The 52,868-nt window shown below is 67.4% G+C and carries 43 protein-coding genes and 1 pseudogene; 27 read left to right on the top strand and 17 right to left on the bottom strand.

Annotated features, from left to right (window positions below; all coding sequences use genetic code 11):
* The 6 genes from AUL36_RS06270 to AUL36_RS06245 all read right to left on the bottom strand — a co-directional run.
* On the bottom strand, positions 1–272 hold a 272-nt coding region (locus tag AUL36_RS06270; protein WP_156418284.1), incomplete at its 3' end, for a hypothetical protein.
* 120 nt (positions 273–392) lie between these two features.
* Positions 393–1,055, bottom strand: a complete 663-nt coding sequence (locus AUL36_RS06265; RefSeq protein WP_062219023.1) for a hypothetical protein — start codon at positions 1,053–1,055, stop codon at positions 393–395.
* Entirely contained in the window at positions 1,045–1,470 is a 426-nt protein-coding gene (locus AUL36_RS06260) for a PulJ/GspJ family protein (RefSeq protein WP_062219021.1), read from the bottom strand. Before AUL36_RS06260 ends, AUL36_RS06265 begins: the two co-directional genes overlap by 11 nt.
* On the bottom strand, positions 1,467–1,919 hold the full coding sequence (locus tag AUL36_RS06255) for a GspH/FimT family pseudopilin (RefSeq protein ID WP_062219019.1): 453 nt from the start codon (positions 1,917–1,919) through the stop codon (positions 1,467–1,469). Before AUL36_RS06255 ends, AUL36_RS06260 begins: the two co-directional genes overlap by 4 nt.
* The gene (locus AUL36_RS06250) at positions 1,916–3,130 is read right to left on the bottom strand and encodes a type II secretion system F family protein (RefSeq protein WP_244497053.1); all 1,215 of its coding nucleotides are present in this window, start codon (positions 3,128–3,130) and stop codon (positions 1,916–1,918) included. Before AUL36_RS06250 ends, AUL36_RS06255 begins: the two co-directional genes overlap by 4 nt.
* Positions 3,127–4,881 carry a GspE/PulE family protein gene (locus tag AUL36_RS06245; RefSeq protein ID WP_062219017.1) on the bottom strand — a complete coding sequence of 585 codons (1,755 nt, stop codon included), beginning with the start codon at positions 4,879–4,881 and terminating at the stop codon, positions 3,127–3,129. The genes AUL36_RS06250 and AUL36_RS06245 overlap by 4 nt, the downstream gene beginning before the upstream one ends.
* Positions 4,882–5,057: 176 nt before the next feature.
* On the opposite strand from AUL36_RS06245, the gene AUL36_RS06240 reads away from it, so the two are divergent.
* From AUL36_RS06240 to AUL36_RS06220, 5 genes are all read left to right on the top strand, one after another.
* On the top strand, positions 5,058–6,146 hold the full coding sequence (locus AUL36_RS06240; protein WP_062219015.1) for a PilN domain-containing protein: 1,089 nt from the start codon (positions 5,058–5,060) through the stop codon (positions 6,144–6,146).
* A complete protein-coding gene (gspM, locus tag AUL36_RS06235) occupies positions 6,143–6,709 on the top strand; it encodes a type II secretion system protein GspM (RefSeq protein ID WP_062219013.1) in 567 nt (188 codons plus the stop codon). The genes AUL36_RS06240 and gspM overlap by 4 nt, the downstream gene beginning before the upstream one ends.
* Positions 6,706–7,230, top strand: coding sequence for a hypothetical protein (locus AUL36_RS06230; protein WP_062219010.1), 525 nt, complete (start codon positions 6,706–6,708; stop codon positions 7,228–7,230). Before gspM ends, AUL36_RS06230 begins: the two co-directional genes overlap by 4 nt.
* 190 nt (positions 7,231–7,420) lie before the next feature.
* Positions 7,421–8,542 carry an HlyD family secretion protein gene (locus AUL36_RS06225; RefSeq protein ID WP_062219008.1) on the top strand — a complete coding sequence of 374 codons (1,122 nt, stop codon included), beginning with the start codon at positions 7,421–7,423 and terminating at the stop codon, positions 8,540–8,542.
* A complete protein-coding gene (locus AUL36_RS06220) occupies positions 8,539–10,086 on the top strand; it encodes a DHA2 family efflux MFS transporter permease subunit (RefSeq protein WP_062219006.1) in 1,548 nt (515 codons plus the stop codon). The genes AUL36_RS06225 and AUL36_RS06220 overlap by 4 nt, the downstream gene beginning before the upstream one ends.
* A gap of 87 nt (positions 10,087–10,173) precedes the next feature.
* On the opposite strand, the gene AUL36_RS06215 is transcribed toward AUL36_RS06220, so the two are convergent.
* A complete protein-coding gene (locus tag AUL36_RS06215) occupies positions 10,174–11,625 on the bottom strand; it encodes an NCS1 family nucleobase:cation symporter-1 (RefSeq protein WP_156418283.1) in 1,452 nt (483 codons plus the stop codon).
* Positions 11,626–11,808: 183 nt separating this feature from the next.
* Positions 11,809–12,402, bottom strand: a complete 594-nt coding sequence (locus tag AUL36_RS06210) for a TetR/AcrR family transcriptional regulator (protein ID WP_244497052.1) — start codon at positions 12,400–12,402, stop codon at positions 11,809–11,811.
* A gap of 192 nt (positions 12,403–12,594) precedes the next feature.
* Here AUL36_RS06210 and AUL36_RS06205 point away from each other — a divergent pair, with 192 nt between their 5' ends.
* The 4 genes from AUL36_RS06205 to AUL36_RS06190 all read left to right on the top strand — a co-directional run bounded on the left by AUL36_RS06205 (position 12,595) and on the right by AUL36_RS06190 (position 17,842).
* Positions 12,595–13,092 (top strand): (2Fe-2S)-binding protein, encoded by a 498-nt coding sequence (locus AUL36_RS06205; protein ID WP_062219004.1) that lies wholly within the window; start codon positions 12,595–12,597, stop codon positions 13,090–13,092.
* Positions 13,089–14,147: an FAD binding domain-containing protein gene (locus AUL36_RS06200; RefSeq protein WP_062219002.1), complete on the top strand. Its 1,059-nt coding sequence runs from the start codon at positions 13,089–13,091 to the stop codon at positions 14,145–14,147. The genes AUL36_RS06205 and AUL36_RS06200 overlap by 4 nt, the downstream gene beginning before the upstream one ends.
* On the top strand, positions 14,140–16,395 hold the full coding sequence (locus AUL36_RS06195) for a xanthine dehydrogenase family protein molybdopterin-binding subunit (protein WP_062219000.1): 2,256 nt from the start codon (positions 14,140–14,142) through the stop codon (positions 16,393–16,395). Before AUL36_RS06200 ends, AUL36_RS06195 begins: the two co-directional genes overlap by 8 nt.
* A gap of 109 nt (positions 16,396–16,504) precedes the next feature.
* The gene (locus AUL36_RS06190) at positions 16,505–17,842 is read left to right on the top strand and encodes a hypothetical protein (RefSeq protein ID WP_062218998.1); all 1,338 of its coding nucleotides are present in this window, start codon (positions 16,505–16,507) and stop codon (positions 17,840–17,842) included.
* An 893-nt stretch (positions 17,843–18,735) separates the two neighbouring features.
* Here the strand turns inward: AUL36_RS06190 and pbpC are convergent.
* The 3 genes from pbpC to AUL36_RS06175 all read right to left on the bottom strand — a co-directional run bounded on the left by pbpC (position 18,736) and on the right by AUL36_RS06175 (position 27,789).
* The gene (pbpC, locus tag AUL36_RS06185; protein WP_244497051.1) at positions 18,736–20,985 is read right to left on the bottom strand and encodes a penicillin-binding protein 1C; all 2,250 of its coding nucleotides are present in this window, start codon (positions 20,983–20,985) and stop codon (positions 18,736–18,738) included.
* A 162-nt stretch (positions 20,986–21,147) separates the two neighbouring features.
* Positions 21,148–26,634 carry an alpha-2-macroglobulin family protein gene (locus AUL36_RS06180; RefSeq protein ID WP_062218996.1) on the bottom strand — a complete coding sequence of 1,829 codons (5,487 nt, stop codon included), beginning with the start codon at positions 26,632–26,634 and terminating at the stop codon, positions 21,148–21,150.
* Between the two features lie 63 nt (positions 26,635–26,697).
* Positions 26,698–27,789, bottom strand: a complete 1,092-nt coding sequence (locus AUL36_RS06175) for a GGDEF domain-containing protein (protein ID WP_210168845.1) — start codon at positions 27,787–27,789, stop codon at positions 26,698–26,700.
* Between the two features lie 398 nt (positions 27,790–28,187).
* On the opposite strand from AUL36_RS06175, the gene AUL36_RS06170 reads away from it, so the two are divergent.
* The 6 genes from AUL36_RS06170 (at position 28,188) to AUL36_RS06145 (ending at position 34,497) form a co-directional block, all read left to right on the top strand.
* Positions 28,188–28,670, top strand: a complete 483-nt coding sequence (locus tag AUL36_RS06170) for a GNAT family N-acetyltransferase (RefSeq protein ID WP_062218992.1) — start codon at positions 28,188–28,190, stop codon at positions 28,668–28,670.
* Between the two features lie 161 nt (positions 28,671–28,831).
* Complete coding sequence (locus AUL36_RS06165; protein ID WP_244497050.1) at positions 28,832–29,284, top strand: DUF2231 domain-containing protein; 453 nt, start codon at positions 28,832–28,834, stop codon at positions 29,282–29,284.
* Positions 29,281–30,618, top strand: coding sequence for a PQQ-dependent sugar dehydrogenase (locus AUL36_RS06160; RefSeq protein WP_192843795.1), 1,338 nt, complete (start codon positions 29,281–29,283; stop codon positions 30,616–30,618). The genes AUL36_RS06165 and AUL36_RS06160 overlap by 4 nt, the downstream gene beginning before the upstream one ends.
* A gap of 135 nt (positions 30,619–30,753) precedes the next feature.
* Positions 30,754–32,499: a ubiquinone-dependent pyruvate dehydrogenase gene (gene poxB / locus AUL36_RS06155; protein WP_062218990.1), complete on the top strand. Its 1,746-nt coding sequence runs from the start codon at positions 30,754–30,756 to the stop codon at positions 32,497–32,499.
* Between the two features lie 142 nt (positions 32,500–32,641).
* Complete coding sequence (locus tag AUL36_RS06150; RefSeq protein ID WP_082655647.1) at positions 32,642–33,598, top strand: DUF3829 domain-containing protein; 957 nt, start codon at positions 32,642–32,644, stop codon at positions 33,596–33,598.
* 86 nt (positions 33,599–33,684) lie between these two features.
* A complete protein-coding gene (locus tag AUL36_RS06145; RefSeq protein WP_156418282.1) occupies positions 33,685–34,497 on the top strand; it encodes a hypothetical protein in 813 nt (270 codons plus the stop codon).
* A gap of 143 nt (positions 34,498–34,640) precedes the next feature.
* On the opposite strand, the gene AUL36_RS06140 is transcribed toward AUL36_RS06145, so the two are convergent.
* The 5 genes from AUL36_RS06140 to AUL36_RS06120 form a co-directional block, all read right to left on the bottom strand.
* Positions 34,641–35,717, bottom strand: a complete 1,077-nt coding sequence (locus AUL36_RS06140; protein ID WP_062218986.1) for an ABC transporter ATP-binding protein — start codon at positions 35,715–35,717, stop codon at positions 34,641–34,643.
* A 17-nt stretch (positions 35,718–35,734) separates the two neighbouring features.
* Complete coding sequence (locus AUL36_RS06135; protein WP_082655645.1) at positions 35,735–36,847, bottom strand: Gfo/Idh/MocA family protein; 1,113 nt, start codon at positions 36,845–36,847, stop codon at positions 35,735–35,737.
* Between the two features lie 13 nt (positions 36,848–36,860).
* Positions 36,861–37,733 (bottom strand): carbohydrate ABC transporter permease, encoded by an 873-nt coding sequence (locus tag AUL36_RS06130; RefSeq protein ID WP_062218985.1) that lies wholly within the window; start codon positions 37,731–37,733, stop codon positions 36,861–36,863.
* Complete coding sequence (locus AUL36_RS06125; protein WP_156418286.1) at positions 37,723–38,610, bottom strand: carbohydrate ABC transporter permease; 888 nt, start codon at positions 38,608–38,610, stop codon at positions 37,723–37,725. The genes AUL36_RS06130 and AUL36_RS06125 overlap by 11 nt, the downstream gene beginning before the upstream one ends.
* Before the next feature lie 72 nt (positions 38,611–38,682).
* Positions 38,683–39,966, bottom strand: coding sequence for an ABC transporter substrate-binding protein (locus tag AUL36_RS06120; protein ID WP_062218983.1), 1,284 nt, complete (start codon positions 39,964–39,966; stop codon positions 38,683–38,685).
* A gap of 120 nt (positions 39,967–40,086) precedes the next feature.
* On the opposite strand from AUL36_RS06120, the gene AUL36_RS06115 reads away from it, so the two are divergent.
* The 5 genes from AUL36_RS06115 to AUL36_RS06095 all read left to right on the top strand — a co-directional run bounded on the left by AUL36_RS06115 (position 40,087) and on the right by AUL36_RS06095 (position 45,405).
* Positions 40,087–40,776 (top strand): TetR/AcrR family transcriptional regulator, encoded by a 690-nt coding sequence (locus AUL36_RS06115; protein WP_082655643.1) that lies wholly within the window; start codon positions 40,087–40,089, stop codon positions 40,774–40,776.
* Positions 40,777–40,928: 152 nt separating this feature from the next.
* Entirely contained in the window at positions 40,929–42,089 is a 1,161-nt protein-coding gene (locus tag AUL36_RS06110) for a Gfo/Idh/MocA family protein (RefSeq protein ID WP_062218982.1), read from the top strand.
* A 10-nt stretch (positions 42,090–42,099) separates the two neighbouring features.
* Positions 42,100–43,269, top strand: coding sequence for a dihydrodipicolinate synthase family protein (locus AUL36_RS06105; protein ID WP_062218981.1), 1,170 nt, complete (start codon positions 42,100–42,102; stop codon positions 43,267–43,269).
* Positions 43,266–44,087 (top strand): sugar phosphate isomerase/epimerase family protein, encoded by an 822-nt coding sequence (locus AUL36_RS06100; RefSeq protein WP_062218979.1) that lies wholly within the window; start codon positions 43,266–43,268, stop codon positions 44,085–44,087. Before AUL36_RS06105 ends, AUL36_RS06100 begins: the two co-directional genes overlap by 4 nt.
* Positions 44,088–44,154: 67 nt before the next feature.
* A complete protein-coding gene (locus AUL36_RS06095; RefSeq protein ID WP_374700741.1) occupies positions 44,155–45,405 on the top strand; it encodes a Gfo/Idh/MocA family protein in 1,251 nt (416 codons plus the stop codon).
* Between the two features lie 372 nt (positions 45,406–45,777).
* Here the strand turns inward: AUL36_RS06095 and AUL36_RS24830 are convergent.
* Positions 45,778–46,026, bottom strand: a pseudogene (locus AUL36_RS24830) (transposase); the annotation flags it as partial.
* A gap of 478 nt (positions 46,027–46,504) precedes the next feature.
* On the opposite strand from AUL36_RS24830, the gene AUL36_RS06085 reads away from it, so the two are divergent.
* The 7 genes from AUL36_RS06085 to AUL36_RS06055 all read left to right on the top strand — a co-directional run.
* Positions 46,505–47,665: a transporter substrate-binding domain-containing protein gene (locus tag AUL36_RS06085; RefSeq protein ID WP_062218975.1), complete on the top strand. Its 1,161-nt coding sequence runs from the start codon at positions 46,505–46,507 to the stop codon at positions 47,663–47,665.
* The gene (locus AUL36_RS06080; RefSeq protein WP_192843794.1) at positions 47,662–48,309 is read left to right on the top strand and encodes an ANTAR domain-containing response regulator; all 648 of its coding nucleotides are present in this window, start codon (positions 47,662–47,664) and stop codon (positions 48,307–48,309) included. The genes AUL36_RS06085 and AUL36_RS06080 overlap by 4 nt, the downstream gene beginning before the upstream one ends.
* 24 nt (positions 48,310–48,333) lie before the next feature.
* The gene (locus AUL36_RS06075; protein ID WP_058598786.1) at positions 48,334–49,569 is read left to right on the top strand and encodes an urea ABC transporter substrate-binding protein; all 1,236 of its coding nucleotides are present in this window, start codon (positions 48,334–48,336) and stop codon (positions 49,567–49,569) included.
* Positions 49,570–49,656: 87 nt separating this feature from the next.
* Complete coding sequence (locus tag AUL36_RS06070; RefSeq protein WP_062218973.1) at positions 49,657–50,529, top strand: ABC transporter permease subunit; 873 nt, start codon at positions 49,657–49,659, stop codon at positions 50,527–50,529.
* Positions 50,530–50,532: 3 nt separating this feature from the next.
* A complete protein-coding gene (locus AUL36_RS06065; protein ID WP_062218971.1) occupies positions 50,533–51,612 on the top strand; it encodes a branched-chain amino acid ABC transporter permease in 1,080 nt (359 codons plus the stop codon).
* Positions 51,612–52,331: an ABC transporter ATP-binding protein gene (locus AUL36_RS06060; RefSeq protein WP_062218969.1), complete on the top strand. Its 720-nt coding sequence runs from the start codon at positions 51,612–51,614 to the stop codon at positions 52,329–52,331. Before AUL36_RS06065 ends, AUL36_RS06060 begins: the two co-directional genes overlap by 1 nt.
* Positions 52,324–52,868: ABC transporter ATP-binding protein (locus AUL36_RS06055; RefSeq protein WP_062218967.1), on the top strand; the 545-nt coding region annotated here is incomplete at its 3' end. The genes AUL36_RS06060 and AUL36_RS06055, both read left to right, overlap by 8 nt.

Below are 52,868 nucleotides of genomic sequence, written 5' to 3'. Positions count from 1 at the left end.
GAGGCGGGGCCGCCCGCCGTGCCGCCCGAGAGAACCACCTCGGAGGGCGCGCGGCGGAAGGACGAGCCGAAAATGCCTTCGCGCCGGCTGGCGCGCGGTTTGCCGAGCGAACGCGTCGCCTCCAGCCCGCTGCGCACCTCGGTGGTGCGCGTGCCGGGCGCGGTGGCGGTGGTGCATGCGGAGAGGAGCTGCGTCAGGGCGAGAAGCGTCAGGCCGGAACGCCGCAGAGTGCTGCTCCGTCCCCCAGTTCCGATCCGCGCCCATAGTGCCATGTCGATCATTCCAGGAGCGCCGACCGGCCCTTGGAGAAGCCGGCGGACGCGCTAAGCGATAGGTTAGCCGACCATTAACCATTCAAAATGGATCGAACCTGTCGGGGTCCTGCCGCTGCGTCACGGGCGCGGCGCGGCGTCGAGCGGCTGACGATTGGCGCGCTTGTCCGGCGGCAGCGCCGTGGCCATCGGGTGAACGACGAGCGTCGGGACGCTGCGGCGATCGCCGGCCTTCAGCCCGATGTCGATGCGCACCAAAGCCGGCGGCGCGCCGTCCCGCTGCCACGCCGCGCGCCAGAGCGGGGTCCCATCCGGGCCCGGCTCGCCATAGGCGAAGCGGAGAGAGGCGACATCGGGGATCAGGACCGTGCGGCTGGCCGCGCGCGACAAGTCTCCCGAGGCGATGGCTCGGCGCTCCACGAGATCCAGCCCGCCCTGCGCGCCGGGCTCCAGCGCCAGCGTGATCTCGTTCAGCCCGCCCACTTCCAGAAGCGGATCGGCGGGCGCCAGAAAAGCCAGCGTCTCGGCTTGGCCGCGGAAGGGCGCGCCGCCGACGAGCCCGAGATCGGCCACCGTTTCGCTGAGTGTGCGCCGAAGATGCTCACGCACGGCCGTCAGTTCCGCGCTCCGGTCGATGCGCGTGGCGAGCGGGGCCATGCGCGTGATCGCGCCGACACCCTGTCCGATGAACAAGGCGATCAGCGACAGAAGCGCGAGCCCGACCAGAAGCTCGACTACGGTCGTGCCGGCGTCGCCGCGCTCCATGCCCTCGTCAGCGGCCATCGCCATCTCGCGCGAGGATCAGCGTCGATAGAAGCGGGGACGGAGCGTGACGCTCGCCCTTGGCTCCGACACCGACCGAGAAGCGGAAGAGCCGCGCCGCACCGGGCGGCGGGGGCAGGCCGGCGCTCTGGACGGGCGTAAGCTCCGTCCACCAGACCCAGCGTCCTTCCGTGCCCTCGCGTCGACCGGGCGTTGCGGGGGCGGCGGCACGGGCTTCCTCCATCAGCCGGGCGGCGATGTCGAGCCGCGCCTCGTGCGCCGCACTGGCGCCCCAGGCGAGGGTCGTGCCGGAAAAGGCGCGCATCATCGCAAGCGTGATCAGCGACAGGATCGCGAAGGCCACCAGCGCCTCCGCCAGCGCGAAGCCGGCGTTTCCGGCGGTTTCGTCCTTTGTCTGCGAAGGCGCGTCGCTCACCGCGCGGCCCTTTGCACGGCGCCCGTCAGCCAGTTCACCTCCACCATGCGCCGCAGGCCCGCCCCGGCGATCTCGACCTTGCCCCCCGTCGAGCGTCCGTCCGGCAGGAAGGCGATGGTCGCCTCGCTCGTGCCGGCGCGCCCCGCCTCGCGCGCGGTGGTGAGTTGCAGCGTGATCCCGTCCGGCAGCGGAAAAGGCTGAGCGCCTTCGCGCCGCCAGAGCCGCGCCGCGCCATCGAAGGCCAGGCTGCGCATTCGGCCCGAACGCATGGCGTCGAGCCGCGTGCGCTGGAGATCGGCCACCAGCCGATCCTCCGTCGCGGCCACCATGCGCGCCGGGCGGCTGCCGCCCAAAGCGTAGGACGAGCCGGCGGCGACGAGCGCCATGATGGCGAGCACCACCAGCATCTCGACCAGCGTGAAACCCGCTTCGCCGGGGCGGGTCTTCATCGGATCGCGAGATCGTTGACGGAAAAGATCGCGCTCATGATCGACAAGATCAGCCCGCCGACGAACAGGCCGAGACACCCGGTGATCACGGGCGTCATGACCGCGAAGAGGCGGCCGATGCGGGTTTCGACCGCCTCCTCGTGCAGTTCCGCCGCGCGGATCAGCATGTCGGACACGCGATTCACCTCTTCGCCCACCGCGATCATCTGGAGCATCAGAGGTGAGACGGGCTCGAGCTTCGACAGGGCGGCGGCGAGGCGTGCGCCCTCCGGGATGCGCCGTGCGGCGTCCTCCAGCGCGTGGCGGAAGACGAGCCGGCGCGCCACCGGGCGCGTTGCGGCAATCGCCGCCGGCAGGCCGACCTCCGCCCCCAGAAGCGTGCCGAGCGTGCGGCACAGACGCCCCGCCTCGATGCCGGTGAGCACGGGGCCGATCAGCGGCGCGCGCAGGAGCGCGCCCTCGCGCCAGTCCGCGAAGCCCGGCCGACGCCACAGCGCGACGAGGCCGGCCAGAGCCCCGCCGAGCCCCAGCGCCAGCGCCAGCCCATGGTCGGTCACCAGCGCTTCCAGATTGCGCGTCAGCGCGATAACGCCGGGCGTCTCGACGCCGGGCTGGTCGAACAACGGCTCCAGCGAGGGCACGAGCACGCCCACCACGAGGCCGACAATGCCGAGCGCCATCACGAAGAGCAGCGACGGATAGATCAGCGCCGAAACCACGGTCCGCCGGATATCCTCGGCGCGGGTCAGCGACACGGCGAGATCGCCGAGCACCTTGCCCAGCGTCCCGGTCAGTTCGCCCGCCGCCGTCACCTCCACGACCTCGCGCGGGAAGATCTTGGGATGACGCGCAAATGCGCGCGACAGCGAGATGCCGGACAGAACGTCGGCGAGCACCTTGTCCAGCGTCGGGCGCAGGGCTTTGGGCGATTGGCGGATGGCGAGGCGCAGCGCGCGGTCTACCGTCAGTTCCGCGCCGAGCAACGTCGCCAGATCCTTCACGAAGGCCAGAAGCTCGCCGCGCTTCACGCCGCCGGTGCCGAAGAGATCGCGCTGCCAGATGCTGTCCTTGTGGGCGACGGGCTCGACTTTGAGAACGCGTAGGCCGCCCGCACCGGCCAAGGCGGTGGCCCGCGCGCGGCTATCGGCCTCGACGCGCCCACTACGCTTCATCCCGCGCTCGTCCAGCGCCTCGAAGCGGAACCAGGTCACAGCGCGTCCCCGCCGCCCAGATGCCGCAGCACTTCTTCCAGGCTCGTTTCCAGCGCCAGCGCCTTGTCGATGCCATTGTCCAGAAGCGTCTGCATGCCGCGCTCGCAGGCCGCCGTCTCGATCTCGCGCTCTGGACGCTCGGCCGCGATCATGGCCGAGATGGCGCGATCGACCTCCAGCCCCTCGGTCACCACGGTTCGCCCGCGATAACCCGTGCCGTTGCAGGCGGGGCAGCCGACGGGATGGGCGAGCGCGATCGGGCCTGCGCCTTTCAAGGCCGGGCGCGCGCGCTCCAGAACGGCGCGCTCGGCGAGGCTTGCCGGGCCTATTTGGCGGCAATCCGTGCAGAGCAGCCGGAGCAATCGCTGGGCGACGACGCCGTTCAACACGGCGGCCAGAAGATAAGGCTCGACGCCCATGTCCACGAGGCGCGTGACGGCCGCGGCGGCGGAATTGGTGTGCAGCGTGGAGAGCACCAGATGCCCGGTCAGCGCGGCCTGCACGGCGATGCGCGCGGTTTCGCCGTCGCGGATTTCGCCGACCATGACGATATCGGGGTCCTGGCGCAGGATGGAGCGCAGCGCCGCGGCGAAGTCCAACCCGATCGCCGCATGAGTCTGAACCTGCGTGATCCCCGACATGCGATATTCCACGGGGTCTTCCACCGTCACGATCTTGGTCGCGGTCGTGTTGAGCCCCTGAAGCAGCGTGTAAAGTGTGGTGGTCTTGCCCGAGCCGGTCGGGCCGGTGATCAGGAAGATGCCGTTCGGCCGGTCGGCCATGGCGCGGATGCGCGCGCTCAAGGCCGGCGAGAAGCCGAGCGCGTCCGTGCCGCCCTCCTTGCGGGACTGGCCGAGAAGGCGCAGCACCAGTCCTTCGCCGTGCGCCGTGGGGAGAACCGAGACGCGAACGTCCACCTCGCGCCCGCGATCCACCACCTTCATGCGCCCGTCCTGCGGCAGGCGGCGCTCGGCGATGTTGAGTTCGGCGAGGATCTTGATGCGCGTCGAAAGCCCGGCATGAACGCTTTTCGGCAGGGTTTCGGGGCGCACCAGAACGCCGTCCACCCGAAAGCGCGCGATCAGATCGGTCTCGCCCGGCTCGATGTGAATGTCGGACGCGCCCAGCTCGAAGGCCGTGCGCAGGAGAGACTGCGCAAGGCGGATGATGGGCGCCTGGCGCGCGGCGTCCTCCAGGCGCTCCGTGTCGCTGCCGAGACCGCCTTCCGCGCCCTCGTCCAGCGCCTCAGCTTCGTCCTCGCCGAAGAGACGGCGCAACGCCGCTTCGAACTGGCTCGGGCCGATCAGCCGGAAATCCGCGCCGCCCAAGCCATAGGCGAGCGCGCCGGTGAGGTCGGCCTGAAACGGATCGACCAGCGCGAGGCAAACGGGCGGGCCGCCTTTCACGGCCAGAACCCGCGCGCGGCGGCAGTAGTCGCCCGGCAGCTGCTCGGGCAGAACGGGCTCGGCGGGCAGGTCGTCGGCGTCCACGGCGGCCAGGCCGGTATAGGCGGAGAGCGCCTCGATCAGATCGGCTTCGGATAGAAGGCCGAGTTCGGTGAGCACGATGGGGAGCGAGGTCTGCGTGGCGAGGGCGGCGCGCGCGCGGTCCGCGCTCACAGGCTCGAGCCGGCCCGTGCCCTGAAGGTGCTCCAGAAAGCCGAGCGCGCTCAAGGCATCGGCCGCGCGACCGGCCTTGCGCTTGTCGGGCGCGGGCGAGCCGGGCCTTTTCTTCGATCCCCAAACCAGCATGGCCGTTCCGTCCCGTGCCGCCGGCAAAGGCCGGCCCGCTCGACAAGGGAGCGGGGCGGGTCAAAGGCGCCGGCCTCTTCGACACAACAGGAGTTTGCTTAACAATCCGTAGACGGCTGCCGGATAGACTGCGGATCGAACCGAAGGGAAGCCAAGCAGGCGAAGGCGAAGCGCAAGTGGTCGCACAGGAGAGCAAGCACGAGGCGCTGGCCGGGACGTCGCTCGCGGAGCGCGCGCGCGAGGCGCTCGGCTGGTGGCGGGACGAGCTGGCCGCGATGGTGCCGAACGCCCTGCGGGCGCGCAAAGCCGGTCGGCGCGCGGCGATCGACTGCGTGCTCCTGCCCGATGGGCGCGCCGCCGTGGCGCTGGCCGAGCCGCGCAAAGGCGCGCTGCCCGATCCGGCCGAGGCGTTGGCGAGCGGCCCGGCGCTTGTCGCCCGGCTGCGCGCGCTGGCCGAACTCGCGCCCGAGCGCACGCTGCGCCTCTCGGTGCCGCGCGATCTCTGCTTCGTGCGCCGCACGCGCCTGCCGGCGCGCGCCCTCGGTCATGCCGGCGCGATCCTGCGCCACGAGGCGGAAGGGCTGATGCCCTTCGCCCCGGCCGAGATTCTTGGCGATTGGTATGTCGAGACCGAGGACACGGACGCGCGCGAACTCAACATCGTGCATGTCGTGCTGGCCCGCCCGCGCATCCGCGCGCTGGAGGAGGCCATTGCGGAAGCGGATTTGACGCTGGTGCGGATCGGCGTCGGACACGGGGAAGGCCGGCCGGTGCCGGTGGACCTTCTCTCCGTGGACGATCCGAGCCTGCTCGCCGGAGTGGCGGCGCTTTCGCCCTTCGCCAAGCTCGCGGGCGGCGCGGCGCTTCTGATCCTGATCGCCACGCCCTTTCTGGCGATCGGGCAACAGGAGGCCGAACTGGACGCGCTTCGCGCCGCCCGCGCCGCCTCGCCCAAGCCCGCCGCCGCCGCGCTGTCGGCCGGGGCCGTCGCGGATTTTCTGGATGCGCGCGCATCGCGTCCGCCGGTAGCCCAGATCCTCGACGATCTCGCCCGCACGCTGCCACGCGACGCCGTCCTAACCGATCTCAAGCTCGAAGGCGATCGGCTGACCATCGGCCTGCAAGGCGCGGGCGCGGAGAGGGCGCACGGCGCACTGCGTGACAGCGCGCTCTTGGCTCCCGCGCCGGGCGACGCCGCGCCGGGCCAACTCGCCTTCACGCTTCGCGCGCTGGACGCGTCCGGCGGTGAGGGCTCCCAGCCATGACCGCGCTTCGCCTTCCCGCATCGCCGCTGGCGCGGCGTGGCCTCGCGCTCCTGATCCTTCTGGTTCTCGTCTGGATCGTCGCGCCGATCTTTTCCGGCCCGCTCGACCGCTGGCGGGACAACCGCGCGGCGCTGGAAACCGAGCGGCTACTGACCGAACGCCTCCAGCGGCTCGAAGCGCGCCGTGCGGCGGTGAGCGCGCTCGCCGCGCGCCCCGACGCGCCGCTTCTCGTGGCGACGGACACGGCCTCGGCCGGCGGCCGCTTCAGCGGCCGGGTGTTCGAGGCGGTGCCGTCCGAGGCGATGCGGCTGGAGCGCATCGAGATGGACACGGTGGACGAGCGCCCCGGCGCGCCGATGCGCGCGCGCATTGCCTTCACGGCGACGCAAGGCGGGCTGCAAACCTTTCTCGCCGCGATCGAAACCCGCCCACCCGTCCTCAGGGTGGACGATCTGACGCTGGCCTCGCGGCGCGAAGCGGACGGGACGATCGTCCTGTCGGGCACGGCGAGCCTGTCCGGTGTCGCGCTGATCCGGCCCGTGCCGGCGGGGAAGCAGCCATGAGTTCGGTGGTGGACGAAACGGATGGCGCGGGCGCATTTGCCGACCCTGCGCCGAAGACGCCCGGCCGCTTCGCCGGCATGGGCGCGGCCGAGCGCAGCGCCGCGCTGGCGCTCTGCACCGCGCTCGCTCTAGCGACGCTCGCGCTGACCGAACCGGCTTCCAGCAGCGGTGAAGGCCAAGCGCCGGCGCTGCTCCGCCAGAGGCCGCCGCTCGTCGGCGGGCCGTTCATGGCCGCGCCTCCGTTCGACCCCGAGCGCCGCGCGCTCAACGGGCCGGGCCGCCTGCCGAGCGAAGCGCCGGTGCAAGCCGAAGCGCCACCCGCCGCCCCACCGCTGGTTCTGGCAGGCATTCTATCGAGCGGCGACACGCGCAAAGCGCTATTCGCCGGCATGGACACTTGGCTACCTGAGGGAGCGGACGCTTTCGGCTGGCATGTGGTCGACATCGAGCCGCGCCGTGTCACCGTCCGGCGCGGCGCGGAAGAGCGTATCCTCAATGCCAGCGACGCACTGCGGCCCTGACGCGGCCGGTTCGGCGATCTGCCGTGCATTGCCAAAGGGGCGCGTTTCTCCGCGTGATCGCGCGCCTCGTTTCGAGTCCGCTTTTGTTGCATCTCGAAGCGTTGACATTTTCGGCATCGGCGAAAAATAGGCGGCAAAATGTCACTCGTGCTTCCCCGCGAAGCGACGGGACGCAAGCCCAGAGACCGCCATGGATCAGATCAACCGGAGTGACAATTTGGCTTCGAGCGGAGGTGGGGCGTCCGATGCCGCGCCACGCCAGCGCTCAAATACGCTGCGCCGCGTTCTTCTTCTCGCTGGCCCGATCGTTCTGATCGCCGTCGCGCTTCTCCTCTACTTCCGGGGCGGCGGCACGGTGAGCGAGGCCGATTCCTATATCGGCGCGCCCAATGTCGCGATCACACCGCAGGTTGCGGGTCAGGTGGTCGAGGTCGACGTGTCGGAGAACCAGCGCGTGGCCGACGGGGCGGTCCTGTTCCGGCTCGACCCGGAGCCCTACCAGATCGCCGTGGATCAGGCCAAGGCGCAGCTGCAGCAGACGGAAGAGAAGCTGAAGGGGCTCGTGCTCACCTACAAACAGGCCGAGGCCGAGGTGCAGCAGACCCAGGCCGATGTCACCTACGCGCAGCAGCAGTTCGACCGGGCAACCAATCTCGCGCAAACGGGCGTTGGCACACGCCAGGAGGCCGATTCCGCGCGGCGCGATCTGCGCGTCGCCAAGGATCAGCTGGTGGCCGCGCAGGCCTCCGCCAGCTCGACGCTGGCGCAGCTCGGCGGCTCGGCCGATACGCCGCTCGAATCGCAGGCGACCTATCTGGAAGCCAAGGCGGCGCTCGAAAGCGCGGAACGCAACCTGCGTCTGGCCACCGTCACCGCGCCCTTCGCCGGGATCGCCACGCAGGTCGACAATATCGCCGTCGGCTCCTACCTCACCGGCGGCAAGCCCGCCTTCACGCTGGTCTCCACCGACGCCTGGGTGGACGCCAACCTGAAGGAGACCGACCTCGTTCACGTCAAGGTCGGAGACGCCGTGAATGTCGTGGTGGACAATTACCCCGACCTCGTTCTGAAGGGCCGTGTGCAGAGCATCGCACCCGCATCCGGCTCGGTCTTCTCGCTGCTCCCTGCGCAGAACGCGAGCGGCAACTGGGTCAAGGTCGTGCAGCGCATTCCCGTGCGCGTCGCGCTGGAGAACGTGCCGGACAATATCACGCTGCGCGTCGGCGCCAGCGCCACGGTCTCGATCCAGACCGGCTACCATCGCACGGCGGGAACCCTCTGGGAGGATATCAAGGGCGTGGTCGGCCTATGAGCGCGCCCGTCGCCCCGGCGCCGGAGGACATCACGCCGGGCGAGCGCGCGGCGATCACGGCCTGCGTCATGATCGCGACTTTGATGCAGGCGCTCGATTCCACCATCGCCAATGTCGCGCTGCCCTATATGCAGGGCTCGCTCTCGGCCACGAGCGACCAGATCAACTGGGTGCTGACCTCCTATATCGTGGCGGCCGCCATCATGACGCCGACCACGGGCTGGCTGGAGCGCCGCTTCGGTCGGCGTCGCGTCTTCATCATCTGCATCATCGGATTCGTCGCAGCGTCCATGCTCTGCGGCACGGCGACGAGCCTCACGGAAATGGTGCTGTTTCGCCTCGTGCAGGGCATTTTCGGCGCGCCGCTGGTACCGATCGCGCAATCCACCCTACTCGACACTTATCCTGTCTCGACGCGCGGACAGGCCATGGCCGTGTTCGGCCTCGGCGTCATGCTCGGGCCGATCATTGGCCCGACGTTGGGCGGCTGGCTGACCGAATATTACGACTGGCGCTGGGTCTTCTATGTCAACGTGCCGATCGGCGTGGCGGCGCTGGTGCTGGCGCTCGGCTTCCTGCCCAAGCGCGGCACAGATCCTTCGGCCCGCATCGATCTGTTCGGCTTTGCGACCTTGGGTCTTGCGATCGCCGCGCTTCAGCTCTTTCTCGATCGGGGCGAACAGCTCGACTGGTTCTCGTCGCTCGAAATCCAGGTCGAACTCGCGCTCTTCCTTCTGGGGCTCTATCTCTTCGTGGTGCATACGGTGACGTCGCGTCGCGCGACCTTCGTGGATCGCCGTCTTTTCGCCGACCGGACCTTCGTCGTCAGTCAGTTGCTCGTCTTCATCGTCGGCGCGGTGCTTCTGGCGACTCTGGCTCTGCTCAGCCCCTATCTGGAAAACCTTCTGGACTATCCCGTGCTCACCGCCGGGCTGGTTCTGGCGCCGCGCGGCATCGGCACGATGATCGCCATGGTGGTGGTGGGCAGGCTGATCGCGCGGGTGGATGCGCGCGTGCTTCTGGGCTTCGGCTTCGGGCTGACCGCCTATGCGCTCTACGAGATGAGCCTTTATACCCTGGACGTCTCGGAAGCCACGATCATCCGCACGGGCATCATACAGGGCTTCGGGATCGGCTTCGTCTTCGTGCCGCTGTCCACGGTCGCTTTCGCCACGCTACCGTCCGAGCTGCGCACGCAGGGCACGGGCTTCTACAGCCTGATGCGCAATATCGGCTCCAGCGTCGGCATTTCGATGATGACCTTTCTTCTGACGCGCAACGGCCAGATCTTGCACGCCTCGCTCGGCGAACATGTCTCGCCCTATGCGCGCGGCGTGCAATGGCTGGGCGATACGCTGGACCTGACGACGGAGCAGGGGCGCGCTGCGGTGAACGCGCTGGTTGGGCAGCAGGCGGAAGTGATCGCCTATGCCGATTGCTTCCGGTTGATGATGGCGGCGAGCCTCGTGGCCCTGCCGCTTCTGCTCCTGCTCAAGGTGCCCGACGCCGGGTCCGCTCATAAGCCGGCCATGGCGATGGATTGAGGGAACAGACGCCTTCGAAAGACATCGGCCCGCTGGGGCGGGCCGACGACTGTCGTCATCGCGAGAAAAGGGTTCACCCTTTTCGCGTCAGGCCGGAACGGGCTTTGCGCCGCGCGCGGTCCGCAGCGCGTAGTAGAGCGCGCCCGAGATGGCGACGCCGAAGAACCAGCCATAGACACCCCACCAGCTCGGCATGATCGAGGTCAGGCCCGGCAGGATGGAGGAGAAGAGAATGCCGACGCCCGCGGCGAGAAGGGCGTTGCCGTGCCAGCCATTGCCGAAGCGGAATTCGCCATGCTCCTGGTAGAGCGCGGCGACGTCGATCCGGCCCCGACGGATCAGGTAGTAATCCACCATCATGACGCCGAAGATCGGACCCATCGTGTTGCCGATCATGTTGACGAAATGCGCCGCGCCACCCTCCCACGGGGCGAAGGGATAGAGCACCAAGGCGATGAAGGCCGCGATATAGCCGCCCTTCTTGAAGTCGATCTGGCGCGGGAAGACATTGGCGAAGTCGAAGGCCGGCGAGACGAAATTCGCCACGACATTGATGCCGAGCGTCGCCACCGCGAAGGTGATGGCGGCGAGCAGCGCCAGAACCCAGCTGTCGAATTTGGCCGAGATCTGGTCGGGATGCAGCAGCACCTCACCATAGACGTTGAAGGCCGCGATGGTGGTGACGCCCGCCACCAGCGAGAAGAGAATGAGATTGACCGGCAGGCCCCAGAGATTGCCGATCGTCAGCGAGCGCTCGCTCGGGCAATAGCGAGAGAAGTCGCAGAAATTGAGATAGAGCGCCGAAAAGTAGGTGACCCAGATCGCGGCGACGGCGGCGAGCGCGGCAAACGACCCCGGCACGCCGGGCACGCCCGCGTCCTTGGTCTTTTCCAGAAGCACGTCCATCGGGATCGTGTGATGGAAGGAAAAGCCGCCGGACTTCACCACCAGATAGACCGCCAGCAGCAGCATCATGACCCAGACGGCGGGGCCGGCCCAGTCCTGGAACTTGCGCACGGTCTCCATGCCGTTCTGAATGATGAGGAGTTGCAGGCCCCAGATCACGACGTAACAGATGAGTTCCAGCGTCGAATGGCCGAGCATGTGGCTCGACTGGTGGAACTGGAGGAGGCTTTCGTTGCGGATCAGAAGCGCGACGATGGCGCCGGATGCGGCTGCCGTCTGCGCGCCGTACCAGAAGCAGGCGACGATGGCGCGCACGATGGCCGGGAAGTTCGCGCCCCAGATGCCGAAGGAGGCGCGCGCCAGAACCGGGAAGGGAACGCCCGTTCGAACACCCGCGATGCCCACCATATGCATCAGGCAGAAGATGATCAGCGAGCCGATGCCGATCGCCAGCAGGAAGTTGACGAAGCTGCCGCAGAAGAGAAACAGGCTGGCGGCGAGATAATAGCCCCAGAGGCTGTGAACGTCCGACGTCCAGACGTTGAAGATCGAGAAGGCCCCCCAATTGCGCTCCCGCGCGGGCGCCAGATCCTCGTTGATGAGGTCGGGTGAAGCATTCGGAATGGGGTGCACGTCTGGTCCTCCTTGCGCTGCCGCGGCCAGCCGACAACCCCCGTGCGGCCGCGCGCAGATGCTCGCGCTATCGAAAGCACTTGGCAACCATCACGTGAGCGTTATCCGCTGGAAGACTGAGTGGCCGAGACCGGGAGGCTCGGTTGCGAATGCGCCAGCGCCCGCCTCGTCTCGATCCGCTCGTCAGCTCTCGGGCATGTTCCCGATGGCCGATGCCCCGAGTCCATCCACGAAAATGTCGAGAAGCCGGATCGCGTTGGCTTCCCAGCCGGGCTGACGCCCCATCATGGAGAGGCCCACCATGGCTTGGAGCACATCTTCCGGCCCGACATCGGCCCGGATCGCACCGGCCGCAGAGGCGCGCGACAGAAGCGCCTCCAGCGCGCGCGTCAGATGCGCGAAGGAGTAGGCGTAGATTTCGCTGGAACTGTCGATCGCAAGGGCCAGCGCCGTCAGCATCCCGCGCTTTGTCGCCGCCATGCCGACGCCCGCGTGGAGCCAGAGGCGAAGCGCTTGGATCGGCGGCTCGCGCTCGCAAAGCTGGGCGGCGAGGTCCACCAGTTGCTCGACCTCGCGTCGATAGACGGCCTCGAACAGCGCCTCGCGCGTCGGGAAATGCCGGTAGAGCGTGCCGATGCCGACACCCGCGCGCCGCGCCACGGCTTCCAGGCTCGCCTCCGGCCCCCCGGCGCGAAACACCTCCGCCGCCGCCAGCAGCAGACGCTCGCGGTTCTTCACGCTGTCGGCGCGCGGCTTGCGGGCGGGGGGAGTTGTCAACGGACGATCTTGGGCCATGTCGAATCTAGAACGCCTCCAGCCTTGAAAGCGGAGGGTGCCTCCGTATAATATTCAGGGAGACGAAGGACCGAGCCTCGAGTCGCTCTTCGCCCGTCGTCGCCTTCGCTGCGTGTCCGGTCTCGGGGCGCGGCCCCGTTCTTCGGTTCGACATATCACTGAAAAGGTGACGGCATGAACCCGACACTTCAACTCACCATCAATGGCGAGCGGCGCGAGATCGCGCTGGACGATCCGCGCGTGACGCTGCTCGATCTCCTGCGCGAGCGGCTGGATCTCACCGGCACCAAGAAAGGCTGCGACCGGGGCCAGTGCGGCGCCTGCACGGTGCTGGTGGACGGCAAGCGGGTGAACAGCTGCCTCGCGCTGGCGATCAGCCTCGACGGCGCCGAGATCACCACGATCGAAGGGCTGGCGGTCAACGGCGCGCTGCATCCCGTGCAGGCGGCCTTCATCGCGCATGACGGGTTCCAATGCGGCTATTGCACGCCCGGCCAGATCATGAGCGCGGTCGGTCTCATTTTGGAGGGGCAGGCGGGCGACGATCCCGAGCGCGTGCGCGAGGGCATGAGCGGCAATCTCTGCCGCTGCGGTGCCTATGCGGGCATTGCCGAGGCGGTGATCGAGGCGCAGCGCGTGATGAGCGCGCCCGCACGGGAGGCTGCCGAATGAACCGCTTCGATTATATCAGGCCGCAGACCATCGCGGAGGCCGTGGCGGCCGCGTCCGAGCCCGGCGCGGCCTATCTCGCCGCCGGCACCAATCTCCTCGACCTCATGAAAGGCGGCGTGTCCCGGCCCGCGCGCGTCGTGGACATCACGCGCCTGCCGGACCTCTCCGAGGTCGAGACGCTGAGCGACGGGGCCACGCGCATCGGCGCGCTGGTGCGCAATGCCGATCTTGCCCATGACCGCGCCTTTGCCGCGCGCTATCCGGCCGTGGCCGAGGCGCTTCTGTCGGGCGCGTCGGCCCAGCTGCGCAATGTCGCCACCACGGGCGGCAATCTTCTGCAACGCACGCGCTGCCGCTATTTCTACGATACAGTGAGCGCCTGCAACAAGCGCGAGCCCGGCACGGGCTGCGACGCGCTGGGTGGCGAGAACCGCGCCCATGCCGTGCTCGGTTGGAGCGATCATTGCATCGCGACCCACCCGTCCGATTTCTGCGTGCCGCTGGCAGCGCTTGGGGCGATGGTCGAGATCGAAGGCCGGGGCGGGCGGCGCGAGGTGCCGCTCACCGAGTTCCACCTGCTGCCCGGCGACAGGCCGGATCGCGAAACGGTGCTGGAGCCGGGCGAAATGATCGTCGCGGTGCGTCTGCCGCCCGAGGCCGCCGCTTTCGCCGCGCATTCGCGCTATCTGAAGGTCCGCGAGCGCACGTCCTACGCCTTTGCGCTCGTCTCCGCTGCCGCCATGCTGCGGCTCGACGGCGGGCGTATTGCGGAAGCGCGCGTTGCGCTCGGCGGCGTCGCGCTGAAGCCTTGGCGCGCGCCGGAGGCCGAAGCGCTTCTCGTGGGCCAGGAGCCGAACCGTGAGACGTTCGAGCGCGCGGCCGAACTGGCGCTCCGCGAAGCCCGCCCCTCCGGCGACAATGCGGCCAAGATCACGCTCGCGCGCCGCACGCTCACCCGCGCGCTGCAACTCGCCGCCGCTGGCACGCCAGAGCGCCTACCCGCGCTGCCGGCCTCCGCCTTCGCCAGCTCGTCCTCCGAGGTGTCCCATGTCTGAGATCGCTCCGACCCGCGAAGCCCGCCACACGCGGCACGGCTCCAATATCGGCCAGCCCATGACGCGGCGCGAGGGCGTGCTGAAGGTGACGGGCGCGGCGCGCTTTGCCGCCGACAACCATCCGCCGGGAATGCTCTATGCCGTGCTCGCCGTCTCGACGGTCGCGCGCGGGCGGCTCGTGTCGCTGGACCTAGCCGCCGCCAAGGCTCATCCGGGCGTGGTCGCTGTGATGACGCACGAGAACTGCCCGGCGCTGGCCTCGGACCCGGACGAGAAGTCCAACCCCTTCATGTTCCGGCTCGATCTCCTGCAGAACGACCACGTGCGCTATGCTGGCCAGCCGGTCGCGGTTGTGATCGCCGAAACGCTGGAGGCGGCGACGGAGGGCGCGGCGCTTCTCGCCCCGCGCTTCGAGGCCGAGACGGCGCGCGTCGGGCTGGACGGGGCGGAGGTCTTCGCGCCGTCTTCGGTGGGCGTCGGCAATCCGCCCAAGGCCGAGAAGGGCGATGTCGAGGCGGGCCTCAGCGCCGCCGCGCATCGTGTCGAGGCAACCTATGAAACCCCGGCGCAATATCACAATCCGATGGAGCCGCACGGCGTCGTCGCCGTCTGGGAGGGCGACCGGCTCTCGCTCGACATGCCGAGCCAGGCGCTCGTCATGGCGCAGGGACGGCTGGCCGGGCTCTTCGGCATTCCGCCGGAGAATATCCATATCCGCAGCCCCTATCTCGGCGGCGGGTTTGGCTCCAAGGGCTTCCCGGCCGGGCCGCAGGTGCTCGGCATCATGGCCGCGAAGCTGACCGGGCGGCCGGTGAAGCTCGTGGTGAAGCGCGAGCAGATGTTCGGCCCTGTCGGCCACCGCGCGCCGACGCGCCAGCGCATCCGCATCGGGATGGACGAGGGCGGGAGTCTCACCGCCATCGAGAACCACACGCGCACGGCGTCGAGCACCTATGACGACTTCTTCGAAGCCGCCGCCGATGTCGCGCACACGCTCTATGCCAGCCCCGCCATCCGCACGAGCTACGAGGCCGTACGGCTGGATACCGGCACGCCGCTCTTCATGCGCGCGCCGGGCGAGGCGCCGGGCTCGGTCGCGCTGGAAAGCGCCATCGACGAGGCGGCACAAGCCGCGGGCCTCGACCCGCTCGCGTTCCGCTTGAAGAACTATGCCGAGGTCGAGCCGATCTCCGGCAAGCCCTTTTCCTCCAAGGCCCTGCGCGAATGCTACCATCAGGGGGCGGAGCGCTTCGGCTGGGACACGCGTCCGCTGGAGCCCCGCGCGATGCGGGACGAGGCCGGGCGCTTGAGAGGCTGGGGTGTCGGCACGGCGACCTTCCCGGCGCTGATGTTCCAGGCGAAGGCGCGCGCCACGATCCGCCGGGATGGCAGCGGCCTCATGGAAACCGGCGCGCACGATATGGGGCAGGGGGCCTGGACGGCGCTCGCCCAGATCGCCGCCGACGCGCTCGGCCTCGACATCGACGCCGTGGAGTTCCGCGCCGGCACGTCCGACCTGCCCGATGCCGGCATTGCCGGCGGCTCGGGCCACACGGCGACCGCCGGCGTGGCGCTGCATCAGGCCGGGGCGAATGCCATCGCCAAGCTGGCGGACCTCGCCGTCAAGGATGAAGCCTCGCCGCTCTTCGGGGCCGGCAATGTCGGCACGGTCGCGCGCGGCGGGCGGCTCGTCCGGCGCGATGACGAGAGCCGGGGCGAGAGCTTCTCGGATATTCTCGCGCGCGCCGGTCTCACCCATATCGAGGCGGAAGGGGCGGCGCAGCCGGACGGCGCGGCGCAGGAGGCCTATGCCATGCACGCCCATGGCGCGGTCTTTGCGGACGTGTCCGTCGATCCCGATCTCGGCCAGATCCGCGTCACACGGCTGGTCGGAGCCTTCGCGGCCGGGCGCATCATCAATCCGCGCATGGTGCAAAGCCAGCTTTTCGGCGGCATGATCTGGGGCCTGTCCTTCGCGCTGCACGAGGAGGGCGTGAGCGACCCGCGCACGGGCCGGGTGATGAACGCCGATCTTGCCGAATACCAGATACCCGTTCAGGCCGATATTCCGGCCATGGAGGCGATCCTGGTGCATGAGGACGATCAGCATGTGAACGCGCTCGGCATCAAGGGCGTCGGCGAAATCGGCATCACGGGCACCGCGGGGGCCATCGCCAACGCCGTCTGGCATGCGACGGGCCGGCGGCTGCGCCGCTTCCCGATCCGCCTGACGGACCTTCTGGATTGAAGGAAGGGCGCGGGGATCGGCCCGATCCGACGCCCCGCGCCTCTCGCGTCTTGCGCAAGGTCGCTGTCTGCTGGCAAAGCGGGGTGACGCGGAAGAGGGAGCCCCCGGCATGACCACAGGACAGGAACTCGCGGGCGTGATGCGGTTCATCGACCGCCCCGAATGGGGCAGCCTGTTCGAGGAAGTTCTGACAGAGCATATGGGCTCGGCGCTCGACACCCTGCGCCTCGACTATGACGATCTGGAAACCGCGCTCGGCCCCGATCTGGGGACCGCGCTTTGGGACTGCGCCTTCGAGGATTTCCTGACGCGCGAGATGGGCGAAGACGGCCGCAATCTTGCCGACACCTATCTCAAGAAGCGTGGTTGGAAGGAAAGCCCGCGCGCCAAAGCCTATATCGCGGGCATTCGCACCTCGCGGATGGGCCTTTACGAGCTGAGCGAGGTCGTGCCGGGCGAGTCCTTTTTCGCGCGCGATTGTCTTGCCCGCGGAGAGCCCGTGCAGGTGTTCGAGCGCGGCGCCGAACTGCCGATGCCCCTACAATCGGGGGACCGGATCGCGGCGCGGCTCGTCCGGCTGAACGACCGGGTGGTTCTGGCAAGCGGGCTCCTGCCCTGCCGCGACGAGGTCGCGGCTCGAATTCAGGATCGTTTCGCGGAGCCGGACACCGCGTCCGACCGCGCGCCGGTCACGCCGACGCAGGAGCATTCGGAGGCCGAAAGCCCGGATGCGCTCGCACCTTTCATCACGCATGTCTGGCTGCTCGACATGCTGCCGCGCGTCATCGACCAGCTGCGGACGGCCCGCAACACCGATGACGAAGAACCCCTCCTTCACGAATTCCGCTACCCGCTTGCATCCGGCGCGCGCACGTCGGAAATCGCCGCGCGTCTGAACGCGGCGGAAGGGCTGACCCCGCTTCGCCCCAAGGTCTGGGGCTCGCTCGCAACCGTCACGGACACAGCCACTCCGCTGGAAATCTCGACCGAGATCGACGCCGGGAAGGGGCGGATCGCGCTGTTCCAGATCGCCCTGGAGGAGCGCGTCGTCGTGCTTCTCAGCCAATCGGCGGCACGCGCCGAGCAAGGCGCCGCGCGTCTGGAAGAGGCGCTCGGCGAGGTCCTGCTGGCGCCGACGATCCAGATAGAGCGCCATTATGCCGGCTTAGGAGACATCGAGGGCCTCTCGCCGGAGGACCTGACCGGGCGCGAGCACGGCTTCCTCACGGGCTATTACCGCCGGGCGCTGGACCGGCCCGTGGCCGCCCTGGGCCATCAATCGCCGCGCGCAGCCGCCGCGGGCGGAGACCGGAAGGGGGAATTGGCCGACTGGCTGAAAGGTTTGGAGGCGCATTCGGCCAAGGCTCACGACCCCAAGCAGGCCGCAGCAGCCTTCGATTTCGGCTGGCTCCGCCATGAACTGGGTTTGGACGCGCCGAAAGGCTGAGGGCTTCGAATCGAGGCGATGCCCCGGCGTATGGGGGTGCGGAGGCTCGTTCGTAAAGTCGGGCCAACTCTCGCGCATTAGCCGCCTTCGATTCGGCATTCAGGCCGCCGCGCGACGGATGAGAACCTTGATGAAGGCAGCACCGAAGAGGGAACGATCTTTGCGTCGTTCTGGCTGATGCGGATATCTGGGGCATTCGGATGCAGGCGGTCAGATCGATGGCCTCGGCCGCATTGCATCCGGCGGTGACGTCCGGCTTGATCGATGGTTTGCTTCCAGTCGCTTACAGGCGGCGCCCCTTTCGACCGAGCACCCCCGGAATTGGGGGCCAGTATCAGCGCCCCATCGACCCGATCGAAAGCATGAGGTGCAATCCATGACGCCGGCCCAGTTCGATCGTATGCTGCTTCGGATTATCGGCTCGCTTCTCCTCTGGATTGCGCTCGTGGTGGTGAGCTACCTTTTGTCGACGTGAGAACGGCGGGTCATTGTTCGGATTCGTGCTCTGAAAAGAGGCGCAAGGGCCGTTGGAGGACGTGTGATTCTCGATGCGATCGGGTTGCTTCTGGAATTGCTGCTCTGTGACCCTCGCAGCGGCAGGGATCGGGTCGATTGGCGGATCAGAACGATACAGACGATGCGATGGATCGGGATCGCTCTTCTGATCGCGTTGATAAGTATGGCAGTCCTTTCCGGAACTTATGAATGATCGCCTGCGCCGAGCCGCCTTTGGCTCGAAACCACCCGCACAGGACGGCAAGCGGCGCAGACCGCCATCAGATGCGTCTGATCGCTCCGCCGCGCTGTGACCCGAACGGCGACCCAGACTTTCCGCTTAGAGTCGGGGACAAAACCCTGCGGCGGATTGACCCGAAGGGTTTTGTCCCCGGCTCTTAGTCCAGAAACACCCGCGTCGTCGCGGCCGAGCCCGCTGCGTCCACCACGGAAATCGTGACGAAGCCGGGTTCCCTCGGGCGCCACGTCGCCTGGCGTTCGAACAGGCCCGACAGCGTCGCCCGTCCGTCCACATACCATGTGAAGGGCGGGCGGCCGTTGCGCAGCTTGAGGCTGAGCGCTGCGCCCGAACCCACCCCGTCGCCCAGACCCAGTTCGATATGGGCGGCGTTGGGTGGGAAGAGAATTTCAGGGCCGCCGCCCCGCGTGCCCAGGCCCTTGGACGCGACATGGCGCATCGCGGGGGGCAGGCGGTTGGCGCTGGTCTGGATGCCCGGCGGGGGGCCTGGCAGGCGCACCGGCGGGCCGATCCGCGCGAAGACGTCCCGCATGATGGGCACCGCCACGTCCTGCCCGACGAGGCCCGGCACCGGCGCGCCGTCCGGCCGCCCGACCCAGACGCCCACCACATGCCGCCCGTCATAGGCGAGCGTCCAGGCATCGCGATAGCCGAAGGAGGTGCCGGTCTTGAAAGCCAGCGTGCCGGGTGACGTCTTGGTGGTGGAGGGCGCGCCGGAGAGGATCGAGGCGACATACCAGGCCGCCTGCGAGGACAGGATGCGCTGCCCCGCGTCCAGCTTGCCGGACGCAGCGTCAGGCCCGCCGAACGCGGCGTTCGGCGCGCCGCTGCGCTCGGCCTCGATGCGCAGCGGGCGCGCGACCCCGCCATGCGCCAGCCCTGCATAGAGGCGCACGAGGTCTTCCAGCGAAATGCCGAGGCCCCCCAGGCCGATGGCGAGGCCCGGCAGCGAGCGGTTGCCGAGTTCGAGTTCGGCCCCCGCGCGGCGGATGCGATCCACGAGGCGCGAGGGGCCGACGGCTGCGAGCAGTTCCACGGCGGGTAGGTTGCGCGAGAGTTGCAAGGCGCGCCGCGCCGTTAGCGTTCCCTCGAACCGCCCGTCGAAATTGCCGGGATTGTAGCCCGCGAACGAGGTCGGCCGGTCGTCCATCAGGGATTCGGGATGGGCGACGCCGCGCTCGAAGGCGAGCCCGTAGATCAATGGCTTGAGGGTCGAGCCCGGCGAACGTTCGGCTTTCGTAAGATCGACATAGCCCTGCCGTGCGGCATCGAAGAGATCGGGCGAGCCGATCGTGGCGACGATCTCGCCGCTCATATGATCGGCCACCACGATGGCGAGGCTTTGGGGCTTGGGCAGCCCCGCCACCTTCTCACGCGCATAGGCTTCGAGCCGCGCCTGTAGGCCGGCGTCCAGCGTCAGGCGAAGGCGCTTGCGCCCGTCGCGCGCTTGAAGCGAGCGCTGGCGCGCACCCTCGGCCGCATGGGCGGCCAGGGTTGGCATGGCGAGCCGACGCATCGGCATGGGCTCGCGCTGGCCTCGCTCGGCTTCGCCGGGCGACAGGATGCCGAGCGCGGCCATGCGCGCGAGCACGCGGTCGCGCGCCGCACGCGCCCGCTCGGGATGAAGGTCCGGGCGCAGCCGCTCGGGGCTTTGCGGCAGCGCGACGAGCAGCGCCGCTTCCCCCGCCGTCAGGCGCTTGGGCTCATGGCCGAGCCAGGTGAGGCTCGCCGCGCGCAGGCCTTCGACATTGCCGCCATAGGGCGCGAGCTTGAGATAGAGCGAGAGGATTTCATCCTTCCCGAGCGCGCGCTCCAGCGCCAGCGCGCCGAGCACCTGCCGCCCCTTGGCCGAAAGGCTGCCGGTGGGCAGGCGCTCCACGAGGCGCGCCACCTGCATGGTCAGCGTCGAGCCCCCCGATACGATACGCCCGTGCCGCGCGGATTCCAGAACCGAGCGCCCCAGCGCGATCAGATCCACGCCGCCATGCGTGGCGAAACGCTTGTCTTCCCAGCCCTGCAGCATCTGAAGAAAGCGCGGATCGACATCGCTGACGTCCGCGGCCAGCCGCCAGCGTCCGTCCGAGGCGGCGAAGGCGCGCAGCAGCGTGCCGTCCCGCGCCTCGACCACGAGCCCGGTCTCGGGCTCGCGCAGGCTGGCGGCGCGGCTTGCCACGGCGCGCTCCAGCGCCGCCCAGCCGCCGAGGCCGAGAAGAAGGAGCGCAAGGGCGGCGAGCGCAGCGGCGGGGCGCGAACGGCGGGGGCGCACCGCGCGCACGCCATGAGGCGGCACGGCCTCCGGCGGGGCGGGCTGTGGGTCGCGCCGCCAGAGGCGGCGCATCGGGCGCATGATCCGGCGCATCACACCCGGCCCCGGTGCGAACGCGTCCATCTGGATGACCCGGCCCCGAACGGGACGTGCGGGGCTCGACCGGCGGTAAGGCGGGCGCGCCGCAGGGCCGAAGGCGCGGCAACGCCATCCAAGGCCCCGGCGCGGCACTCAGCCGAGGCGAGGCTGGGTCGCGAGTTTTCCGCCAATCCCACGCGCCTCGCCTCAGCGCGTCGGGCCGACGATCGCGACATGCCCTTCGTCGGTGCGCCCGCGTCGCTCGGGGCGATACATATCCTCGACGGTCGCGGCGGGGTGGACGAAGCTGCCCGGCGAAAGCGCACGCACGATATAGGCAAAGCGCATGGCGGCGGTGGACTTGGCGGCCTTGTCCACCGCGACCAGGAAGCGGTCGGTGCGGAACTCGGTATGAGCGGCCTCGCCGGTCAGTTCCAGAAAGTCGAGCGCGGCAAGATCCCCGCCCTTGAGGATGGCGGGATTGTCGATCGCCATGCCGGCGGGCAGCGGATCGTCGATCATCAGCCGCGCGGCGTTCTCGTCCACCGGCTGCACGTCGAGAACGGCGACGAGCCGGTCGCCTTGCGCGATCGTGGCCGGGTCCGCTTCTTCGCCCGCCAGCGTGTAGTAGGTCCGCTTGATCTCGTAGCCCGAGATCTCGGCCGGGGGCGCGACCTCGGGCACACCGGCCAGCGTGACCGCGACGGAGACCGGGGCCGAGCCACGGTTCTCGATGCGAAGGCCCTTGGCGAGGCCGGCGCTGTCGAGCGTCGAGGAATAGGAGCCCTCGACCGGCGCGCCGTCCACCGCGAGCTTGACCGGCTGCTTGGCGAGCGCGGCATGGGCGGCCAGAAGCGACCAGACGTCTTCTTGCGTCGACGTATAGCGCTTGGTCTCGCGCTCCGTCCCGATCGACTGGATCAGGGGCGTGAGATCGATGCCCTCGATGCCGGTCTCGAGCGCCAGCGTCGCCACCGCCGCTTCGTCTCTGAGCTTGGTGCCATAGTCCTGGCGATTGGGCTGGTCGGCCCCGGACACCGCGCTCGTTGCGGCCAGACGCATCAGGGTCTGCGCGCGCGTTCCATCGCCATAGAAGGAGAGGGCGGCGGCGAGTTGGGCCTTGGCGAGAGGCGTCTCGAAATTCGCCGCCTCGTTGTCGGCGGTGTAGCGCAGATCGCCGATCGCGGCCCGGCCGCTGCGGGCGAGCACGTAATAGGCATAGGCCGCCTTGGACCAATCGGGCCGGTCCGGCAGATAGGCGATCTGGTTGGCGAGATTGTCGAGCGCCAGCGTCAGCCCCTCGCCCGGCACGTCGTAACCCGCCTCCTTGGCGCGGGACAGGAAGTCCGTGACATAGGCGTCCAGCCAAAGATCGCCCGAGCCGGGCGACCAGAGGCCGAAACTGCCCGAGGAGTCCTGATTGGCGAGCACCGAGCGGATCGCCTTGCGCACGCGCTCGGCAACATCGGCCCCACGCGGCAGGCCCGCCTCCAGCGCCGTCTCATCGAGATACAAGAGCGGCAGGGCGCGGCTCGTCAGCTGCTCGGTGCAGCCATAGGGGTAAAGGTCGAGCGCGGCGAGCGTGCCCGCCACGTCGAACCCGCCGAAGCGCGTGACCGACAGCGTGGCGCGGCCGGTGCCCGGCTGGAAGCCGGCGAGAATGTCCGCGCCCAGTTGCAGCGACGCGCCCGCCGCGATCTCGAAGCGGCTTTTCTTGACGTCGCGCGGCTGGATGGAGCGCACCGGCACCGCGAAATTCTTGTGCAGGGTCTCGCCGCCGGGCAGCACCAGCGCAAGCTCCATCGCGCCCTCGCCGGGCGAGAGGGCGGTGACGGGCACGAGAAGACGGGCGCGGCCGTTCTCGGTGAGCGTCAGGTCGGCCTCGGCCTGATCCTCGATCCTGAGGCTGCCGTCACCGCCCGACAGGGCGAGATGCACCGGGCCGGCGGGGCCTTCCACATGGTTCAGATCGATCTGGATGCGCGAGCGGTCGCCGGGGCTGAGGAAGGCGGGGCGGCTGACCTGCGCCACCACGGGATCGCGCACCAGAACGTCGCGGCTGGCTTCGCCCACGCCCGATTTCGACCAGGCGACGACCATGAGCTTCAAGGTGCCGTTGAAATCCGGCACATCCAGCGAGACCTTGGCGCGGCCTTCGGCATCGGCCGTGACCGTGCCGGAGAAGAGCGCGACGAGATCGTCCATCGGCGGCGGGCGCGTGCCGTCCGCTCCGGCGTCGCCGCCCGAGCGCACCGAACCCGGCGCGCCCTGCATCCGGTCGATCAGCCGCGAATAGAGATCGCGAATTTCGACGCCGAGCCGGCGCTGGCCGAAATAATAGCCCTGCGGCGAGGGCGGGGTGAAATGGGTGATGTTGAGAATGCCGACATCCACCGCCGCCAGCGTTAGATAGGCCGTCTCGCCGGGCTGGATATTGGCCACCCGAACATCGACGTCGAGCTTGCCGCGCGGCGCGATGCGCTCGGGCGCGGTGAGCGAAACAGGCAGCGCGCGCTCGCCCGGCTCGACGCCGGCATGGGAGAGACCCAGCGCGCGGCCGGGCATCTGCTTGGCGGGAATGTCCATCGGCCGATACAGGATCGCGGCGACATAGGCGCTCGGCCCCCAATCGCGCGTCACATCCAGCGTGACATCGCCGCCGCCGGCCGGAATGTCGGCGCTGACGGTTTGAACCACGCGCTCGTCCATGATGAGGATCTGGGCCTTGCCGGCAAAGCGGGGTTCGATATGAACCACGGCCTTGTCGCCGACGCTGTAGCGCGGCTTGTCCAGCGAGAGCTTCAGGATATCGGGCGTTTCCATCGACTTCGGGGCGACATACCAGCCGGCCTCGAAGCTCACGGAACTTGGCAGCGACCCGCCCTTGGGATCATTCAGCACCAATTCGTAGCTGCCCCAGCGCACCGGCACGGTGAGGCGCGCGGGCTCGCCGGGTTTGAGGTCGAGCGTGCCGCTGCCGACGCGCTCCTTGCGCTGCGTCGGCTCATAGTTCCAGCGCCCGCTGACGGAGTACCATTGGAAATCCGTCGAGACCTTGTTCAGCACCCACTGGGCGCCCGGCCGCGCGGCGGGTGCGCCATCGGCTCCCAGCGCAATGATGTCGAAACGGCCTTCGCCGTTTTCACCGAGCGCGCCGTCGAAGAGCGGGCGAATGCCGATGCGCGGCTTGTCGCCCTGGAGCGGGCGGATGAGCGAACGCTCCACCGGCCGCCCGCCGGCATCGCTGACGCGCACCTGGATGCTGGCTTCAAGCGGCTTGGTGGTGACGGGCGGCTCGAAGGGGGCGAGCGTGACGGAGGCCTTGCCGTCCTCGGCCGTGGGCTCGCCCTCGAACGGAATGCGGGTCGCGGTCGGCCGGTCGTCTTCCAAGCCGAAGCGGTATCCCTTGAAACCCTCCAGCCCGTCCGTGGCGCTCAGCACCGTTTCGCCGGAAACGGCAAGACCTGCCGCCGGCGCGCCGAAGAGATAGCGCACGTCCAGCGAGAGCGCCGGGGGCGCGGCCGGGTCTATCGGCGCATCGGGCAGGGTAAGGTCGAAGCCGATCTTCTCCGGCTCGAAATCCTCCACGCGCAGGCTGGTGGTGCTAAGCGCCGGCTGCTCCGGGTCGGTATAGAGGCCGACCGTCCAGAGGCCGCGCATCGCGCCGGGGGCAAGGGCCATATCCCAGCTGACGCCGCCCGCATCCTTGGCCTGGAGCACGGTGCGCCGGTCCTCCACCCCATCGGGCCGCTTCACGATGGCGGTGAGGGTGAGATTGTCGGCCGCCACGCCGCGACCGTCGCGCAGAAGCGCGGTGAGATGCGCTGTGTCGCCCGCGCGGTAGATGCCGCGCTCGCTGGTCAGGAACACGTCCAGCGCGCCCGCCGGCTCGCGGCCCTCCACGCCTCGGTCGGTCAGGTCGAAGGGCGATCCGGACATGTCGAGAAAGGAGAAGTCGCCGCCCGCGCCGTTGGCCATCAGAAGCGCCGGCCGGTCGCCGCCCGTGCCCTTGAGAAGGCCGGGCGCGAGGCGGGCATGGCCTGCGGCGTCGGTTTCCACGCTGCCGAGGATTTCGTTGTTGGCGGCGACGAGTTCGAGTTTCACACTCGCCATCGGCTCGGCCGTGCCGAGCGAGCGGGCGAAGACATGGAACCCGTCCGCCCCGGCGAAGCTGGTGAGGCCGATATCGGTCAGCACGAACCATTGCGTGGCGGGCGCCTCGTCGCTGCCGCGCGCGTTCTTGGCTTTCGCCGACAGGATATAGACGCCGGGCTGGCGCTCCTTCAGGAGGGCGCTGACGGGGATGGCGGTCGTGACCTCCGCATTGGCGCTGCGCTGGACATCCACCGCGCCGGTCCAGATTTCCTCGCCGTCCTGCGCCTTCACCTCATCGATCTCGTAGGCGCCGAGCTGCGACAGGAAGCGGCTTGCGCCGATCGTGCGCGCCAAGGCCCGGTCGCCGATGCGCAGCACGCGCGCCTCGATCGTGTCGGTGTTGATCGAGGTGACGGGAATGGTCGCCTCGCCGCCCGCCGGAAGGACATAGGCATTGCCTGAGAGTCGCACGGACGGGTCGCGGTCACGCACATAGACCGAGGCTTCGACATTCTTCTGGAGCGTTTCGCCGCTGGCCGCCGGAATGCCCTTGCGCGCCACGATCCGGTAGCGCGCGCCGTGCTGGACGCCGGAGACGCAGATCTGCGAACCGCTGGCCGAAACCGGTAGCGTGTCGCCCCCCTCCACCCGCACGTAATCGCCCGCTGCTTCGCCCGAGGTCACCGTGGGGCTGAGCGGCTCGGAGAAGTTCAGGCAGATGCGCGGGGCGGCGGCGTTGTTGTCGACGGAATTGCCGGTGATGCGGAACCCATGTTCGGCAAGCGCGGCCTCGAGGCTTTGGCGCGCGGCTGGGCGCTCAGTGATAGCAAGCGCCGCCCGCCAGGTGCGGATCGCCTCGCGCCAGTTCTCGTCGGCCGCGAAACCCTGCGCGGCGAAATCGAGGGCTGCGGTCTTCTCGCGGTCCTGCGTGGCGGTCAGATAGGCGTTGATGGCGGCGGGCTGGCGCGCTTCTGCGGCCGCTTGCGCTTGATCGCTGTCGTCCGTCGCGACCGAAAGGCTGGACAGGGCCAGCCCCAGCCAGGCGCGGGACGAGGCGGGGTCGCGCCGCAGGGCCTCGCGATAAGCCGCCATGGCACTCGCGAAATCCTTGCGCTCCAGCGCGGCGTCGGCTTGGCTCCAGAGCGCCGGGCCTGCGGCGATCGCCTCGTCGCGCGGCTCGTCCTTGAGCGCCAGGCGGAATTGTCTGGCGGCGTCGAGGTCGAGCGCGGTGAGGGGTTTCAACTCGGCGAGACGCCGGCGCTCCTGCGCCTCGTTCGTGGCCGGCGCGGGCGAGGCATCGGCGATGCGCCCGGAGATGACGCCGCGCGCGGCGCGCAATTCTCCCACATCGTCTTTCAGAAAACACCAGCCCTTGGCCGTATTGAAGGTGAAGGCGCGGCATTTGTTGTCGGCAAGGCAGGCGGTTTCGCACAGATTCTGGTCGGCATCCTTCAGGATGTCGTAATCGTGCCCGTAATAATCGGAGCCGGGCGCGGCGACGATGGCGCGCTCGACGCCTTGCGCCCACGCCGAGCCTGGCGCGCTGAGGCCCACAAACCCGCCCAACAGCACGCCTGCCAGAAGTCGCACAGCTCGCATTCTATCCGCTCCCCTCGCGAAAGGCGAGATTAGGGGAAAAGGCCAGCCGCCCGCAAGCGGACCCTACGCTGCCATCCTCTCCGGCCCGAGCGCGACCGAGACGATACGATTTCGCCCTTCCTTCTTGGCTGCGTAGAGGGCGATGTCGGCCGTGCGGACAAGCGCTTCCAACTCGCAGCGATTGTTTGTGCCGAGCGTGGTGGTGACGATTCCCACACTCAACGTCACGCGGTCGGACACGGTGGATTGGGGATGGGCGATCGCCATCTGGTGGAGGCGACCCATCAAGGTCGCGATCCGCGCGTGAGCCAATTCCGCGCCAATACCGGGCAGCAGAATCAGGAACTCCTCGCCACCGATCCGGCCGCAGCGGGCGTTATCCGACGTCTCGAAGTCGAGGAACAGAGTCCCCACCGATCGCAGCGCCTGATCGCCGGCAATATGGCCGAGACTGTCGTTCAACCGCTTGAAATCGTCGATGTCGATCATGGCGACGGACAGGACGCTGTCCGCGGGCGCTTCCCGAAGATGAAGGGCCAAAGCTTCCATCACCGCTTCCCGGTTGCAAAGACCCGTCAATGCGTCGGTATGGGCGATGAAGTGGAGCCGGTCGTGGCTCTCTTTGAGAAGGCCGGCGTTATGCGCTTCCTTCATGCGCAAAAGGGCGACGCGAAGCTGGTTGCCTGTGGAACGCCAACGATACCAGACGAAAGCGCTGCCAATGGCGATGCAATAGCAGGTGAAAAGGAGGCCGGAAGCCAAGTCCACAAGAGGATTGAGGATCTGCCCCGCCAGGAAGCTCAGTACCAGGACGAGCGAGGCCAGAACGGTCCAGAGCGTCGTCAAGGGAAGGAAGGCGACGCCCGTCGACATCCCGAAAAAGCCAATGACGACGAAGCGCTCGAAATGCGCGCCACCGGCCGCCTGCCCGGTCAGGATTGCCGCTGCCATAATCGCGCCGACGAAAAGACAGGTCGATAGTCCCTGCCACACGTTCGAGCCGAACGAGGCCCACGCGCGTAAGGCTATCACGAGAGCGACCGTCGAGAAAAGACCGTGACCCAGCAGGACGGTGCTAATGGCTTCAGGCGCGACCAGATAATCGAGCGGGATCGTCAGCCACATGATAAGGGTTGCGATGTAAAACCATTCCACGGCGACGCGCCGGTGGTCGCTCCAGAGGAGCGAGCGGCATATGGCGTCGAGCGGGGCGGAAAGGCGAGGTGGGCGTGGACCCATCCGGCTTTGGGTCTCGACCTCTGGCCAGAGACCGTGGGCGTCGATCCACTGTGCGGCTTCGTTTAGAAGGAACGGCCCACGCGGGCTTTCGCTCAATCCGGCATCCGATACTGATCCGCTCTGCCTCATGCGTGAGATGCTTTGCTTCGCTCATCGTGGAACACGAGTCCGACCCGGTCGACGCCCATGTTAAACCTTGCAGGCTTAACATTTTGCCGCATCCGACTCGTGCTCGCTCTGGCGGGAGGCGCCCTCGGCCCACCGGCACGCCTTCCTGTCTTTGCGATGCGGCTGCGACGCGCTATCCCGCCCCCATGATGATACGACCCGCCCGCGCCGATGACCGCGCTGCCCTTCTCGCCCTTCTCCAGCCCGTGATCGCTCGAGGGGAAACCTATGCGCTCGACCGCGACATGAGCGCCGAGGCGATCCTGGACTATTGGCTTGGCGCCGAGAAGGATACCTTCGTGGCCGAGTCGGACGGTGTGGTGCTCGGCACCTACTATCTGCGCGCCAACCAGGCCGGCGGCGGGCGGCATGTCGCCAATTGCGGCTATGTCACCTCGGGCGAGGCGACAGGGCGGGGCGTGGCACGCGCCATGTGCCGTCATTCGCTGGATCGTGCCCGCACGCGTGGCTTTCGCGCCATGCAGTTCAACTGCGTCGTCAGCACCAACACGCGCGCCGTCGCCCTTTGGCAGGCCATGGGCTTCGAGATCGTCGGCCGCCTGCCGGGTGCGTTCGAGCATCCCGAACAGGGGCCGGTAGATGCGTTCGTGATGTTCCAGACGCTTTGATCGGTCCGCCGGCGAGGGACCCTTGCCCGGCGTACCCCGGAACCCGGTCCCCCCGGCCGGCGTTGCCTCTTGATACCGCTCGCTGGGCGGGTGCTCCTCGTGCCGCTGTCTGGTGCTTCGGGCGCCGCCCCTGCGGCGTGGTGCGCGAAGGAGACATGCCGATGACGAGTCACAGCCCCGCCTTGATGTCGGCCCGGAGAGGGTCGGCGGGCAGCGCCCTGCACGGGATCGCGCTCAGTTTCCCCGTCGCGCTGTTCAGTCTCGGGCTCGCCTGCGACATCGCCTATCTCCGGACAGCCGAAATCCAGTGGACGAATTTCGCGAGCTGGGCGATCGCCGGGGCGCTCGTCTTCGGCGGCATCGTGCTGGCAGTCGCGCTTCTCGCCTGCCTCGTGCGGATGCGCCGGCCCGGCGGGGCGCGGCGTCTGGCCTATCTCGTGGTGGTCGCCGCGATGTTCGCGCTCGGTCTCGTCAACGCCTTCCATCATGCACGCGACGCCTGGAGTTCGGTTGGCACGGCGGGACTTGCCCTGTCGATCGTGACGACCCTTCTCGCGCTTGGCGCGGCTTGGATGACCTATTCCCGCCCTGCATCCTGGGAGATCGTCCGATGAGCCTGATCCTTCGCACCGGCCTTCTGGGCACGAGCCTTCTCGCCGCCATCGCGCTCGCGGGCTGCGACTCCTCCTCCGACCCCAGCCTCAACCAGACCGGCGCGCAGCCGGACCTGCCGGCGGTGAACGAAACGCTCGTGCCGCCCATGAAGATCGCGACGCCCGCCGGCTGGAACGGGCAGGTGCCCGTGGCCCCGCAGGGCTTCACGGTGTCAGCCTTCGCCTCCGACCTGTCGATCCCCCGCCAGATGCTGGTTCTGCCCAATGGCGACGTGCTGGTGGCGGAGGGGCGCGGCGGCAACGCGCCGGCCATGCGCCCGAAGGACGTGATCGCTGGAATCATCAAGAAGCGCGGCAATTCGAGCGGCAGCGGCGGCAATCGCATCACGCTCTTGCGCGACGGCGACAATGACGGCACGCCGGAGGTGCGAACCACCTTCATCGACAATCTGAACGCGCCCTATGGCCTCGCCTTCGTGGACGGTTCGCTTTACGTGGCCGCTCAGGACGCGCTCCTGCGTTTTCCCTATGAAGAAGGCCAGACCGAAATCTCCGCGCCGGGCGAGGAGGTGACGAAGCTGCCCTCCGCCATCAACCATCACTGGACGAAATCGCTGACGGCGAGCGCCGACGGCACCAAGCTCTATGTCGGCATCGGCTCCAACAGCAATATCGGCGAGCGCGGCATGAACGTGGAGGAAGAGCGTGCCGTGGTCTGGGAGATCGACCGCCGGACGGGCGCGGCGCGCACCATCGCGCGCGGCATCCGCAACCCGACCGCACTCGCCATCGAGCCGACGAGCGGCGCTCTCTGGGCCGTCGTCAACGAGCGCGACGAGTTGGGGCCGCAACTCGTGCCCGACTATCTCACCTCGGTGAAGGACGGAGCCTTCTACGGCTGGCCCTATAGCTACTGGGGCCAGAATCTCGATCCGCGCGTGTCGCCGCAGAAGCCCGAGCTGGTAGCAAAAGCCATCGCGCCGGACTACGCGCTCGGCTCGCATGTCGCGGCCCTCGGCCTGTCCTTTGCACGAGAGGGCGGTTTCGGGGGATCGTTCGCGGACGGCGCCTTCATCGGCGAGCACGGAAGCTGGAACCGGCAGGATCTCTCGGGATACAAAGTCGCCTTCGTGCCCTTCCAGAACGGGCGTCCCTCCGGCGAGCCGGTGGATTTCCTGACCGGCTTCCTGACGGGCGACGGGCAGACGCGCGGCCGCCCGGTCGGGGTCGCGTTCGACCCCACCAGGCGCATTCTGCTGGTCGCCGATGACCTGTCCCACACGATTTGGCGCGTGTCGCAAGGCCCGCAGGCCCAGGCGGCCCTCTCTCCGTGATGAATGTTGAAGGGGCTGGCGATTCCGTTTGCCGGCTCTAGAAACCCGGAGGCGATGCGAGCGCGGAGGGAGGAGCCGCGTATCGCCCACCCTTCGTTACGATGTCAGCTCCAGCCAGACGGCAGGTCTCTTCCCATGAAGCTTTTCGGATCGTCCTCCACTCTTTCCGTTGCCGACCTCGTGACGCACACGCTGGCGGCTGCCGGCGTCGAGCGCATCTGGGGCGTGACGGGCGACAGTCTTAACGCCATCAACGACTCGCTGCGCCGCTTAGGGGCCATCGAGTGGATGCATGTGCGCAACGAGGAAGCCGGGGCTTTCGCGGCCGGGGCTGAGGCGGCGGCCTCCGGTAAGCTCGCCGTCTGCGCGGGAAGCTGCGGGCCGGGCCATCTCCATCTGATCAACGGGCTCTACGACTGCCATCGCAACCGCGTGCCGGTTCTGGCCATCGCCTCGCATATCCCGTCCAGCGAGATCGGCCTCAACTATTTCCAGGAAACGCACCCGACCGATATCTTCCGCGAATGCAGCCATTTCTGCGAGATGGTGCAGGACCCCGCGCAATTGCCCGAGCTTCTGCACCGGGCGATCCGCACCGCGATCGGCGAGCGCGGCGTCGCGGTTCTGGTTCTGCCGGGCGATGTCTCGATGAAGGAGGCCCCGGCCAACGCGCGCGCCGAGATGCCCAGGCTCGCCCGCCCGCGCATCGTGCCGGACGCCCATGAGATGTCCCTGCTGGCCGCCCGGTTGAACGGCTCTGGCGCGGTGACGCTGCTTTGCGGCGCGGGCGTGGAAGGCGCGCATGACGAGGTGGTGGCGCTGGCCGACGCGCTGGCCGCACCCATCGTCCACGCCTATCGCGGCAAGGAATGGATCGAGTGGGACAATCCGTTCGATGTCGGCATGACCGGCCTCATCGGCTTTTCGTCGGGCTATCACGCGATGATGGAGTGCGACACGCTCCTGATGCTCGGCACGGACTTTCCCTATCGCAATTTCTACCCCGAAAAGGCCGAGATCGTTCAGGTCGATCGCGACCCCTCCGCGCTCGGCCGCCGCGCGCAGATCCATCAGGGCATCGTCGGCGATGTGAAGGAAGCCGCCGCGTTGCTTCTGCCGATGATCGAAGGCGGGCGCGACCGAAGCTTCCTGGACAAGGCGCGGGAGCATTACCGTAAGGCGCGCGAAGGGCTGGACGATCTCGCCACCCCGCGCGAGGGCGAGACGCCGCTGCATCCCCAATATGTCGCCGCGCGCATCGATGCCTTGGCGGCCGAGAATGCGATCTTCACCGCCGATGTCGGCACGCCCGCCGTCTGGGCGGCGCGCTATCTCACCATGAACGGCCAGCGCCGGCTGATCGGCTCGTTCAATCATGGCTCCATGGCCAATGCCCTGCCACAGGCGCTCGGCGCGCAATCGGCCTTTTCCGGTCGGCAGGTCGTGTCGCTCTCGGGCGATGGCGGGCTCACCATGCTGATGGGCGATCTTCTGACGGCGGTGCAGATGAAGCTGCCGGTTAAGATCGTCGTCTTCAACAACAGCACCCTCGGCTTCGTGGAAATGGAGCAGAAAGCGGCCGGTTATCTCGACACCAACGTCTCGCTTCAGAATCCCGACTTTGCCGCCATCGCGCGCGAGATGGGCTTTCACGCCGAGCGCGTCACCTCATCGGCCGCGCTCGACGGCGCGCTGAAAGCGGCCTTCGCCCATTCCGGCCCGGCACTTCTGGATGTGGTGACGGATGGCTTGGAGCTCGCCCTGCCGCCCAAGATCAAGGCGCAGCAGGCCGCCGGCTTCAGCCTCTATTCCACCCGCGCCATCATGAACGGGCGCGGCGACGAAGTGGTGGAACTCGCCCGGACCAATCTTCTGCGTTGAGCCGTCCCGGTCTGGCCAAACGATCAGCCGACCATAGATTGGAGGCGGTGAACACGCCGGGCGGGTGGGGACTACGCGTCCGGCGTTTGGCGATGAACGGGCGGCCCGTCGCGCTGTGACGGGATCGAAGAAGGTGGAGACGATGCGAAACTTCTGCCGGGCTGTCGCGGCGTGTTTGGCGCTTGCAGCGGTGGGCAGTCTGGCCGGCTGCAAAGACGAGAGCAAGGGTGCGGCACAGGCCGGTGTGCCCGCAACGACGGCGGACACGGCGGAGCTTGCCAAGTCCAACGCTTATATCACCGCCGCCAATGTCGGCGGCCGGACGTTTGCCGACGCGCTCGACACGTATCAGCAAACGATCGCACCCAAGCTTGCCAAGCAGAAGGCGCTGTCGGACTACGCGGTCGTTCCACCGCTCAAGGTCTCGCAGATCCAGACGCGCCTGCAGACAGCCATCGCCTTGAAAGGATCGATCCCCGAACTCGATCAGGTGGCGCGGGACTTTGCCGCGGCGATCGATGCGTTCGTGCCCGTGAACAACGGCTTGGCCAATTATGCCGAGTCCAAGGGCTTTCTGACCGATGGGGGTGCCAAGGCGCGCGAGGGCGATGCCGCTTACGTGGCTTCCCTGTCACGTGTGGCCGAGGCCGAAACGAAATTCCTCGACCAGATCGAGGCGCGCGACGAACGCTTGGTTCGCGAGGCGTACGAGGCAGCGCCCGAAGGAAGCGTCGAACGATACCGCGCCGGCATCATTCTCTCCGGCAAGAAGGCGATGAACGAGGTCGTGACGGTTTTCGCCGAGCCGTCCAACACCGCAGCGCGCCAGCAGTTTGCCAGCCACCTCGATGACATGGCGGGGATGGTCGAAAAGTGGGATGCGGCCGTGCGTGCGAAAAAGCCCGAGGGCTGCGCGATACTGCAAAGCAGTTTCAACTCGGTGATCGCGGGTGGGCGCAAGGCCGTTCAAAACGCCGAGCAGGGGCGATTCAATCGCGATGCCGGAGCGCCACCGGTGGGCCTTCAGTTCGAGTTCAGCATCCTGCAATCGAACTTCGCCAGTATGATCAACGAACTCAACAGACCCTTCTCCTGCTGATGGTGGGAAGCGTCGCAGAGCCCTGCTTCTCTTCGCGCAGAGAAAGGATCAAAGGCCTCGGCGGCCTCGCGCGCGGTTTGCGCGACATGGCCATTCTCGGCATGCTCACGTGCGTGCCCGTCGGCGCGGCCAGCGCGAGCGAGGCCGATGACTTTGCGTATCTCCGGTTGGAGCAGGTCGAGCGCATCCAGACCGCGATGCTGGATTTCGCGGCGATGGAGCCGCCCATCCTGGAGGTCCGCGACAGTCCGGAGCGCGCGGCGTTGCTGCGGCGAGGTCGAGAGCTTGCCGAGGCGATTTTCGATCCCGTCCGCACGATGGAAGAGATGGCATCTGCCCTCGGTGTCGTACCGACCGACGGGCCGGAACGGATCGACGCCATTGCGGAGCGGATGCACGCGCTGGACATCCGACCTGATGCGCCCGACGCCAGCGTGGGCGCGAGCGAGACGACACGATCCGATAAGGCCCGTATCGACGCCGTCAGCGCAGCCATGGCGAGCCCTGAACTCGTCGCCGAAACCCGCGTGACAGGGCGGCGCATCAAATGGCTTTATAAATCGATCCTCGGTGGACGGCGCGACGAACTGCGCGCGCTGTCAGCGCGGGACGTGGAGGCCGGCATCGCGAGCGTTCTCGCCGACACGCGCGCAGCCGATGGCGAGCCGACGATCCCGCCGCTGCGCGGCGATCTCGCGCGAGAGGCCATGCGTGGGCACCTGCGCACCATCCTCTCGCGTCTTCCGGACGGCGATGTCGCTGCGCTGTCCGATTTCTATACCAGCGAGGCGGGCCGCCAAAAGAAAGCGGCTCTCCTCCATGCCTTCCGCGAGCGCAACGACGCGAACGGGCGGGCGTTCCTGCGCCAGCTGATAGAGGACGCGCGCAACTCACCATGACGCCGTCGATGGCGAGACTCTTTCGGGGCACTCCCCTGTCGACGAGACGCCCGCGCCGAACGGCTTTTCCCGGCGGGCCAGTCCAAGTCCAAGGGCTTGGCCCGTCTGCCACCTGATGTCGGCGACCCGTGCGCCCTGCGCGCCTAAACCCGCCGCCCGTCCGCGCCGAAGAGATGGGCCTGCGCGGGATCGAAGCCGAGCGGGATGGTCTCGCCGGGGCGGATGGGCTGCTGGCCGTCCAGAAGCACGGTGGTCGGCTCGCCGCCCGAGATGCTGGTATAGACGACCGTCGAGCCGCCCAAATGCTCCACCAGCTGCACCGAGGCCGAGCCGAGCCCGGCGCGCGCTTCGCCCGCGCGTAGATGTTCGGGGCGCACGCCGAAGGTCAGTTCCTCGTCGCCGCGCGCTTCCACCGGCTTTTCCAGCTGCACCTTCAGCCCGCCGACATCGATCGTGCGCCGCGAGGGATCGCCCGCCGCCATGCGCGCCTTCAGGAAGTTCATCTTCGGGCTGCCGATGAAGCCCGCGACGAAACGGTTGGCGGGGTGGTTGTAGAGGTCGAGCGGGCGGCCCGCCTGCATCACGCGCCCTTCCTTGAGCACAACGATCTTGTCGGCCATGGTCATGGCCTCGACCTGATCGTGGGTCACGTAGATCATCGTGTTGCCGAGCTGCTGGTGCAGGCGCGTCAGCTCCACGCGCATCTGCACGCGAAGCTCCGCGTCGAGGTTCGACAGCGGCTCGTCGAACAGGAAGATCTTGGGCTCGCGCACGATGGCGCGGCCGATCGCGACGCGCTGCCTCTGGCCGCCCGAAAGGGCCTTGGGCTTGCGCTGAAGCAGCGGGCCGATCTGCAGCACATCGGCCGCTTCCTGCACCCGGCGCTCGATCTCCGGCTTCTTCATGCCCGCCGTTTCCAGCCCGAAGGCCAGATTCTTGTAGACGCTCATATGGGGATAGAGGGCGTAGCTCTGGAACACCATGGCGATGCCGCGCTTGGAGGCGGGCACTTCGTTCATGCGCTGGCCGTCGATGCGAAGCTCGCCGCCGGAAATCTCCTCCAGCCCGGCGATCATGCGCAGAAGCGTGGACTTGCCGCAGCCGGACGGGCCGACGAAGACGGTGAAATCGCCGGGATCGATGCTGAGATCGATGCCGTGGATCACGCGCAGGCCCCCATAGACCTTTTCCACGCCGTCGAGCTGGATGCTGGTCGCCATATCGTCTCTCCTCCCGTTCAAGCGTCCTGCGGCTGCCAGCTCGCGTATTTCGGATGGGCCGGGCCGATCGGCAGTTCGACATCGGTCCCCGTCTCGGCCGAGGCATAGATGGCGGTCACGAGTTCGAGCGAGCGGCGCGCGTCGCGGCTGGTGACGGGCGGCGGATCGCCCGCGCTCAGCGCCTTGTGGAAAGCCGCCATCTGACCCCGGAAGCGCCGACCGACCGGCTCGAGCCCGTCCAGCGCGGCGTCGATGCGAGCCTTCACCGCGTCATTGGCGGGTAGGATCGTCCACGGCCCGTCCCCCGGCGAATAGGCCTCGTGCGCGCTCTCGAAGGTCACGTTCTCGAAATGGAGGCGCAAGCGGCTGATCTCGTCCTGGCTGCCGAGCGTTGCGGTGGACGATAGGAAAGCTCCGCTCGCCATGCGCCAGGAGGCGGAGACGCAATCCTCCACCTCGATCGCGTTGACGCGCGTGGCGGTGCGCGCGAAGACGCGCTCGACCGGCCCGAACAGGAAACAGGCGAGATCGTGGATATGAATGGCGTGGGTCATGAGCACGCCGCCCAGCTCCGTCTTCCAGCGCCCGCGCCAGGGATTGTCGTAATAATCCGCACCGCGCTTCCAGAAGGTCTCGGCCACGCCGACATAGGGCTTGCCGGCGATGCCGGCGTCGATGATGCGCTTTGCCTGCATCGCGCCGTCGCCGTAGCGATACTGGAAGATCGGCATGAGACGCCCGCGCGAGCGCGCCTCCGCCTCGATGATCTCGTCCACTTGCTTGAGAGAGCCGACGAGCGGCTTTTCGCAGACCACATGCTTGCCCGCCGCCAGCGCCTTCAGGATCATCTCGCGGTGGAGGCCCGGCGGCGTGCAGATGTCGATGATGTCAATATCCTCGCGCGCGAGCAGAGCGTCGAAGTCGCGCGAACGGTCTGCGACCGCGAACTCGTCGCCGACGGAGGCGAGCCGGGCGGCGTCGAGATCGCAGAGCGCGGCGACCTCGAACTTCTCCGGCGCGGGGGCGTAGCCTTCTACGATATGCGAGCGGCCGATGCCGCAGCCGATCACCGCGACGCGGTAGCGCTTCGTGGTCTGGCTGGCGGGCATGGCAGGGGATGCGATGTTCATCAGGAGAAACCCTTCAGCGCTTCATGCCGGTGGTGGCGATGCCCTCGATCAGCAGGCGCTGGAAGAAGAGGAAGAACAGGAAGACCGGCACGAGGGACAGGTTCGACATGGCGAAGAGCGAGCTCCAGTCCGAAGACCCCGTGGAGTCCACGAAGGAGCGCAGGCCGAGCTGCACCGTGTAGGTGTTGATGTCGTTGAGATAGATGAGCGGGCCGAAGAAATCGTCCCAGGTCCAGATGAAGGAGAAGATCGCGGCGGTCGCCAGGACGGGCAGCGACAGGGGCAGCATGATCTTGAAGTAGATGCGCCAGGGCGAGCAGCCGTCCATGATCGCCGCTTCGTCCAGCTCGCGCGGAATGCCGCGAAAGAACTGCACCATCAGGAAGATGAAGAAGGCGTCGGTCGCCAGGAACTTCGGCACGATCAGAGGCAGCGGCGTGTTCACCCAGCCCATCTCCAGAAACATGATGTACTGGGGGATGAGCACGACATGATAGGGCAGCATCAAGGTGCCCAGCATCAGCGCGAACCAGAAATTGCGCCCGGCAAAGCGTAGCCGCGCGAAGGCGAAGGCGGCGAGCGAACAGCCGACCACATTGCCGATGGTCGAGAGGACCGAGATCACCAGCGAGTTCCAGAAGAACTTGCCGAAGCTTACCTGAAGCCCCATCCAGCCCCGGACATAGGCGCTGAAGTCGACCGACGAGGGGATGAGCGAGGACGTGCCGAAGATTTCCTCTGAGGGGCGCACCGAGCCCGAGAGCATCCAGAGGATGGGATAGAGCATCAGAAGCGAGGCGGCGATCAGCGCCGCATGGGTCAGACCTGAGCGCACCGGCGAGCGGTGCCCGGCGCGCCGGGGCGGGGGCAGGGCCTCAGTCGTCATAATGCACCCAATAGCGAGCCGACAGGAAGGAGAAGGCGGTGAAGGCGGCGACGATCACGACGAGGATCCAGGCCAGCGCCGAGGCATAGCCCATGCGCAAGAACCCGAAGGCCTCCTGATAGAGATAGAGCGTGTAGAAGAGCGTGGAGTTGATCGGTCCGCCCGTGCCTTCCGAGATGATGAAGGCGGGCGTGAAGGCCTTGAAGGCGTCTATCGTCTGGATCACCGCGTTGAAGAAGATCACCGGCGTCAGCAGCGGCAGGGTGATGCGGAAGAACTGCCGCGCCTTCGATGCGCCGTCGATCTCGGCGGCTTCGTACATGTCGGTCGGGATCTGGCGCAGGCCGGCGAGGAAGATGATCATGGGCGAGCCGAACTGCCAGACGGCGAGCACCACCAGCGTATAGAGCGAATAGTCCGGGTTCGAGATCCAACTCGGGCCTTCGATCCCGAAGAGCTGCCACAGCGCCATGTTGACGAGACCGTCGGAGGCGAAAAGCTGACGCCAGAGAACGGCGATGGCGACCGAGGAGCCGAGCAGCGAGGGCAGGTAGAAGATCGCGCGATAGACCGGCAGGCCCTTCAAGCCGCGATTGAAGGCAAGCGCCACCAGAAGCGCGAAGCCAAGCTTCAGCGGCACCGACAGCGCGACATAAAAGAACGTCACCGTCATGGCCGAGGCGAATTTGGGATCGGCCGTGGCGATGCGCACGTAATTGGCCGCGCCCACCCAATTGGGCGAGCGGATCAGGTCATAATCGGTGAAGGAGAGATAGAGCGAGGCGAGGGCCGGCCCGAGCGTCAGGCCGAAAAAGCCGATCAGCCAAGGCAGGAGAAAGAGATAGGCCGGCCCGTTGCGCGCCCACGAGCGCTTCATCGCGCCGGGCGCGGCGGCCACCGGCGCTTTCGCGCTCGGCAGTCCCGCGACCTCGGTGTGCAGGCTCATGGCTCAGCCCCGCTTGAGAATGGCGCTCGCTTCGGTCACGAGGTCTTCGCCGGCTTGCTTGGGTGTCTTGCGCCCGAAGCCGACTTCCTCGTTGATACGCTTCTGCACGAAGGCGACTTCGCCCGCGCCCGGCGGCGGGGAGGGCGGCAGCGGGCCGACATTGGGCGTGACGAGGGCGATGTAATCCACCATCGCTTTTTCGACCTCGGAGAGTTGCGGCACGAGGATCTCGCGCATCGCCGTGGAAGCGGGCACGCCGCGCTCCAGGCCGAGCGCCTTCACCCCTTCCGGGTTCTCCACCAGGAAGTTGGCGAAGCCGACGGCCGCTTCCGGCGCATTGGTCGAAAGACTGAGCAGCATGGAAGGCTTGAGATACTGGCCGGACGGGGCGCTGGCGGACAGGAGCGGATAGGGATTGAGGGCCAGCTTGCCCTTGTTCAGCTTCTGATAGCCGACGAACTGGTTGGAATGCATGAAGGCGGTGGCCGCCTTGCCGGTGGTGATGGCGTTGGTCTCGATATTGAGCTGGTCGAGCGCCTGGATGTCGGCGGGTACGCAGGCCTTGCGCTTGCGCATGTCCTCCCACATCGCGAACCATTTTTCGGCATCCGCCGGCTCGTAGCCGAGCTTGCCGTCAGCCGTGTAGAGCGCCTTGCCGCTCTGGCGCAGCCAAAGCTCGAAGCTCGGCTCCACACCGCCCGCATCGGCCAGCGCGAAGACGCCCGGCCGGGGTTTGTTCTTGGCGAAGGCCTCGCCGCGATCGGCCAGCTCTTCCCAGGTGATGCCAGGCTTGGGTGGCTCGGTCTTGGCCTTTTCCCAGACCGCCGCGTCATAGACCATGGCGGAGGAATTGACGCCGAGATTGACGCCGTAGAGCTTGCCGTCCACCTTGCCGGCGTCGATATTGGCCTGCCCGAAATCCTCGATCTTCAGGCCCTTGCCGACCTCGCCGCTCAAATCCTTCAGCGCGCCGCGCCGGGCATATTCGAAGATGTAGCGGTAATCCATCTGGATCAGGTCGGGGGCGTTGCGACCGGCGACCTGCGTGGCGAGTCGTGGCCAGTAATCCGACCAGCCCGCGAACTCGCCGACAATGTCGACATCGGGCGCGACCGACTTGTAGGCCGTGATGGCGGCCTGCGTGCGATCGGCGCGCTCCTGGCTACCCCACCAGAGGAAGCGCAGGCGCTGCGCTTGCGCAAAGGCCATGCCGCCGCCCAGAGTTCCGAGCGCCAGAGCGGCCGCGCCGCCTTGGAGAAGGCTCCGCCGCGTCACCGAAAACGTCATCGCATTCCTCCCGAAGAAACCCGCTCTCCCAAGCGGGTCGGTCATATGCTATTGCCGACTTATAACCGTTTGGTTACAAGGCTGACCACCGATCGGCAATCTTGTCAAGCAGGAGGACGGATGGACGAACCATTCAGCGGACGCCAGGAAGTTGAAGGCGAAGTGCCGACACCCTCCCGCGCCGGCGCGGAACGATCGACCCGCAACCCGGAGCGCACGCGCGCCGCCATCCTCGAAGCGGCGCGCCGCGAAATCGCGGAAAAAGGGCTGGCGGGCGCGCGGGTCGATGTCGTGGCGCGTCGCGCCGGCACCAACAAGCGGATGATCTATCACTATTTCGGGGACAAGGACGCGCTCTATCTGGCCGTCCTCGAGGACACCTATCGCCATATCCGCCAAGCCGAGCGGCGCCTGGATCTCACACGCCGCGAGCCGGAGGAGGGCCTCGGCGAACTCGCCCTCTTCACCTGGCATTACTATCAGGATCATCCTGAATTCCTGAGTATTCTCGCCACGGAGAATCTCAACCACGCACGCTATCTCCGGCAAGCGGAGGGCATTGCCGAGATGCACTCCAACTTCCTGAGAGAACTCTCCGACGTGCTGCGGCGCGGCGAAGAGAAGGGTGTCTTCAAGCCCGGCCTCGATCCCGTCACGGTCTATCTCACCATCGCCTCGCTCGGCTTCTTCTATCTGTCCAATCGCTATACGCTTTCGACCGTTTTCCGCCGGGATCTCCAGACGCGGGCCGAGTTGGACCGCTGGGGCGAGCATATTGTCACGACCGTCCTCGCGACCGTCCGGCGCTAGTCTTGGTTGCGCCGCAACAACGGCGGGGCAGCGTCGAAAGCCGGTTGACAAGGCTTGGCTCTCGTCTCTCTAAATAACCAGATGGTTACAAGTCGGCGCTCGGGACAGCGCGACGGGCCGGCGGCCGGGAGGGCCGCGAGGGAGGACTTTCGATGAAGCGTATCGGCGTCATCATGCACGGCATCACCGGCCGCATGGGCTATAACCAGCATCTCGTCCGCTCGGTCGTGGCCATCCGCGCGCAAGGAGGCGTCACGCTCTCGACCGGCGAGAAGGTGATGCTCGACCCGATTCTGGTGGGGCGCAACGGTGCCAGGATCGAGGAGATCGCCCGCCGCCACGGCATCGAGCGCTGGACCACCGATCTGGACGCCGCGCTCGCCAACCCGGACGACACGCTCTTCTTCGACGCCGGCACGACGCAGATGCGTGGGAGCCTGCTCGCCAAGGCGATCCGCGCCGGCAAGAACGTCTATTGCGAAAAGCCGATTTCCGACACGATGCCGGAGGCCATCGAAGTGGCGGAGCTCGCCGCCCGCTCGGGCGTGAAACACGGCGTGGTACAGGATAAGCTTTTCCTGCCCGGCCTTCGCAAACTGGCCATGCTCAAAGACTCCGGCTTTTTCGGCCAGATTCTCTCGGTGCGCGGCGAGTTCGGCTATTGGGTCTTCGAAGGCGACTGGCAGCCGGCCCAGCGCCCGTCCTGGAACTACCGCTCCAAGGATGGCGGCGGCATCATCCTCGATATGCTCTGCCACTGGCGCTACGTGCTCGACAATCTCTTCGGTGAGGTCCAGGCGGTGTCGTGCCTCGGCGCGACACACATACCGCGCCGCGTGGACGAACGCGGCCAGCCCTACGAGGCCGATGCGGACGACGCGGCCTATGCGACTTTCGAACTGGCCGGCGGCGTCATCGCGCAGATCAACTCGTCCTGGGCCGTGCGCGTGCGGCGCGACGATCTCGTGACCTTCCAGGTGGACGGAACCCATGGCTCGGCGGTCGCCGGCCTGACGAAATGCTGGACGCAGCACCGGGTCAATACGCCCAAACCCGTCTGGAACCCGGACCAGCCGCAGACGATCGACTTTCTGCGCACCTGGGACGAGGTGCCCGATAACATCGCCTACGATAACGGCTTCAAGGCGCAGTGGGAGATGTTCATCCGTCATATCGTGGAAGACGGCCCCTGGCCCTACGGGTTGATGGAAGGCGTGAAGGGCGTGCAGCTCGCCGAACTGGGGCTCCAGTCCTGGCGCGAGCGGCGCTGGCTCGACGTGCCAGCGCTCACCCGGCAGTCGATGGCGGCGTGAGGGCGAGGGGATGACGCAGCTCCAACTGCCGACCGAAGGGCGCAGTGTTGAGACCTACCGGCTGACCGGCACGCCCCTTCCGCTCACCCGCCGCCGCGCGGAGGATTTCAACCGCGTCGCCTACGCCGCCGCCCATGTCGTGGCCGATCCGCTGGTGCCGTCCGATCCCTGGTTGGAGCCGGCGATCGACTGGGACGCGACCTTGCGCTTTCGCCATCGGCTCTGGGATCTCGGCCTCGGCGTCGCCGAAGCCATGGACACGGCGCAGCGCGGCATGGGCCTCGGCTGGGGGGATGCGCAGGAGCTGATCCGCCGCTCGCTTCGCGAGGCGCGCTCGCGCGACGACGCGCTGATCGCTTGCGGCGCGGGCACCGATCATCTGGCGCCAGACCCCTCTCTGACGCTGGATCGGATCGCCTCCGCCTATGCGGAACAGGTGGGCTTCGTGGAAGGCGAGGGCGGGCGCGTCATCCTCATGGCCAGCCGCGCGCTGGCGGCGAGCGCCAAGGGGCCGGACGATTATCTCGAAGTCTATGCCCGCGTTCTCTCCGGCGTGAACCAGCCCGTCATCATCCATTGGCTGGGCGAGATGTTCGACCCCGCGCTATCAGGTTATTGGGGCGCGGCCGATCACGACACGGCGATGGACACCTGCCTCCGGATGATCGAGGCGAATGCCGCCAAGATCGACGGCATCAAGATTTCGCTTCTCTCCAAGGAAAAGGAGATCACCATGCGCCGCCGCCTGCCGGTGGGCGTACGCATGTATACGGGCGACGATTTCAACTATGCCGAGCTGATCGCGGGCGACGAAGCGGGCCATTCCGACGCCCTGCTCGGCATTTTCGACGCCATCGCGCCGGCCGCGTCGGCGGCGCTTGCCAGCCTGGAACGCGGCAGCACCAACGAGTTCCACGACATTCTGGAGCCGACCGTCGCGCTGTCGCGCCACATCTTCCGCGCGCCGACGCGCTTCTACAAGACGGGCGTCGTGTTCCTCGCCTGGCTCAACGGCTTGCAGGATCATTTCACCATGGTCGGCGGACAGGAAAGCGCGCGCTCCACGCTGCATTTTGCCGAGCTGTTCCGCCTCGCGGACCGCGCCAATGTGCTGGCCGACCCGGACGAGGCGGCGCGGCGCATGGGGCAGTTCCTGGCCGTGAGGGGGATCGCGCCATGAGCGTCCCCGGCCTGTCCATCAATTTCGCGACCGTGCGCCAGGGCGGCTCCTTTGGGTCCATCGTCGATGCGTGCCTGCGCCACGGCATCACCGCTATTTCGCCTTGGCGCGAGCATGTGGAAGTGGCGGGTCTTGCAGAGGCCGCGCGGATCATCAGCGAAAACGGCCTGCGTGTTTCCGGCCATTGCCGGGGCGGCTTTTTCCCCGCCCTTGACGAGGCCGGGCGGCGCGCCGCCTTCGAGAGTAACCGGCGCGCCGTGGACGAGGCGGCGGCGCTGGGCGCGGCCTGTCTCGTCATGGTGGTCGGCGGTCTTCCACCGGGCTCGCGCGATCTGCCGGGCGCGCGCGCCATGGTGGCGGACGGCATGGCCGAGCTTCTGCCCTATGCGCGAGCCGCCGGCGTGCCGCTCGCCATCGAGCCGCTGCACCCTTGCTATGCCGCCGACCGCGCCTGCATCAATATGCTGGGCCAGGCACTCGACCTCGCCGACACATTGGGAGAGGGCGTCGGCGTCGCGATCGACGTTTATCATGTCTGGTGGGACCCGGATCTCGCCGCGCAGATCGCCCGCGCCGGGCGAAACGGACAGATCCTCGCCCATCATATCTGCGACTGGCTGGTGCCGACCAAGGACATCCTCAACGATCGCGGCATGATGGGCGACGGGGTGATCGATCTCAAGGCCTTCCGCCAGATGATCGAGGCGGCCGGCTTTCACGGCCCGCAGGAGGTCGAAATCTTCTCGCATGATTGGGGCGCGCGGCCGATCGACGAGGTTCTGGCGACCTGCGTCGAGCGGTTCGAAGCGTTGTGTTGAAGACGAGGGCCGGAGGGGACGCCCCTGGCCCGTATGAATATGCCTGCGCTTTCGCGGGTCGGGAGGAATGATGGAACAAGCAAGACAGCGCATCCGCTACGCGCTGGTGGGAACCGGCAATCGCGGCACGACCATGTGGGGGCGCGAGCTTCTGGCGGGCTGGAGCGAGTTCGTGGAACTCGTCGGCATCTGCGATCTCAACCTGATGCGCGCGGAGCGGGCGCGCACCATGATCGGCTCCACCGCGCCGCTCTATGCCGATTTCGACGCGATGCTCGCCGAGCTGAACCCCTCGCTGGTGATCGTCTGCACGCCCGACGATACGCATGACGACCTGATCGTGCGCGCGCTCGAAAGCGGCGCGGATGTCATCAGCGAAAAGCCGATGACGACGACGCCCGAAAAGATCGCCCGCATCCGCGAGGCCGAGGCGCGCACGGGGCGGCGCGTGGATGTCTCGTTCAACTATCGCTTCTCGCCGACCTCCGCGCGCATCAAGGAGCTGATCGAGGAGGGCGCGATCGGGGAGGTGACCTCGGTCGACTTCCACTGGTACCTCGATAACCAGCACGGAGCCGACTATTTCCGCCGCTGGCACGCCTTCACGAAACATTCGGGCTCGCTCTTCGTCCACAAGGCGACCCACCATTTCGACCTGTTGAACTGGTATCTCGACAGCGATCCGGTCGAGGTGAAGGGCTTCGGCCAGCTGCTTCATTACGGGCGCAACGGCCCGTTCCGGGGCGAGCGCTGCCGCACCTGCCCGCACACGGGCGAATGCGACTATTATTTCGACCTCTCGGCCGACAAGTTCCTCGATACGCTCTACGAAGAGCCCTCCAGCGTCGATGGTTATGTGCGCGACGCCTGCGTGTTCCGCGAGGACATCGACATTCCCGATACGATGACGGCCTCGATCCTCTATCGCAGCGGGGTTCAGGTTTCCTATTCGCTCAACACCTACATGCCGATCGAGGGGCATCATATCGCCTTCAACGGCCATCGCGGGCGCATCGAGCTGCGTCAATACGAGCGCCAGCCCTGGAGCGTGCCGCCCGCCGACGAGATCGTGGTGATCAAGAGCTTCGGCGGGGGCACGGAGCACATCTGGGTGCCGCACGAGCCGGGCGGCCATTATGGCGGCGACAATCGGATGCGCGACATGATCTTCAAGCCGGGCTCCAACGACCGCCTGCGCCAGCGCGCCGGCTCTCGCGCGGGCGCCATGTCGGTTCTCTGCGGCCTCGCGGCGCTGGAAAGCTCGCGAGCGGGCGGTGCGGTCGCGATCACGCCGCTCTCACCGGAGATCGCGCGCTGACGGCTTATCGTGCCTGAGGTCCTGACCGCCGGAGCGAGCCCGCTTCGGTGGTTCGTTCCAGAGAAGAGCGGCGGGCGATGAGCGCCGCCCGAACCAGAGCAGAGATGGGGGCGATCCCGCGCCTGACGTCGCCTCGCCGGCATGTCCGAAGCTCGGGCCGATCTCGCCATGCGGGACGGTCTGGACCCGTCCACCATCATCCGTAAGACTTTGTGCGGGCCCGACCCGGTTCGGGTTCGAGATCGACAGGGAAAAGCAGCGCGGGCATCAGCCCAGATGAGACGGAGGGTGCTCGTCGAACAGATCGAACTGGACGACGAGCGCCAGATAAAGCTTGCCGTCATCTCCCTGCACGATCGCCGTCACGAGACGGAATAGCCTTTCCCCTATATCGGCGTGCGACCAGCTTCGGAACCTGGCGTGAACGCTCCTCTTGCCGAATACTTTCGGCAGATCACGCCAGCGGGGCATGTTGCCTGCCATCCACCGGATGGCATCCCCGAACAATCGCTTGTCCACGCCGCTGTGAGCCGGCATCCCGGTCCGCTCAGCAGATGGGCAGACCGCGTCTGATCGGCGCCTATTGGTATAGGACCCGGCGTCATTCGGGACACCCGACACGACCGTCGAGCTGCTTTTGGTTGGAGCCCAGATCAGTCTCGGCCCTCAGACCATCGTATCGCCGCGCATGAGCATGTCGCCCATCGATCCGGTGAGGTGATGCGCCGTCGAACGCCGTGAGGCTGCTCTATTTCGCCCCAACCACGCGGCCAAGAAGGGGAAGCGCGGTCCGCGCTCCAGCGGCTTTTTGCTTGATGATGCCCTGCGGAGCGCGGCGCGAGGGGCCCGAGCGACAGCGAGACTCAGGCGCGTCTCTCCCAATGCAGTCATCCTCTCAGGTCTCCACTCGTCAGCCGGTTCACATCCTGTTGCGAAAACCTTCGCGCAGACGGTTGACAGATTCGAATTTAAACGTCAGCCTAAACCTTAGTCGCAGGGCAAGGATGCCCAAAAATGCGACAGACGATGGACCATAGAGTTTTGGCAGTTTCGCCCCGCAGCAATTCTTGCTGAGGGGTTTTGTTCGTTGGGCGGTTTGATGACATCTCTGCGCATACCGATCGGCATCGTTTTCTCCGCCACCGGCTCCTACGGAACGGTCGGGCGCACGATGCAGAACGGCGCGCTTCTGGCCTGCCGACAGATCAATGCCGAGATGGGCGGGGCGCTCAGCATCGAGCCGACCGTGATCGACCCCGGCAGCTGTCTCGACGCCTATGCCCCCGCTATGGACCGGCTTCTGTCGCGCGGCATCCGCCATGTGGTCGGCTGCTACACCTCCTCCTCGCGCAAGGAGGTCATCCCGATTTTCGAGAAGCGCGACGCGCTGCTCTGGTATCCGACCCATTACGAGGGGTTCGAAAGCTCGGACAACGTCGTCTATACTGGGGCCGCGCCCAACCATCACATCCTGCCGCTGGTGGAGTTTCTGGTCGCGCGGCACGGCAAGCGCACCTTCTGCATCGGCTCGAACTATATCTGGGCCTGGGAAAGCAACCGCGTCCTGCGCGACGAGCTGATGCAGCGCGGCGGCTCGGTGCTGGCCGAGCGCTATCTGCCGGTCGGCGAAACCGAGATGGCCCATATCGTCTCGGCCGTTCTCGACGCCAAACCCGATTTCGTCTTCAACTCGCTGATCGGACAATCGGCCTACGCGTTCTTCCGGGCGATGCGCGCCGAGTGCGCCGCGCGCGGCATCGACCAGATCCGGACGATGCCGATCGCCAGCTGCAACCTGTCGGAGCCCGAACTGGTCGAGATCGGCGCTGGCGCGATCGACGGTCATCTCTCCTCGTCCGTCTATTTCGCCAGCGTCCAGACGGCGGCCAACCGCGCCTTCGTCGCCGATTACACCAGCCAGTTTCCGCAAGGCCCGGCAGCGTCCAGCGAGGCGGAGGCGGCCTATATCGCCGTGCGGCTCCTGGCCAAATCCGTGGCAGCCGCAGGTACGGACGATATCTCGCGTGTCAAAGCCTTTGTCGCCGGGCAGACGCTGGACGCCCCGCAGGGCCGCGTCTCCATCGATCCGGGCACGCTGCACGCCTATCTGACGCCGCGCATCGGCCGCTCGCGGGCGGACGGGCAGTTCGACATTCTCGTGGAAGCCCCGGCTCCCGTGCGGCCGGACCCCTATCTCGTGCGGTCCTCGGCGGCCCTCGAGCAGCCGATCCTGCGCCCCATGCTGAAGGTCGTGTCATGAGCATCGCCCGTCTCGTCCAGAACTTCAGCCACCGCCGCGCCCTTCTCGCCTCCCGCGACACGCGCGCCATCGAAGCGCTGACCGGCACGCTTCAGAAGCTCGGGCTCGGCGTCGAGGGGATTGAAGCCGGCGAGAGCGGCCTCGACCTCGGAGGGGCGGGTGCCGACCCCGCGCGCGACATTCTGTTTCTCGACGGCGACCTGAACCTGGGCGCGACCTCCTCGTCCGAAGCCGTTCTGCCTGCGATCCCGGTGATCGGTCTGGTGGGCGTCGAAGCGCCGAGCCGCCTGCGCACGCTGGTGACGGCGGGCGCGACCGCCTTTCTGCCCAAGCCCGTCTATGGCGGGTCGGTTTATTCGGCGCTTTATCTCGGCGTCAACGAGCACGCGCGGCGCGCCCGGCTGCAGGCCGATGTGGACGAGCTGGAGGCGCGCCGCCGCCTGCGCCGGCACGTCATCCGCGCCGTGGTCGATCTCATGGCCGCGCGCGGCATCGACGACGAGACGGCCTACCAGATCATCCGGCGTGAGGCGATGCGCGAGCGCCTCGGGCTGGAAACCTATTGCGAACGGCTGGCCCTCCAGCGGGCCGGATCGTCGCATGTCGATACGGCGAGCCCGACCCTGCGGGCCGCCGCGGACTGATCCTCCCACTCCTACAGGAGACACATGATGAAGAAGCGATCCTCCGGCGCCCTCGCGGCGCTCGGAACACTCCTCCTATTGTCCGGTGCCGCCTTCGCGGCCGACCCGATCAAGCTCGGCGTGCTCGAGGACCAGTCCGGCGATTTCGCCGTGGCGACGATCGGCAAGCTGCACGGCATCCAGCTCGCCACCGACGAGATAAACGCCGCCGGCGGCATCGCCGGTCGCCCGCTCGAACTCGTGGTCTACGACACGCAGTCCGACAACACGCGCTATCAGGAGTTCATGCGCCGCGTGCTCCAGCGCGACAAGGTGAACGCGGTCTTCGCCGGCTTCTCCTCCGCCTCGCGCGAAGCCTATCGGCCGATCGTCAACCAGTTCGACGCGCTCGCCTTCTACAACAACCAGTACGAGGGCGGCGTCTGCGACGCCAATATGATCGTGACCGGGGCGGTGCCCGAGCAGCAGTTCTCGACGCTCCTGCCCTATATGCTCCAGACCTATGGCAAGAAGGTCTACACGATCGCGGCCGACTATAATTTCGGCCAGATCTCGGCTGAATGGGTGCGCAATATCGTCAAGGAGAATGGCGGCGAGATGGTGGGCGAGGAGTTCATCCCGCTTGGCGTGTCGCAGTTCTCGCAGACCATCCAGAACATCCAGGCGGCCAAGCCCGACTTCGTGGTGACGCTGCTCGTCGGCACGGCGCAGGCCTCCTATTACGAGCAGGCGGGCGCGGCCAACCTCGCGCTACCCATGGCCTCCTCGGTCAATGTCGGCCAGGGCTACGAGCACAAGCGCTTCAAGCCGCCTTCCCTCGCCAATATGTATGCGACGGTGAACTATATCGAGGAAGTCGACACGCCCGCCTCCAAGGCTTTCGTGGAGAAGTGGCACAAGAAGTTCCCGGACGAGCCCTATATCAACCAGGAAGCGGAGAACTCCTACACCGCCACCTATCTCTACAAGACGATGATCGAGCGGGCCGGCGGCAAGACTGACAAGGAGTCGCTGCGCGCCGAGATCGCCAAGGGCGATGTCTGCTTCGACGCGCCGGAGGGCAAGGTCTGCCTCGACCCCAAGAGCCAGCACATGTCCCACACGATCTATCTCGCCAAGGTCGGCGACGATCACTCGATCTCCTTCCCGAAGGTCTGGAACGACATCAAGCCCTACTGGCTGGGCGAGGCCGGCTGCGACCTGACCAAGAACGATCCGAGCGCGCAATATACGCCCTCCAACCCGCCGCCCAAGGGCTGACGGCGCGCATGTGACACCCAAGCCGGCCGGGTGGCTTTAAACGCCCGGCCGGTTCCTCCCGACGGCTCACAGACATCGGATGGCACGATGGACGTCCTCTACGGCGCCTTCACCTTTCTCTACCAAGCGGGCGACGCCTTCGCCTTTCTGGTTCTTTCCGCCTGCGGCCTCGCCGTGATCTTCGGCATGATGGGCGTCATCAATCTCGCCCATGGCGAGTTCATCCTCTGCGGGGCCTATGTGTCGGCCAGCGCCGCGCGCATGGGCCTGCCGCTGCCGCTCGCCATTCTCCTGGGCGCGCTCGTCTCGGGCCTTGTCGGCATGGCGCTGGAGCGTATCGTCATCCGCCATCTCTACGACCGGCCGCTGGATACGATCGTCGCGACCTGGGGCATCTCGATGATCGCCACCCAAGGCACGCTCATCCTGCTCGGCTCCTCCATGCCCGGCACCGGCACGCCCTTCGGCTCCTTCGCCGTCGGCCCCTATACCTATTCCGTCTATCGCCTCGTTCTGGTCGGCGCGGCGCTGCTTCTTCTGCTCTGTCTCTGGCTGCTCTTCACCAAGACCCGCTTCGGCACGCTGGCCCGCGCCACGATCCAAGTGCCGCACATCGCCGAAGCGCTCGGCGTCAACACCAATCTCGTCTACGCCTTGACCTTCGGCCTCGGCGCGGCGCTGGCGGGGCTGGCCGGCGGGCTTTATGCGCCGACCATGACCCTGGTGCCGACCATGGGCTCGGCCTTCGTGGTGGAAGCCTTCGTGACGGTGGTCGTCGGCGGGGCGGACGTCTTCCTCGGCACGGCCCCGGCCGCCGCGATCCTCGGCATCGTCAAGGCCGCGCTCACCTCCTGGCAGGGCCAGCTCTTCGGGCAGATCGGCCTCTTGGTCGCCGTCATCGTGGTGATTCGTGTGCTGCCGCGCGGCATTTCCGGCTTCATTCTGCGCGAAAGGGCCTGATCGATGGCCACCAAACCCAAGCGGCCCGGCCCGCTCGCCCTGATCGAAGGCCCGCAGACGCTCGGCAAGGGGCGCAAATTCTGGCTGCCCTTCGCCCTCGTCCTCCTCGCGGCCTGCCTCTACCCGCAATTCGCGGACGGATACGATGTCGGCAACAATGTCTATTTCTTCAACTGGGCCTTCATGGCCATGGGGCTCAGCCTGATCTGGGGCTATGGCGGCGCGCTCTCCTTCGGCCAGACCGCCTTCTTCGGCGTCGCCGGCTATACATACGGCATCATCTCGATCAATTTCGGCGATGCCTATGGGCTGACGCTGTTCGCGCTTCTCGCCTCCGTCGCGGTCTCAGGCCTGCTCGCCGCCATTCTCGGCTATTTCCTCTTCTTCGGGCGCATCTCGGGCGTGTTTCTGGGCATCGTCACCCTGTCGGTGACGCTGGTTCTGGAGCGCTTCATGTCGCAGACGGCGGGGCCGGAATGGCGCGTCGGCACGGCGCGGCTCAACGGGTTCAACGGCATGGGCGGAATGCCCTCGCTCACCATCCCCTGGCCGGGCGGCGACATCGCGCTCTTTCCGGACGTGCCGCTCTACTATGTCACGCTGGCGCTTCTGGTGGTCGTGTATCTAGGTTTGCGGATGCTCGTGAACTCGCGCTTCGGCAATGTGCTCGTCGCCATCCGCGAGAACCCGCAGCGCGCCGAAATGCTCGGCTACGACATTCGCCGCTATCAGCTCGCCGCCTTCGTCATCGGGTCGGCGCTGGCCGGGCTCTCGGGCGTCCTCTACACGTCCTGGGGCAATTACATCACGCCCGCCTCCATGGGCATGACGGCGGCCTCGCTGCCCATCGTCTGGGTCGCGGTCGGCGGGCGCGCGGACCTGACCACCACGCTCCTCGGCACGCTTCTGGTGCTCGCCGGCTTCCAAGCGCTGACGATCTACGGCAGCCAATATGCGCTGGTCGTGATGGGCTTGCTTCTGGTGCTCACCGTCCTGATCGCCCCGAACGGCCTCGTCTACGGGCTCGGCACGCTTCTCTCCGGCCGCCTGCGTCGGCGGGTGCGCGAACGGGAGGCGGTGTGATGACGGCGATCCTGGAAACCCGCGCGCTCAACAAGTGGTTCGGCGGCCTGCATGTCACCGGGGGCGTGGATTTCACGCTCAAGACCGGCGAAATTCATTGCCTGATCGGCCCGAACGGGGCGGGCAAGAGCACCTTCTTCCGGCTGATCCTCGGCGAGCATCTGCCGACCAGCGGCGCGATCCTCTTCGAAGGGGCGGAGATCACCCGCGAAAAACCCTTCCAGCGCATTCGGCGCGGCATCTCGGTGAAGTTCCAGGTGCCGGGCATCTTCAAGGCGCTGTCCGTGCGCCAGAACCTCCAGATCGCGCTCCAGCACCATCAGGCCGCGCACTCGCTCGCCGAGGAGATCGACCGGCTTCTGGAGTTCCTGAAGCTGAAGGATGCCGAGCGCACGCTCGCCGGCAATCTCAGCCACGGGCAGAAGCAATGGCTGGAGATCGGCATGGCGATCGCGCTCAAACCCCGGCTCCTGCTTCTGGACGAGCCGACCGCCGGCATGACGCCGGACGAGACCTTCGCCACCGGCGAGATGGTCCAGGCGCTGAACCGCGAGGGCGTCAGCGTTCTCGCCGTCGAGCACGACATGGCCTTCGTGCGGCAGATCGCCCAGGCCGTCACCGTCCTCCACTTCGGCAAGATTTTTGCGCAGGGCTCGATCGAGGAGATCGTCGCCGACGAGCGCGTGGCCGCCATCTATCTCGGAGACGTCCATGCGTAGAGAGGTGATCCTCAACACGGTCGGTCTCTGGTCCGGCTATGGCGGCAAGCCCGTGCTTCAGGGCGTCGACATGGAGGTGCGCGAGGGCGAGATCGTCGCCGTGATCGGGCGCAACGGCGTCGGCAAGTCGACGCTGATGAAAAGCCTGATCGGGCTTCTCCCGTCCGACAAGGGCTCGGTCGTGTTTCGCGGCCAAGCCATCGACGCGCTCTCGGCCCACAAGCGCGCCCGGCTCGGCGTCGGCTATGTCCCGCAGGGGCGCGACGTCTTTCCGCGCATGAGCGTGTTGGAAAATCTCGCGGTGGGCGAATCCATCGCCGGCCAGCGCGCGCCCAAAGACCGGCTCGACCAGATCTTCTCGTTCTTCCCGATCCTTGCCGAGCGGCGGCACCAGCGCGCCGGCACCATGTCGGGCGGCCAGCAGCAGCAGCTCGCCATCGGCCGCGTTCTCATGGGCGCGCCCGCGCTGATCCTGCTGGACGAGCCCTCCGAGGGCATCCAGCCCAATATCGTGCAGGACATCGCCCGGATCATGGT

This window comes from Aureimonas sp. D3, from assembly GCF_001463805.1.
Lineage (GTDB): Bacteria > Pseudomonadota > Alphaproteobacteria > Rhizobiales > Rhizobiaceae > Aureimonas > Aureimonas ureilytica_A.
Note: the sequence above shows the minus strand (reverse complement) of the source record. Positions and strands in the feature narration are given on the sequence as shown.

Coding starts and splice junctions, on each gene's coding strand:
- poxB (WP_062218990.1), top strand. CDS start 30,754: ATGAAGCTTTTCGGATCGTCCTCCACTCTTTCCGTTGCCGACCTCGTG.
- AUL36_RS06140 (WP_062218986.1), bottom strand. CDS start 35,717: ATGGCGACCAGCATCCAGCTCGACGGCGTGGAAAAGGTCTATGGGGGC.
- gspM (WP_062219013.1), top strand. CDS start 6,143: ATGACCGCGCTTCGCCTTCCCGCATCGCCGCTGGCGCGGCGTGGCCTC.
- AUL36_RS06245 (WP_062219017.1), bottom strand. CDS start 4,881: ATGCTGGTTTGGGGATCGAAGAAAAGGCCCGGCTCGCCCGCGCCCGAC.
- AUL36_RS06255 (WP_062219019.1), bottom strand. CDS start 1,919: ATGAAGACCCGCCCCGGCGAAGCGGGTTTCACGCTGGTCGAGATGCTG.
- AUL36_RS06095 (WP_374700741.1), top strand. CDS start 44,155: ATGATGGAACAAGCAAGACAGCGCATCCGCTACGCGCTGGTGGGAACC.
- AUL36_RS06135 (WP_082655645.1), bottom strand. CDS start 36,847: ATGAACATCGCATCCCCTGCCATGCCCGCCAGCCAGACCACGAAGCGC.
- AUL36_RS06130 (WP_062218985.1), bottom strand. CDS start 37,733: ATGACGACTGAGGCCCTGCCCCCGCCCCGGCGCGCCGGGCACCGCTCG.
- AUL36_RS06115 (WP_082655643.1), top strand. CDS start 40,087: ATGGACGAACCATTCAGCGGACGCCAGGAAGTTGAAGGCGAAGTGCCG.
- AUL36_RS06165 (WP_244497050.1), top strand. CDS start 28,832: ATGACGAGTCACAGCCCCGCCTTGATGTCGGCCCGGAGAGGGTCGGCG.
- AUL36_RS06230 (WP_062219010.1), top strand. CDS start 6,706: ATGAGTTCGGTGGTGGACGAAACGGATGGCGCGGGCGCATTTGCCGAC.
- AUL36_RS06070 (WP_062218973.1), top strand. CDS start 49,657: ATGGACGTCCTCTACGGCGCCTTCACCTTTCTCTACCAAGCGGGCGAC.
- AUL36_RS06145 (WP_156418282.1), top strand. CDS start 33,685: ATGGCCATTCTCGGCATGCTCACGTGCGTGCCCGTCGGCGCGGCCAGC.
- AUL36_RS06265 (WP_062219023.1), bottom strand. CDS start 1,055: ATGGCCGCTGACGAGGGCATGGAGCGCGGCGACGCCGGCACGACCGTA.
- AUL36_RS06105 (WP_062218981.1), top strand. CDS start 42,100: ATGACGCAGCTCCAACTGCCGACCGAAGGGCGCAGTGTTGAGACCTAC.
- AUL36_RS06195 (WP_062219000.1), top strand. CDS start 14,140: ATGTCTGAGATCGCTCCGACCCGCGAAGCCCGCCACACGCGGCACGGC.
- AUL36_RS06150 (WP_082655647.1), top strand. CDS start 32,642: ATGCGAAACTTCTGCCGGGCTGTCGCGGCGTGTTTGGCGCTTGCAGCG.
- AUL36_RS06170 (WP_062218992.1), top strand. CDS start 28,188: ATGATGATACGACCCGCCCGCGCCGATGACCGCGCTGCCCTTCTCGCC.
- AUL36_RS06190 (WP_062218998.1), top strand. CDS start 16,505: ATGACCACAGGACAGGAACTCGCGGGCGTGATGCGGTTCATCGACCGC.
- AUL36_RS06110 (WP_062218982.1), top strand. CDS start 40,929: ATGAAGCGTATCGGCGTCATCATGCACGGCATCACCGGCCGCATGGGC.
- AUL36_RS06100 (WP_062218979.1), top strand. CDS start 43,266: ATGAGCGTCCCCGGCCTGTCCATCAATTTCGCGACCGTGCGCCAGGGC.
- AUL36_RS06220 (WP_062219006.1), top strand. CDS start 8,539: ATGAGCGCGCCCGTCGCCCCGGCGCCGGAGGACATCACGCCGGGCGAG.
- AUL36_RS06200 (WP_062219002.1), top strand. CDS start 13,089: ATGAACCGCTTCGATTATATCAGGCCGCAGACCATCGCGGAGGCCGTG.
- AUL36_RS06125 (WP_156418286.1), bottom strand. CDS start 38,610: ATGAAGCGCTCGTGGGCGCGCAACGGGCCGGCCTATCTCTTTCTCCTG.
- AUL36_RS06120 (WP_062218983.1), bottom strand. CDS start 39,966: ATGACGTTTTCGGTGACGCGGCGGAGCCTTCTCCAAGGCGGCGCGGCC.
- AUL36_RS06205 (WP_062219004.1), top strand. CDS start 12,595: ATGAACCCGACACTTCAACTCACCATCAATGGCGAGCGGCGCGAGATC.
- AUL36_RS06085 (WP_062218975.1), top strand. CDS start 46,505: ATGACATCTCTGCGCATACCGATCGGCATCGTTTTCTCCGCCACCGGC.
- AUL36_RS06080 (WP_192843794.1), top strand. CDS start 47,662: ATGAGCATCGCCCGTCTCGTCCAGAACTTCAGCCACCGCCGCGCCCTT.
- AUL36_RS06065 (WP_062218971.1), top strand. CDS start 50,533: ATGGCCACCAAACCCAAGCGGCCCGGCCCGCTCGCCCTGATCGAAGGC.
- pbpC (WP_244497051.1), bottom strand. CDS start 20,985: ATGGACGCGTTCGCACCGGGGCCGGGTGTGATGCGCCGGATCATGCGC.
- AUL36_RS06075 (WP_058598786.1), top strand. CDS start 48,334: ATGATGAAGAAGCGATCCTCCGGCGCCCTCGCGGCGCTCGGAACACTC.
- AUL36_RS06225 (WP_062219008.1), top strand. CDS start 7,421: ATGGATCAGATCAACCGGAGTGACAATTTGGCTTCGAGCGGAGGTGGG.
- AUL36_RS06180 (WP_062218996.1), bottom strand. CDS start 26,634: ATGCGAGCTGTGCGACTTCTGGCAGGCGTGCTGTTGGGCGGGTTTGTG.
- AUL36_RS06060 (WP_062218969.1), top strand. CDS start 51,612: ATGACGGCGATCCTGGAAACCCGCGCGCTCAACAAGTGGTTCGGCGGC.
- AUL36_RS06160 (WP_192843795.1), top strand. CDS start 29,281: ATGAGCCTGATCCTTCGCACCGGCCTTCTGGGCACGAGCCTTCTCGCC.